Annotated in this window: 58 protein-coding genes (1 of these 58 cut by a window edge); 27 read left to right on the top strand and 31 right to left on the bottom strand. The window is 61.3% G+C overall.

Annotated features, from left to right (window positions below):
- Positions 1 to 523 carry the 3' portion of an SDR family NAD(P)-dependent oxidoreductase gene (locus tag BUB23_RS19975; RefSeq protein ID WP_073106782.1) on the top strand. It extends 248 nt beyond the left edge of the window, so the window shows 523 of its 771 coding nt (coding positions 249-771); its start codon lies off the left edge, out of view; the stop codon is at positions 521 to 523.
- Between the two features lie 25 nt (positions 524 to 548).
- Positions 549 to 1523 carry a Bug family tripartite tricarboxylate transporter substrate binding protein gene (locus BUB23_RS19970; RefSeq protein ID WP_073106776.1) on the top strand — a complete coding sequence of 325 codons (975 nt, stop codon included), beginning with the start codon at positions 549 to 551 and terminating at the stop codon, positions 1521 to 1523.
- 111 nt (positions 1524 to 1634) lie between these two features.
- On the opposite strand, the gene BUB23_RS19965 is transcribed toward BUB23_RS19970, so the two are convergent.
- The 5 genes from BUB23_RS19965 to BUB23_RS19945 form a co-directional block, all read right to left on the bottom strand.
- A complete protein-coding gene (locus BUB23_RS19965) occupies positions 1635 to 2666 on the bottom strand; it encodes an acyltransferase (RefSeq protein ID WP_073106773.1) in 1032 nt (343 codons plus the stop codon).
- 154 nt (positions 2667 to 2820) lie between these two features.
- Positions 2821 to 4218, bottom strand: a complete 1398-nt coding sequence (locus tag BUB23_RS19960; RefSeq protein ID WP_073106770.1) for an acyclic terpene utilization AtuA family protein — start codon at positions 4216 to 4218, stop codon at positions 2821 to 2823.
- Positions 4215 to 4517 (bottom strand): DUF4387 domain-containing protein, encoded by a 303-nt coding sequence (locus BUB23_RS19955; RefSeq protein WP_073106768.1) that lies wholly within the window; start codon positions 4515 to 4517, stop codon positions 4215 to 4217. Before BUB23_RS19955 ends, BUB23_RS19960 begins: the two co-directional genes overlap by 4 nt.
- A 29-nt stretch (positions 4518 to 4546) precedes the next feature.
- Complete coding sequence (locus tag BUB23_RS19950; RefSeq protein ID WP_178372361.1) at positions 4547 to 5542, bottom strand: Bug family tripartite tricarboxylate transporter substrate binding protein; 996 nt, start codon at positions 5540 to 5542, stop codon at positions 4547 to 4549.
- 40 nt (positions 5543 to 5582) lie between these two features.
- The gene (locus BUB23_RS19945; protein ID WP_073106765.1) at positions 5583 to 6401 is read right to left on the bottom strand and encodes an N-acyl homoserine lactonase family protein; all 819 of its coding nucleotides are present in this window, start codon (positions 6399 to 6401) and stop codon (positions 5583 to 5585) included.
- Between the two features lie 131 nt (positions 6402 to 6532).
- Between BUB23_RS19945 and BUB23_RS19940 the strand changes: the two genes are divergently transcribed.
- The 3 genes from BUB23_RS19940 (at position 6533) to BUB23_RS19930 (ending at position 9123) form a co-directional block, all read left to right on the top strand.
- Positions 6533 to 7477, top strand: coding sequence for a LysR family transcriptional regulator (locus BUB23_RS19940; RefSeq protein ID WP_245801331.1), 945 nt, complete (start codon positions 6533 to 6535; stop codon positions 7475 to 7477).
- A 125-nt stretch (positions 7478 to 7602) separates the two neighbouring features.
- The gene (locus BUB23_RS19935; RefSeq protein WP_073106763.1) at positions 7603 to 8448 is read left to right on the top strand and encodes an aldo/keto reductase; all 846 of its coding nucleotides are present in this window, start codon (positions 7603 to 7605) and stop codon (positions 8446 to 8448) included.
- Between the two features lie 123 nt (positions 8449 to 8571).
- Positions 8572 to 9123, top strand: a complete 552-nt coding sequence (locus BUB23_RS19930; protein WP_084136161.1) for a YkgJ family cysteine cluster protein — start codon at positions 8572 to 8574, stop codon at positions 9121 to 9123.
- 32 nt (positions 9124 to 9155) lie between these two features.
- On the opposite strand, the gene BUB23_RS19925 is transcribed toward BUB23_RS19930, so the two are convergent.
- Both BUB23_RS19925 and mug read right to left on the bottom strand, forming a co-directional pair.
- On the bottom strand, positions 9156 to 9644 hold the full coding sequence (locus tag BUB23_RS19925) for a hypothetical protein (RefSeq protein ID WP_143161062.1): 489 nt from the start codon (positions 9642 to 9644) through the stop codon (positions 9156 to 9158).
- Between the two features lie 210 nt (positions 9645 to 9854).
- Entirely contained in the window at positions 9855 to 10442 is a 588-nt protein-coding gene (mug, locus tag BUB23_RS19915; protein WP_073106755.1) for a G/U mismatch-specific DNA glycosylase, read from the bottom strand.
- 244 nt (positions 10443 to 10686) lie between these two features.
- On the opposite strand from mug, the gene BUB23_RS19910 reads away from it, so the two are divergent.
- Entirely contained in the window at positions 10687 to 11892 is a 1206-nt protein-coding gene (locus tag BUB23_RS19910; RefSeq protein ID WP_073107076.1) for a CaiB/BaiF CoA transferase family protein, read from the top strand.
- Positions 11893 to 11950: 58 nt separating this feature from the next.
- Here BUB23_RS19910 and BUB23_RS19905 read toward each other — a convergent pair whose 3' ends face one another.
- The gene (locus tag BUB23_RS19905) at positions 11951 to 12706 is read right to left on the bottom strand and encodes an IclR family transcriptional regulator domain-containing protein (RefSeq protein ID WP_073106754.1); all 756 of its coding nucleotides are present in this window, start codon (positions 12704 to 12706) and stop codon (positions 11951 to 11953) included.
- 85 nt (positions 12707 to 12791) lie between these two features.
- Between BUB23_RS19905 and BUB23_RS19900 the strand changes: the two genes are divergently transcribed.
- Both BUB23_RS19900 and BUB23_RS19895 read left to right on the top strand, forming a co-directional pair.
- Positions 12792 to 13787, top strand: a complete 996-nt coding sequence (locus BUB23_RS19900) for a Bug family tripartite tricarboxylate transporter substrate binding protein (RefSeq protein WP_073106752.1) — start codon at positions 12792 to 12794, stop codon at positions 13785 to 13787.
- A 116-nt stretch (positions 13788 to 13903) separates the two neighbouring features.
- Entirely contained in the window at positions 13904 to 14662 is a 759-nt protein-coding gene (locus tag BUB23_RS19895; protein WP_084136157.1) for an isochorismatase family protein, read from the top strand.
- On the opposite strand, the gene BUB23_RS26840 is transcribed toward BUB23_RS19895, so the two are convergent.
- Positions 14642 to 14875, bottom strand: coding sequence for a hypothetical protein (locus BUB23_RS26840; RefSeq protein ID WP_178372360.1), 234 nt, complete (start codon positions 14873 to 14875; stop codon positions 14642 to 14644). The two genes, BUB23_RS19895 and BUB23_RS26840, sit on opposite strands and share 21 nt — an antisense overlap.
- On the opposite strand from BUB23_RS26840, the gene BUB23_RS19890 reads away from it, so the two are divergent.
- From BUB23_RS19890 to BUB23_RS19875, 4 genes are all read left to right on the top strand, one after another.
- Positions 14838 to 16187, top strand: a complete 1350-nt coding sequence (locus tag BUB23_RS19890; RefSeq protein ID WP_073106749.1) for a sensor domain-containing protein — start codon at positions 14838 to 14840, stop codon at positions 16185 to 16187. The two genes, BUB23_RS26840 and BUB23_RS19890, sit on opposite strands and share 38 nt — an antisense overlap.
- Before the next feature lie 95 nt (positions 16188 to 16282).
- Complete coding sequence (locus tag BUB23_RS19885) at positions 16283 to 17479, top strand: MFS transporter (RefSeq protein ID WP_073106746.1); 1197 nt, start codon at positions 16283 to 16285, stop codon at positions 17477 to 17479.
- 27 nt (positions 17480 to 17506) lie between these two features.
- Positions 17507 to 17686: a hypothetical protein gene (locus BUB23_RS19880; RefSeq protein ID WP_073106744.1), complete on the top strand. Its 180-nt coding sequence runs from the start codon at positions 17507 to 17509 to the stop codon at positions 17684 to 17686.
- Positions 17687 to 18076: 390 nt separating this feature from the next.
- Positions 18077 to 19045 (top strand): IclR family transcriptional regulator, encoded by a 969-nt coding sequence (locus BUB23_RS19875; protein WP_143161060.1) that lies wholly within the window; start codon positions 18077 to 18079, stop codon positions 19043 to 19045.
- 37 nt (positions 19046 to 19082) lie between these two features.
- Here BUB23_RS19875 and BUB23_RS19870 read toward each other — a convergent pair whose 3' ends face one another.
- The 8 genes from BUB23_RS19870 to BUB23_RS19835 all read right to left on the bottom strand — a co-directional run bounded on the left by BUB23_RS19870 (position 19083) and on the right by BUB23_RS19835 (position 28541).
- On the bottom strand, positions 19083 to 20477 hold the full coding sequence (locus BUB23_RS19870; RefSeq protein WP_073106741.1) for an FAD-dependent oxidoreductase: 1395 nt from the start codon (positions 20475 to 20477) through the stop codon (positions 19083 to 19085).
- Positions 20478 to 20636: 159 nt separating this feature from the next.
- A complete protein-coding gene (locus tag BUB23_RS19865; protein WP_073106738.1) occupies positions 20637 to 21272 on the bottom strand; it encodes a 2-hydroxychromene-2-carboxylate isomerase in 636 nt (211 codons plus the stop codon).
- A 33-nt stretch (positions 21273 to 21305) separates the two neighbouring features.
- Entirely contained in the window at positions 21306 to 22673 is a 1368-nt protein-coding gene (locus BUB23_RS19860) for an FAD-dependent oxidoreductase (RefSeq protein WP_073106735.1), read from the bottom strand.
- A 62-nt stretch (positions 22674 to 22735) separates the two neighbouring features.
- A complete protein-coding gene (locus BUB23_RS19855) occupies positions 22736 to 23881 on the bottom strand; it encodes an ABC transporter ATP-binding protein (RefSeq protein WP_073106732.1) in 1146 nt (381 codons plus the stop codon).
- A gap of 50 nt (positions 23882 to 23931) precedes the next feature.
- Positions 23932 to 24741, bottom strand: coding sequence for a carbohydrate ABC transporter permease (locus BUB23_RS19850; protein ID WP_073106729.1), 810 nt, complete (start codon positions 24739 to 24741; stop codon positions 23932 to 23934).
- Positions 24728 to 25642 (bottom strand): carbohydrate ABC transporter permease, encoded by a 915-nt coding sequence (locus tag BUB23_RS19845; protein WP_073106727.1) that lies wholly within the window; start codon positions 25640 to 25642, stop codon positions 24728 to 24730. The genes BUB23_RS19850 and BUB23_RS19845 overlap by 14 nt, the downstream gene beginning before the upstream one ends.
- A gap of 2 nt (positions 25643 to 25644) precedes the next feature.
- Complete coding sequence (locus BUB23_RS19840) at positions 25645 to 26940, bottom strand: extracellular solute-binding protein (protein WP_073106724.1); 1296 nt, start codon at positions 26938 to 26940, stop codon at positions 25645 to 25647.
- A 410-nt stretch (positions 26941 to 27350) separates the two neighbouring features.
- Positions 27351 to 28541, bottom strand: coding sequence for a Bug family tripartite tricarboxylate transporter substrate binding protein (locus tag BUB23_RS19835; protein WP_084136154.1), 1191 nt, complete (start codon positions 28539 to 28541; stop codon positions 27351 to 27353).
- Positions 28542 to 28633: 92 nt separating this feature from the next.
- Here BUB23_RS19835 and BUB23_RS26835 point away from each other — a divergent pair, with 92 nt between their 5' ends.
- Both BUB23_RS26835 and BUB23_RS19830 read left to right on the top strand, forming a co-directional pair.
- On the top strand, positions 28634 to 28774 hold the full coding sequence (locus BUB23_RS26835; protein WP_178372357.1) for a hypothetical protein: 141 nt from the start codon (positions 28634 to 28636) through the stop codon (positions 28772 to 28774).
- Positions 28771 to 29391: a trimeric intracellular cation channel family protein gene (locus tag BUB23_RS19830; RefSeq protein ID WP_178372358.1), complete on the top strand. Its 621-nt coding sequence runs from the start codon at positions 28771 to 28773 to the stop codon at positions 29389 to 29391. The genes BUB23_RS26835 and BUB23_RS19830 overlap by 4 nt, the downstream gene beginning before the upstream one ends.
- 71 nt (positions 29392 to 29462) lie before the next feature.
- Here the strand turns inward: BUB23_RS19830 and BUB23_RS19825 are convergent, their stop codons facing one another.
- Complete coding sequence (locus BUB23_RS19825) at positions 29463 to 30473, bottom strand: MBL fold metallo-hydrolase (RefSeq protein WP_073106715.1); 1011 nt, start codon at positions 30471 to 30473, stop codon at positions 29463 to 29465.
- Between the two features lie 159 nt (positions 30474 to 30632).
- Between BUB23_RS19825 and BUB23_RS19820 the strand changes: the two genes are divergently transcribed.
- Positions 30633 to 31568, top strand: a complete 936-nt coding sequence (locus BUB23_RS19820) for a LysR family transcriptional regulator (protein ID WP_073106712.1) — start codon at positions 30633 to 30635, stop codon at positions 31566 to 31568.
- Between the two features lie 92 nt (positions 31569 to 31660).
- Complete coding sequence (locus tag BUB23_RS19815; protein WP_073106709.1) at positions 31661 to 32590, top strand: LysR family transcriptional regulator; 930 nt, start codon at positions 31661 to 31663, stop codon at positions 32588 to 32590.
- Between the two features lie 30 nt (positions 32591 to 32620).
- Here BUB23_RS19815 and BUB23_RS19810 read toward each other — a convergent pair whose 3' ends face one another.
- The 4 genes from BUB23_RS19810 to BUB23_RS19795 all read right to left on the bottom strand — a co-directional run bounded on the left by BUB23_RS19810 (position 32621) and on the right by BUB23_RS19795 (position 35253).
- On the bottom strand, positions 32621 to 33334 hold the full coding sequence (locus BUB23_RS19810; RefSeq protein ID WP_084136153.1) for an LrgB family protein: 714 nt from the start codon (positions 33332 to 33334) through the stop codon (positions 32621 to 32623).
- Positions 33331 to 33714: a CidA/LrgA family protein gene (locus BUB23_RS19805; RefSeq protein WP_073106704.1), complete on the bottom strand. Its 384-nt coding sequence runs from the start codon at positions 33712 to 33714 to the stop codon at positions 33331 to 33333. The genes BUB23_RS19810 and BUB23_RS19805 overlap by 4 nt, the downstream gene beginning before the upstream one ends.
- Positions 33715 to 33836: 122 nt before the next feature.
- Positions 33837 to 34784, bottom strand: a complete 948-nt coding sequence (locus BUB23_RS19800; protein WP_073106701.1) for an alpha/beta fold hydrolase — start codon at positions 34782 to 34784, stop codon at positions 33837 to 33839.
- Positions 34785 to 34824: 40 nt separating this feature from the next.
- Positions 34825 to 35253 carry an organic hydroperoxide resistance protein gene (locus BUB23_RS19795; protein WP_073106697.1) on the bottom strand — a complete coding sequence of 143 codons (429 nt, stop codon included), beginning with the start codon at positions 35251 to 35253 and terminating at the stop codon, positions 34825 to 34827.
- A 119-nt stretch (positions 35254 to 35372) separates the two neighbouring features.
- Here BUB23_RS19795 and BUB23_RS19790 point away from each other — a divergent pair, with 119 nt between their 5' ends.
- The 3 genes from BUB23_RS19790 (at position 35373) to BUB23_RS19780 (ending at position 38407) form a co-directional block, all read left to right on the top strand.
- Positions 35373 to 36194 (top strand): AraC family transcriptional regulator, encoded by an 822-nt coding sequence (locus BUB23_RS19790; RefSeq protein ID WP_073106694.1) that lies wholly within the window; start codon positions 35373 to 35375, stop codon positions 36192 to 36194.
- A 102-nt stretch (positions 36195 to 36296) separates the two neighbouring features.
- On the top strand, positions 36297 to 37511 hold the full coding sequence (locus BUB23_RS19785) for a PQQ-dependent sugar dehydrogenase (RefSeq protein ID WP_084136152.1): 1215 nt from the start codon (positions 36297 to 36299) through the stop codon (positions 37509 to 37511).
- An 89-nt stretch (positions 37512 to 37600) separates the two neighbouring features.
- Positions 37601 to 38407, top strand: coding sequence for a DUF72 domain-containing protein (locus BUB23_RS19780; protein ID WP_073106691.1), 807 nt, complete (start codon positions 37601 to 37603; stop codon positions 38405 to 38407).
- Between the two features lie 42 nt (positions 38408 to 38449).
- Here BUB23_RS19780 and BUB23_RS19775 read toward each other — a convergent pair whose 3' ends face one another.
- Entirely contained in the window at positions 38450 to 39244 is a 795-nt protein-coding gene (locus BUB23_RS19775) for a DUF72 domain-containing protein (RefSeq protein ID WP_073106688.1), read from the bottom strand.
- Between the two features lie 12 nt (positions 39245 to 39256).
- Positions 39257 to 40075, bottom strand: coding sequence for an AraC family transcriptional regulator (locus BUB23_RS19770; protein ID WP_084136151.1), 819 nt, complete (start codon positions 40073 to 40075; stop codon positions 39257 to 39259).
- Positions 40076 to 40195: 120 nt separating this feature from the next.
- Between BUB23_RS19770 and BUB23_RS19765 the strand changes: the two genes are divergently transcribed.
- The 4 genes from BUB23_RS19765 to BUB23_RS19755 are packed head-to-tail and all read left to right on the top strand — an operon-like array spanning position 40196 to position 44423.
- The gene (locus tag BUB23_RS19765) at positions 40196 to 42358 is read left to right on the top strand and encodes a TonB-dependent siderophore receptor (protein ID WP_084136150.1); all 2163 of its coding nucleotides are present in this window, start codon (positions 40196 to 40198) and stop codon (positions 42356 to 42358) included.
- A gap of 4 nt (positions 42359 to 42362) precedes the next feature.
- Complete coding sequence (locus tag BUB23_RS19760) at positions 42363 to 43508, top strand: PepSY-associated TM helix domain-containing protein (protein WP_073106682.1); 1146 nt, start codon at positions 42363 to 42365, stop codon at positions 43506 to 43508.
- The gene (locus BUB23_RS27200; protein ID WP_218599098.1) at positions 43505 to 43720 is read left to right on the top strand and encodes a hypothetical protein; all 216 of its coding nucleotides are present in this window, start codon (positions 43505 to 43507) and stop codon (positions 43718 to 43720) included. Before BUB23_RS19760 ends, BUB23_RS27200 begins: the two co-directional genes overlap by 4 nt.
- Positions 43713 to 44423 carry an O-methyltransferase gene (locus BUB23_RS19755; RefSeq protein ID WP_218599096.1) on the top strand — a complete coding sequence of 237 codons (711 nt, stop codon included), beginning with the start codon at positions 43713 to 43715 and terminating at the stop codon, positions 44421 to 44423. The genes BUB23_RS27200 and BUB23_RS19755 overlap by 8 nt, the downstream gene beginning before the upstream one ends.
- A gap of 66 nt (positions 44424 to 44489) precedes the next feature.
- Here BUB23_RS19755 and BUB23_RS19750 read toward each other — a convergent pair whose 3' ends face one another.
- Positions 44490 to 45089: an NADPH-dependent F420 reductase gene (locus tag BUB23_RS19750; RefSeq protein WP_073106679.1), complete on the bottom strand. Its 600-nt coding sequence runs from the start codon at positions 45087 to 45089 to the stop codon at positions 44490 to 44492.
- Positions 45090 to 45161: 72 nt separating this feature from the next.
- Positions 45162 to 45896, bottom strand: coding sequence for an SDR family NAD(P)-dependent oxidoreductase (locus tag BUB23_RS19745; RefSeq protein ID WP_073107061.1), 735 nt, complete (start codon positions 45894 to 45896; stop codon positions 45162 to 45164).
- A 112-nt stretch (positions 45897 to 46008) separates the two neighbouring features.
- On the opposite strand from BUB23_RS19745, the gene BUB23_RS19740 reads away from it, so the two are divergent.
- Both BUB23_RS19740 and BUB23_RS19735 read left to right on the top strand, forming a co-directional pair.
- Complete coding sequence (locus BUB23_RS19740) at positions 46009 to 46371, top strand: winged helix-turn-helix transcriptional regulator (RefSeq protein ID WP_073106676.1); 363 nt, start codon at positions 46009 to 46011, stop codon at positions 46369 to 46371.
- A gap of 369 nt (positions 46372 to 46740) precedes the next feature.
- Positions 46741 to 47610, top strand: coding sequence for an oxygenase MpaB family protein (locus tag BUB23_RS19735; RefSeq protein ID WP_073106673.1), 870 nt, complete (start codon positions 46741 to 46743; stop codon positions 47608 to 47610).
- Positions 47611 to 47832: 222 nt separating this feature from the next.
- Here the strand turns inward: BUB23_RS19735 and BUB23_RS19730 are convergent, their stop codons facing one another.
- The gene (locus tag BUB23_RS19730) at positions 47833 to 48492 is read right to left on the bottom strand and encodes an O-methyltransferase (RefSeq protein ID WP_073107058.1); all 660 of its coding nucleotides are present in this window, start codon (positions 48490 to 48492) and stop codon (positions 47833 to 47835) included.
- A gap of 502 nt (positions 48493 to 48994) precedes the next feature.
- Here BUB23_RS19730 and BUB23_RS19725 point away from each other — a divergent pair.
- Positions 48995 to 49627, top strand: coding sequence for a TetR/AcrR family transcriptional regulator (locus BUB23_RS19725; protein ID WP_073107055.1), 633 nt, complete (start codon positions 48995 to 48997; stop codon positions 49625 to 49627).
- Positions 49628 to 49702: 75 nt separating this feature from the next.
- Here the strand turns inward: BUB23_RS19725 and BUB23_RS19720 are convergent, their stop codons facing one another.
- The 3 genes from BUB23_RS19720 to BUB23_RS19710 are packed head-to-tail and all read right to left on the bottom strand — an operon-like array spanning position 49703 to position 52990.
- On the bottom strand, positions 49703 to 51253 hold the full coding sequence (locus tag BUB23_RS19720) for a DHA2 family efflux MFS transporter permease subunit (protein WP_073107052.1): 1551 nt from the start codon (positions 51251 to 51253) through the stop codon (positions 49703 to 49705).
- Positions 51243 to 52196 carry an NADP-dependent oxidoreductase gene (locus BUB23_RS19715; RefSeq protein WP_073106670.1) on the bottom strand — a complete coding sequence of 318 codons (954 nt, stop codon included), beginning with the start codon at positions 52194 to 52196 and terminating at the stop codon, positions 51243 to 51245. Before BUB23_RS19715 ends, BUB23_RS19720 begins: the two co-directional genes overlap by 11 nt.
- Complete coding sequence (locus BUB23_RS19710) at positions 52193 to 52990, bottom strand: TetR/AcrR family transcriptional regulator (protein ID WP_073106667.1); 798 nt, start codon at positions 52988 to 52990, stop codon at positions 52193 to 52195. The genes BUB23_RS19715 and BUB23_RS19710 overlap by 4 nt, the downstream gene beginning before the upstream one ends.
- Positions 52991 to 53274: 284 nt before the next feature.
- On the opposite strand from BUB23_RS19710, the gene BUB23_RS19705 reads away from it, so the two are divergent.
- Positions 53275 to 53958: a DNA-3-methyladenine glycosylase I gene (locus BUB23_RS19705; RefSeq protein ID WP_218599095.1), complete on the top strand. Its 684-nt coding sequence runs from the start codon at positions 53275 to 53277 to the stop codon at positions 53956 to 53958.
- A 46-nt stretch (positions 53959 to 54004) separates the two neighbouring features.
- Here the strand turns inward: BUB23_RS19705 and BUB23_RS19700 are convergent.
- A partial coding sequence (locus tag BUB23_RS19700) for an integrase core domain-containing protein (protein WP_143161059.1) occupies positions 54005 to 54433 on the bottom strand: 429 nt, incomplete at its 5' end.

Below are 54433 nucleotides of genomic sequence, written 5' to 3'. Positions count from 1 at the left end.
CGGCCCTATCGACCTGCTCGTGAACAGCGCGGGAATTTCACCCAAGCAGGATAGCGGCCTGAAACGCATGATCTGGGAAACCTCGCCCGCCGAATGGCGACAGGTAATCGATACCAATTTGAACGGCTATTTCCATACCATGCGCGCATTGCTGCCGCGCATGATCGAAAACAGGAGAGGCGCTATCGTGAATATCGGCTCTTTGGCCGGCCGCCGCTATTCGAGCATTGCCGGCTCCGCTTATGCGGTGTCCAAAGGCGCCGTCGAAGCCTTGACGCGCCAGGCCGCCGGCGAGGTCGCGCGCTTTGGCATCAGGGTCAATGGCGTGGCGCCGGGCAGGATAGCAACCCCAATGGCGGCAAAAGCGGGAGCCGCCTTCAACGAGCAGGTCAGGCTGGCCACCCCGCTGGAGCGCCTGGGCATGCCCGAGGATATCGCTCAAGCCGCCGTATTTTTACTGTCAGACAAAGCCAAGTTCATTACCGGTGAAACCCTGGTGGTTTCCGGCGGGCGCGGTCTTTGAAAATCACCCATAGGAGACATCCATCATGAAGAAATACCTGAAGGCATTTGCGCTGCTGGCAATGATCACTGCCGCGATGCCCGGCCACGCCGACAGCGCGGACTACCCCGCGCGCCCCATCAGGCTGATCGTGCCCTATCCCGCTGGCGGCATCACGGATATCGTCGGACGCACCATTGCCGAGCGCATTTCCGCAACCCTCGCCCAACCCGTTATCGTGGAGAACCGGGCGGGAGCGGGAGGTTCGATAGGGGCCGCGATGGCCGCCGGCTCGGCGCCCGACGGCTACACGCTATTTCTGGGAACCAGCGCGACCAATGGCACCAATCCCAGCACCTATGCCAACCTGAAGTACCGGCCAGCCACGGATTTCTCCCCCATCGCGCTCATCGCCTCAGCGCCGCTGATGATTATTGTCCATCCCAGCCTGCCGGCAAAGACGCTGCCCGAGTTCATCGAGTATCTGAAAGCCAACCCGAAAAAAGTGACCTATGCAACGACAGGCACGGGCGGTTCGGTTCATCTCACGACCGAACAGTTCGCGATGATGACCGGCACCGAAATGGTACACGTCCCGTACAAAGGCAGCACGCCCGCCCTGACGGATCTGATGGGCGGCCATATCCAAGTGATGTTCGATAATGTGCCGTCGGCGGCGCCTTTGGCCCGATCCGGCAAAGTCCGGGCCCTGGCCGTGACCGGCGCCAAGCGCTCCGCGCTCGCGCCCGAAATACCTACCGTCTCGGAGACAGCGGTGCCGGGCTTCGACTCAAGCTCATGGATAGCCATCTATGCCCCCGCGGGTGTTCCCGCCGGCATTGCCGCCAAGCTGAATGCCGCCGTGAATAAAGGATTGCAGAATCCCGCACTGCTGGAAACATTCAACAAGGCCGGCCTGGAAGCCCGCGGCGGCACGCCTGCGGATTTGGCGGCTCACCAGGCGATGGAAATCGAAAAATGGGCCCATGTCGTCAAGAGCATTGGCTACGAGCCCCAATAAACCAGCTCTTGCCCAGGCCCGCATGCCGCCCATGCCGTCATAGTCCGTGCATAGGCGGAGGCCTGCGCCCAGGGCCCCTCGCCATTGAACCTGCAGTGACAGACATTTGCATCACGTGACATGCTGGAACGGCCTGAATCGCCTCAGGAGCATGATGGAAGCCAGCGACACCGCGAACACACAAGACGCCGCAACGGGGATAGCCCACCAGGAAGACCCGTCGGACTGCAGCAGGCCAGTCATGGATTCCAGGCGGTCCATCACAAAGATATGAATGCAGTAAACCCCCAGGGTACAGGCCGAAATCCGGTTCAGGGCCGCGGAATAAGGACGCAGCTTGGCGCCCAGGCCATAGAGGACATTGAAAACGCACACCGACGCGGCCATGACGAACGGCGACAAGTAGTCATAGAACAAAGGATCGGGCGCATCCACATGCTTGGAGTAGGCGAATGTCGCCGCCATGGTCAGGGCGCTGAAAACGACGAAAAGGCCGGCATTGGTCCACCAATACTGGCCTTTCATCATTTTTTTCTGGTAGGCCTCGAATACATAAGCTCCCAGGAACAAATAGCCTATCAGGCCAACGAAGGAACCCAGGGAGTAGGTTTCCAGCAAGTCTATATCGATATCGAATACGGCGCGGATGATAGGCCAGCCTGATACCAGCATCCAGAATGCCAGAAACATTCGTTTTTCCGCCAGCCTCGAACCTTGCCAGATGTTGCGCAGAAAAGGCACAAACAGGTAGATGCCCAGAATCGCATACAGATACCATAAGTGGAACACCACCGGCCCGCTGGCCAGCGTCTTTATCCACCCGGACCAGGCGCCGTAATGCACGCCCTGCGACGTATTCCACGCCATGTAGAACAAGGACCAGAACAGCAGCGGCGGCAGGACCCGCGCGAAGCGCTTGGTGAAAAAGGCCGGCAGGTCTTCCTGCTTGTTCAGCAGCAGCACCCCTGAAATCATCAGGAATACCGGCACGCAGCTGCGGGTCAGCGAATCATAGAAATTGGCGGCCCACCATTGGTCGTCGAAGACATTGAAGTTGACCGCCGCCACATGCAGCATGATCACCATGAAACATGCCCCGACTCTCGCGGTATCCATCCCCGTGCTGAAATTGCCTTTCGCCATACACACATCCTATTCGACACCAAGAACCGCGGCCGGGAAACTCTCCGGCCAGCGGCATATTCATTAGTAACATGAACCGCGTCTCGATGCAGCAGCGGATATATCAAAGTGTTACAGCAAAGGCTCCCATAAAAGATCGCCGGCGTTTGCGAACCTAGATATCCTCGACCGTGAGGGGAAACAGCTCTTCCAGCCGATTTGTCTCCATGATGTGATAGGCATTGAACCGGTAGGCCGTGCCTATGGAGACTTCCGGCGGCGTAAAGGCAAAGGCCAGATTGCCTCCGGTCGACAGCCGGCCTTCGTAGCCGAAATGCAGCAGATATTGTTTCATCGTCCGCATGACTTCGGATGCCCTGGCCGTTGTCGGGGCAATGCACTCGATCAGCAGGAAGATCTCCCCCGGAACGGGGGCGTCCGGCAACTTGTCCGTCACCCCGTTGATGCCATACACCCGCCAGAACAGCGAATAATCCTCCGGCGCATCTTCGCACACCAGGTCGCGCACCACGACGCTGACGTCGCGCAATATCTCCTCGTGCCGCTCGATAAAGCGCGGATCCGCCGCGCCGCACAACAGCGCGGCGCGCTCGCCGACCCGCCGGGCGCCTTCTATCTTGATGGTCTGCCGGGGCGCTTCCAGCCAGGTCGCGCCGCTGATCCGCGTCCGGCGTTCGTCGATCTGCTCGTATTTGGCCTGATGCAATTCCGCCCGTCCCTCGGGCTCGATGATCACAAAGGGATCGTTCTGCTCATAAAGGCTATGCGCCGCCACCGATATGGGCGTGGCGCGGCGCTGCGGCGCCATGCTCTCGAGCGTGAATCCTTCGTCGTCCAATGTCGCCAGGATAGCGTCGCGGCCGCCGGGTATGCAGCACAGCGATGCGCATTCGATAATCTTGGCCATGTGGACCGCCAGGCCCACGGGAAAGCCCAGCATCACGGGCAAGGTCGAGAAAATGGCGGTATCGCAGGCCCGCCCGGCGATCAGCACGTCCACGTCGGCCTCGAAGGCCTGCCGGAAGGACGTCATTCCCATTTGGCCGACGATGTGCGTCGATGCCTCGATTTCGTCCGCGGTAAGGTCCGGCATGCCATCGATGCCCGTGACGCCCTTTGCGAGCACCGCTTCCATGACGATGTCCTTGGGGATGTCGCCCGGGATGAAGGCCAGGCGGAACTTCAGGTTCTGCTCATGGGCGATTTCCCGGACCAGCGCAAGCGTCTGCTCCAGATGCGGCGCCGCTCCCGCAGAGCCCGCCGAGCCGATCACCAGCGGTATGTCGTGGCTGCGGGCCGCGACCAGGACCTTGCGCAAGTCGCGCTTGGTCGACTCCCGGGCGGTCGCCATATTGCCGCTGCCCAGATAATAGGGGCCGATATCGATCGATCCCATATCGCAGCCGATCAGGTCCGGCTTGCGTTCCAGGCCCGCATTGAAGGCCGGGCTGGGAATGCCGTAGCCCAGCTGTCCGGAAGCGCCCAGCAGGCGCAGCGGCCGGCGTTCCGGCAGGGAAGCGAACTCTTTGAGAATGCGGCCGGTAGCGCTCATACCTGCACCTTGAACAAACGGGCGTGCTGCTGCGCGCCATATACATCGCGATCGCCCGGATCGCCCGCTGTCACCTTGCGGGGAATGGCGATTTTCAGGGCGCGGGACACCGGATACTCGATGATCTTCACGTCGGCTATCGGCGTGGAATAAAGCTCGGCGATCAAGGCCGCATCGATAGCCTTGGACTGCACTACCCTGTCGTAGTCAGCGTCGCTATTGAACATGATGTCCAGCGTCGTGCAGCGGGGACCCGCATTCTTGCTTCGTATGACGCGGGCGATATCTTGCAAATACATGGAAATTCCTTGGTAAAGAAATGCTATGGCTAATTGGCCGTGGCGCCGGACTGCCTGACTACCTCGCCCCATCGCTCGACATCGCTTTTCAGGGCGGCGGCGAAATCGGCCGGCGTGGCGTCCTTCTGGACTTCGCCGCCATCCTGGGCATAGCCAGCCTGCAGCGCGGGCGATTCCAGGGCGGCCAGCGCCGCCTTGCTGAGCGTGTCGATGATAGGAGCGGGCGTGTTCTTGGGGGCGAACAGCGCTATCCACACGGAAATCTCAGCATTCTTCATGTCCATTTCCGCGACCGTGGGAACGTCCGGCATCTGCGGCGAACGTTCTGTCGACGTAATGGTCAAGGCCTTCAGCCTGCCCTCTTTGACATACGGCAGCACCACGGGCACATTGCCGAAAATCATGTCGACCCGCCCCGCCAGCACGTCAGTCATGGCGCGCGAAGTGCCCTGATAAGGAATATGCAGAAGCTTGACGTCAGCAGTCTGGCCCAGCAGGACCGCCGACAGATGGGCGGTGGTGCCCACCCCGCCCGAACCGTAGGTCAGCGGCTCCTGCTCGCGCTGTTTGGCCAGCGCAATCAGTTCGGCCAGCGTGTTCACCTTCAATGAGGCCGGCACGACCAGCACATTCGGGAAGGTGGTGATGCGCGTAATCGGCTCGAAGTCGCGGATGGGGTCGTAGGACAGGTCCTTGTAGATGGCCGGATTCATGGCGTGCGTATTCAGCGTGCCCGCCAGCAGCGTGTAGCCGTCGGGCGCCGCCTTGGCGACATACTCGCTGCCGACAGCGCCGCCCGCCCCGCCGCGGTTCTCGACGACGATGGATTGCTTGAGGCTTTCCGACATGACTTGCGCAATGCGGCGGGCGGATATGTCGGCGGCCGTCCCGGCGGGGAAAGGCACCACCAGGCGGATGGGCTTGTCGGGATAGGCGGCCAGCGCCGGCGCGCCGCTCCATGCCGCGCCCAGGCCCAGCAGCAATCCCGCCGCCGCGCAATGGAAAAGATAGGATAAGTTCTTCAATGCAGTCTCCTTGATGTTGTGTCTGCCTGGGGCGTTCCGCTTATAAATCCGGCCCGTCCAGGGGGGTGTCGTCCAGCCTTGCCGCCACGCCATCCAGATCGGATGACGCCGCGGGATAACGCTTCATGACCAGCGGGTCATGGCCCGGCACGATATGCGCCAGGCTCGATGCCTGGGTCCGAAGGCTATCGAAGCCTTCCAGCATCTGCCCGACATGGAAGGCGCTGGAAAAAGGCCGATTCTTTTCAAAGTTTTCGTAGAAATGGCTGACATCCGAAGCCAGGACCACCCAGCCCCGCTTTGTGTGAATGCGCACGAACTGCAAGCCCGCCGTGTGGCCCCCCGCCCAATGGACGCTGACGCCGGGCGCCACCTGGCCCTGGCCATTGTGGAAATAGACGCGCTGCTGGTAATTCAGGCGCACGAGTCCGCAGACATCCTCCACTTCGAACGAATGCGAGAGCCGCGGATAATGCATATAGCGGCCAGTGGCGTAGCTCAATTCGGATTCCTGCAAATGGAAGCGCGCTGACGGAAAACGGTCGAAATTGCCCGCGTGGTCGTAATGCAGATGGGTCAGGATCACATCGTCCACCTGGTCCGCCTGCACGTTCAGGCGCTCGAGCGTCTGAACGGGGCAGCGCAGATAGGTCCGGCCGCCGCGCTTGTTCGACACGTCTTCGGTAAAGCCGGTATCGATGACCACTGTGCGCCCGCCGCCAATCGCCACCCACACAAAATAATCCATGGGCATAGGCGCGTCGTGCGGATCGCCACCGATAAAATGGTCGCGTCTCTGGCCATTGCGCGTCGCGTAGCGCACAGCGTAGACTTCATATTCTGGAATGGGAGTAGGCATGCCGATACAGTAGGTGGATGATAAACAGCAAAAATGATTTTCCGGCGCCTTGCGGTTCCGAGGGAAAAAGTATACGCAGCCCTCCCCCGCTCTGCATATTTGATATTTAAAACACTTGTTCCTTTCGGTTAATGATGGTTCAACAAGCAGATACCCACTTCTTCCTGCTCATCGTCAAGCACGGAACCATTTCCGCCGCCGCCCGCGCGCTGGGCGTGTCGCCCCCTGCGCTTTCCAAGCGGCTGGCGCAATTGGAGCAGCGCCTGGGCGTGCAGCTTATCCACCGCAATACCCGCCGCATGAGTCCGACGCAGGAAGGCCAGCTTTATTATGAGCAAGCCTCGCGACTGTTCGCCGAATTCGAGGCGCTGGAGCAGGACGTCATGAACCGCCGCTTCGAGCCCAGCGGCGTGCTGCGCGTGAACGCGCCGCTGAATTTCGGCCGCGTCCGCGTCGCGCCCATCGTTTCAGCGTTCACCCAGGCCTATCCGAAGCTGGAAGTCGAGCTCATTCTTTCGGATCATCCGCACGACCTTATCGAAGGCGGCTACGATGTGGGCGTGCGCTTTGGCACCATTCCCGATTCCGGCCTGCGTGCGCGGCGCATCGCCTCGAACCGGCGCCACCTGTGGGCGTCGCCCGAATACCTGAAGAAATTCGGCGTGCCGGTATGCCCCAAGGAATTGACCTGGCATCAATGCATAGTGGTGCCGCGCAGCGACGATACCTACGGCGTATGGACCTTCACCCGGGGCGATGTCGTGCAGAACGTCAAGGTGCGCGGCAACCTGCGCTGCAACGACAGCGAGGTCGCGATGGCGTGGGCGCTGGAGGGGCGCGGTATCTTGATGCGCTCCGGCTGGGACACCGGGCGCTTCGCGCGCACCGAGGAACTGAAGATCGTGCTGCAGGACTACGACTTGCCCAATCGCGACGCCTTTGTCGTTTTCCCCGATGGCGCCATGTCCGCCAAAGTGCGCACTTTTATCGATTTCGCCGTGGAAAAGCTCTCGGACCTGGATGTCATCACCAAAGAGCATCCCGGCCATGAACAGCCGGCCGCCTTTGGCGATTGAACCTCCAGCGCCGGGCACCGGGCACCGGGCGCTGCGGAGCGCCGGATCGGCTGGCCAATGGCGACGCGCCCAGGCTCCCTGCTATGATGAGTTTTGGCGCAGCCACCACGGAGTGTCATCGAACCATGCGACAACATCAGTTCGGCAACACCGGCCGCAGCATCGCGGCCATAGGCCAGGGAAGCTGGTACATCGACGCCGCGCGCCGCGGCCTTGCGGTTTCGGCCATCCGCCGCGGCCTGGATCTGGGCATGCGGCACATCGACACCGCGGAAATGTATGGCTCGGGCGCAGCGGAAAGCGTCGTGGGCGAAGCCATCCGCGGGCGCCGCGACGACGTATTCCTGGTATCGAAAGTCCTGCCGGAAAACGCCTCCCGGCATGGCACGCGCGCGGCGTGCGAGCGCTCGCTAAAGCAATTGGGCACCGACCATCTCGATTGCTATCTGCTGCACTGGCGCGGCGCTCATCCCCTGGAGGAAACCTTCGCCGCATTCGAAGACCTGCAAGATCAAGGCAAAATCCTGTCGTTCGGGGTCAGCAACTTCGATGTCGATGACCTGGAGGAAGCATGGGCCGTGGCCGGCCCGGGGCGGCTGGCGTGCAACCAGGTGCTCTACCACCTCAAGGAGCGCGCCATTGAACATGCGGTGATCCCATGGTGCGAACGGCATGAGGTGGCTGTCGTGGCGTACAGCCCCTTCGGGCATGACGACTTCCCTGGCCCCAAGACCGCCGGCGGCCGGGCGCTGGGCGACATTGCCCTGGCGCATGATGCCAGCCCGCGCCAGATCGCCCTTGCCTTCCTTACGCGCAAGCCAGCGCTATTCGCGATTCCCAAGGCTGCGCAAGCAGCGCATGCCGAAGAGAATGCCGCCGCCGGCGCGATCGACCTGTCGGATCAGGAGATCCATCTTCTTGACGAGGCATTCCCGCGCGGCCCGCAACCCCGTTTCCTGCCCGTGATCTGAGGTTTCCCTGGACAGGAAATGCCATGCGAGGCGGCAAATAAAGATGCCTGACCGATGCATAAGGGTAAAATACCGGACCCACAACCATTCCTGCCCCCTATGACAGATACGCGCCCGCATTCCATGCCAGCCCGTTCCAGCCGCTCCGGCGATGCGCAGCGTCCCCGCCTGTCCGGCAACCACGCGACCACCGCATCGGGCATCAAGGCCCAAGCCCTTTCCCCAGCGGAAGGCGCCCGGCGGCGCGCAGCCGCCAACGACACTTCCGCCGCCAACCCCTGCCTGAGCTGCGGCGCCTGTTGCGCGCATTTCCGGGTGTCATTCTATTGCGGCGAAATCGCCGGCGAAAGCGGCGGGACGGTGCCGCCGGAACTGGTCACCCAAGTCAGCCCCTTGCGCGCCTGCATGAAAGGCACGGAATACGGAGGCCGGCGCTGCGTGGCCCTGCGCGGCGAACTCGGGCATGACGGCATCCACTGCGCCATCTATGAACAGCGCCCGACGCCATGCAGGGAGTTCCAGGCATGGCTGGACGACGGCACCCCCAACCCGGACTGCCAGCGCCTGAGAAAGGCGATAGGCCTGCAGCCCTTGGCCCCGCGCACCGATGACGACGGTGATGATGGCCTGCACCCCAACACCAACCCGCCGCGGCGAGGCGATGTAGCAGCCTGAGGCCAACGCATGCCGCAAGGCGGGGCTGGTGTTCAATGAACAGAATGGACATCCCTGCCTTGTGATGGCGCCAGATAGCTGTCTGGCCCGGACACCGGGACGAGGTGGAAACGGGTGAAGAGGCATTCACCGCCGCCAGCCCGATTGAGCACCATCATTCCTGTATCGACGCCCTCGAAATACATGAAATTTCCGGCGATGCCTTCGGTTGCCAGAAGGCCGTGATAGAACTCGGTATTTGCATACCTCAGTATTATCAACCGGCCGACGTCGGCGTTTTCCTTATTCAATATGCTTCGGCATATTTCCCCGATTATTTGCTCCATGGCCCGGTGTTTGACCATCTTGCTTTTTCTCATGAATAAAGGATGCTCCGAGAGGTCAAAAAAAGCGCTCCAGACGACAGAAAACTCTTTTGCCTCCAGCAAGGTTTTCTTCAACTTTTCAATTGCATTTTGATCCGCCATGAATCTTCCCCAGATGTGCATGCCGCCAGCCATTGACGTATTGCCAGCGGTCATCCTATCCGAGATTCGACACCAATTGAACACAAGTGTGATAGTAATATCCAATGGGATTTTTACGCAGCGCATGATACCCGGACACCGCCGTAAGGCCATCATGACGGGACAGGCATACCCCCGGCATGTTGAAGGACTCGCGCAGGTGGCGGCGTGCCATGAAGCCATGAAGCCATGAAGGAATTGCGCCCGCATCTTCAGGATGCTGATTCATTTGCCCGGAAGGTGTTGCGCCAAGGGCAACAGGGGTTTCGGCTGCCGGTCGCCGGGCATGGCGCAGCAGGCGGCAAGATAAAGCTGCCGATAGGCGCGCACCAGGTCGTCAAGGCTGAATCCGCGATTCAGCCCGCTCGGATTCGGCAGCACCCAAACCGCCGCAGCGCCAAAAACGCCAGGCTGCGGGCCCCAAGCGACTTTGCGCTGGTGGGATATCGCGGAATAAGCGGCCTTGCCGAGAAAAGCGATATAACGCGGGGCATACCGCTCGATTTTCTGGGCGAGCTTCACTGAGCCCGCGACGAATTCATTACTAGACAGCTCGGCGGCGCGCGCGGTGGGACGTTCGACCGCCGTCGTAAGGCCGCAGCAATACTTCAAAATCGCCCGGTCATTTTCGGGGCGCAGTTCTTGGGATGTAAATCCCGCCAGATGAAGCACCCGCCAAAAGCGATTGCCTCGCCCGACAAAATGGTGGCCCGCCGCTGCCGCGCGGGCGCCCGGATTGATCCCGCAAAAAACCACCTTCAAGTCCATTGCCAGGATGTCGGGAAGCGACTGAAAAGAAGCCGAGTTGATCATTTATTTGTTGTTCCAGAAATCCCAGGATCGCAGCCGCGCAAAACCAATATCGCCTGGATTATGCGCGGCATGTTGGCGCGCGGCAATGAAACTTCCATCGAACCGGCCGCTTCATTCACTCGCGGATATCGCGACAAGGGGTAAACCCTCAGTGCCACCCGGGTCCAGCCTGGTCTAAAATACTTGAAATACCATTTCATTAGATGAAATCAATTCGAATCTCAATATCTCCTGGATCATGTTGATGAAACCCCAAACCTCCAGCTTCGACAAAACCGGGGATACTCACCCTCCCGCGGGTGGTCCCTTATCGGGCGTCCGGGTTCTCGACCTGACGTCCATCGCAATGGGCCCTCTGGCAACCCAGATGCTGGGAGACATGGGCGCCGATGTCATCAAGGTAGAGTCCCCGCAGGGAGACGCGTTCCGATACTCCGCGGGCGGCCGCAGCCCCGGGATGAGCAGTACGTTTCTGAACTTCAATCGGAACAAGCGCAGCGTCGTGCTCGACCTGAAGGACGCGAAAGGCGTGGATGAGCTGTTGAGCATGGTCAAGCTTGCCGATGTCCTGGTGCACAGCCTGCGGCCAAAGGCAATGAGGAAACTGCGCCTGGATTATGACCGCCTGCAAGCGCTTAACCAGCGGCTCGTCTACTGCGGCGCCTATGGGTTCTCGGAAAAAGGTCCGTACGCAGGCAGGGCCGCATACGACGACATCATCCAGGCCATGAGCGGCATGGCGTCCATCCAGGCAGATCCGCGCAGCGGCGAGCCCGCCTATGTCAAATCCATCATCGCCGACAAGATCTCGGGCCTGACCGTCGTCAACGCCATCGTGATGGCGCTGTTCGAGCGGGAACTCTCGGGAATGGGCCAGGCTATCGAGGTTCCCATGTTCGAGACCATGGCCGCCTTCAATCTGCTCGAACATATGACCGGCGAGGTATTCTCGCCGCCCAACGGTGAAATGGGCTACGCGCGCCTGCTGTCCACCCAGCGCCGGCCTTACCGGACGAGCAATGGCCATATCGCATTGATGCCCTATACCACCAGGCAGTGGCGACGTTTCTTTACTGTCGCCGGCCACCCTGAAATCTCGGACCAGGAGCGGGTCACCGACGCCGCTGTACGCAACCGGGAAATCGACGCCCTGTATGAATTGCTCGCCCGGATCGTTGCCGCGAAGAGCACGGAACAATGGCTTGCGCTGTTGGCCGATGAAGATATTCCTCATGCCGCGGTGAACACCCTGCCCGATCTGCTCGACGACGAACACCTGCGCGCGGTCGGGCTATTCCAGCCGGTGCGCCATGAAACAGAAGGCGACATGAAGGCTCTGGGCATTCCTGTCGCCTTTTCCCGCACACCCGGCAGCATACGCAGGCTGGCGCCTGCGCTAGGGTCGCATTCCAGCGCTGAAGTCCTGGCATCCTGGAATGTCCATGGGTAGCCGGAGCGGCGCGGGACGGCGCCGGTCATCGGCAGGCGGCACATAGCGCATCGATGCGCTAGAGAACCTTTGCAATTTCTTGCGCAATGGACTGAATCGGCCCGCCAAATTTCTCCTCAAGCTCACTCAAAGACATTGCCGACACATGGACCACGATATTGACGCTCGCCACCGGAAGGCCGTTATGCCTTATGGCGCAGGCAAGCGCCCGCCCATTGCTGAGCGTTTCGGTATCCGCTACCGAATATCCCCGTCGACGGGTAGCCGACAGCATGGCGTGCACGTCCGCGGCTTGCCGGGCCAGATCAAAGTCGGCGCCTGGTTTGGCCGAAAGCCGGGACAACACCTTTTCCAATACCTCCGGAGCCAGGGCAGCCAGGTACGCCCTGCCAAGCGCCGTGCGCAGCACCGGAACGCGAGAACCAGGCCTGCGATTGATGGACAAAAAGCCGGGTTCGCGGCTGGTGTTCAGAATGACCATCGTATCGGTATCGAAGACGCCGAGCTCTATCGGCCAGCCCAAGGCCTGGCGGTAGGTGTCCAGGATGGGACAGGCCACATCGAGAAGGCGCGTCTGGGCGTCATAGCCGTTGGACAAGGCCAGCACGCCCGCCGTGACGGCATACCTGCGCTCCGCCCCCAATGCCTGTACGTATCCCGTATGAATCAGGGTTTCCAGGATGCGCACGATGGTTGGCTTGGCGAATCCGGTCCTGGCGTGCAGTTGACCGACCGTGGCGGCCCCCTCCTCGTTCAGGCAGCGCAAGATCTCGAGGCCACGCATCAAAGCGACCACTGGCTCGTAGGATCCCATACCTGTCCCCTTTTTTTTGATTCCATGGCGCCGACACCCGTCGGCATTCATTCTTGAGCAGCAAATAGCAATGCAGGAGACACGCATGATACCTTACAGAAACTGGCTGATAGGCCTCTTCACCATTCTGAGTTTCACCATCGCGGGCGGCGCCTTGGCGCGGGAAGGCTCTTATCCGGATAAACCCGTGCGTTTGATCGTACCTTACGCCCCCGGCGGAGGAACCGACGGCATGGCCCGCGCCCTTGCGCAAAAGCTGTCCGGGATATGGAAGCAGAAAGTCATCGTCGACAATCGCCCGGGCGCCAGCGAATCCATTGCCGCTTCACTTGTAGCCAGGTCTCCCGCGGATGGCTACACCCTGCTCTTTGCCTCTGATTCGACATTCCAGTTGAATCCCTTGCTATACAACCACCTTACCTATAATCCGGACAAGGATTTGGCGCCTATCACGCGTTTCGCGATGAGTCCGTTCGCATTGTTCGTCAACGCCGAAACTCCCGTCAACTCCTTCAAGGAGTTTGTCGAATACGCGAAGAAGAACCGGGGCAAAACGTTCTACGGGTCCTATGGCGTGGCGAACTCGACAAATCTCGGCCTGTCCTGGCTATCCAGACAGTTCGATCTCGACATGGTCCATGTCCCCTTCGCGGGGCAAGGGCCGGCCATGCTGGGACTGCTGGGCGGGGAGATTCAGATTCTTTTCGGCAATATCATCCCGTCCAGCATCGGCTTCATCAACAAGGGCCAGGTAAAAGTCCTGGTCGTGTCGGGCGAGAAGCGCCTGTCCAACGCGCCTGACGTTCCGACCTTCCGCGAGCTCGGATTCGACAACCTGGACACCGGATACACCCTGGGCATCGCCGCGCCTGCGGCCGTGTCGCCCGAAGTCAGGAAGGAAATTTTCGAAGCCGTCGCGACGGCGGTAAAAGGTCCCGACCTTATCAAATACGCTGCCGAGTCGTTGTCCATACAGCTGTTCAGTGAAACACCGGCCCAGTATCACGACTTCATCATGGAGAGCCGCCGGATTCTGCAGCAGCGCATCGATGCCGCGGGGCTCGATAAACTGGACTCTTGAAGCCAGAGCCAGGCATAATTTTTATTGTCGCGGCAGCAGGACGCCTGCCATAGCACCGGATCCGATACCCATCAACCAATGGCTGTCGGATCCTTCACACGCCGAGTTTTCACGCCATGAAACAACCGAATAAACGAATCAACCCAGCCAGCGATGCGCAGCGCGTGGGCAAACCACAGCATATTTCCGCAGCACCTGCCCGGCTGACCGCCAGGCCTCAAGACTTGCTCTTCGATCCATCATCCACGGCATTGATGGTGGTGGATATGCAGAACGCCTATGTATCGAAAGGCGGTTATATGGAAACCGCCGGATTTGATGTTTCCCTCGCGCAGGATGCCGTCGCCGGCGCCAAGCGGGCGATTGAAATTGCGCGAGCCGCGGCCATCCAGGTTGTCTATCTGCAAAATGGATGGGACGCGGGCTATATCGAAGCGGGCGGCCCGGGCTCGCCCAACTGGCACAAGTCCAACGCCCTGCGCACCATGCGCCAGCATGCCGGGATCGATGGCACGCTGCTGGCCAAGGGGGGATGGGATTACGCATTGGTGGATGAGCTGCAACCGCATCCAAATGACATCGTGGTCGCAAAAACCCGCTATAGCGGCTTCTTCAATTCCACGCTGGACAGCACGCTTCGGGCGCGGGGAATCCGGACGCTGGTGTTCACGGGAATCGCGACGAATGTTTGCGTCGAATCGACGCTGCGCGATGCCTACCATCTGGAATACTTCTGCGTCCTGCTGCAGGACGCCACGACACACGCCGGGCCCTCCTTTACCTTTCAGGCGGCCATTTACAATATAGAAACCTTCTTCGGATGGACCAGCGATATACAAAGCTTTGAAAAAGCGCTAACCGCTGCCAAGCCATAGAAACTGGCGGATACCGCCCGGAAGTTCGCAAGAAAGCGGTTTTTCGCGCTGATCTTTACGATCAGCGCCGAAATGGCAATGCCCGGCCTGAAGCGCCGTTTCGCCATTGGCGCCCATTCCATGGTAGTTGATGCCATAATGCGCTTGACTTGACCGGGACATCATAAATTCACCCATGGCAACGACACCGCACACGCCGCTGGCCAGCTTCATCGACCTCCTGATGGATGCGGTCTTCGCGGTCGATGCCGGCGCCCGTATCGTTTTTGCCAGTGCCGCGTGCGAGCGCATTTTCGGGTATACGCCGCAAGAAATGGTCGGCAAGAACATGTTCGACATGATGGCGCCAGAAGATCGCGAACCGACCCGCAAATCGGTGGGCGATGTCATGTCCGGCAGCCCTCAATTGCATTTTGAGAACCGCTATATCCGCAAGGACGGGCAAATCGTCCATATCATGTGGTCGGCGCGCTGGTCGCCGGCCGACCAATTGCGCATCGGGGTTGCGCGCGACATCACCGAACGCAAGCGGGCCGAGTCCAAGCAAGCTGCGCTGTATTCCATTTCCGAAGCCGCGTACGCCGCCGAGGATCTGCTGGCGTTGTTTCGGCGCATCCATCAGATCGTCGGCACGCTCCTGCCAGCGGATAATTTCTCCGTCGCGCTGTACGACGAGGAAACAGACCAACTGAGTTTCCCACACCATGTGGATGAATACGAGCGGACGGCCAAGCCATCCCAGCCGGCCTCCGGAACGCTCTGCGCGGAAATCATCCGTACCGGGCAGCCGCTGCTGCTGACTCCCGATACCGTGGCCGCTCGCCTGGAAGAACTGCAAGTCTGCGCCGGCCCGGATCCGATCTGCTGGCTGGGCGTGCCGCTCAAATCGCATAAAGGCACGATCGGTGTGCTGGCGGTCAAAAGCTATCCGGGCGGCGTTTGCTACAGCGAAAAAGACCAGGAACTGCTGCAATTCGTCTCGACGCAGATCGCCACCGTCATCGAGCGTCAGCAAATGCAAGTCCGGCTGCAGCACATGGCGCAGTATGATCAACTGACCGATCTTCCCAACCGCGGATTCCTGTACGACCGCCTGAAAGTCGCGCTGTCCACAGCGCGGCGCGAACAAGGACGTTTCTCCCTGCTTTACATCGATCTGGACGAATTCAAACAGGTCAACGACACGCTGGGCCATCGCGCCGGAGACCTGTTGCTGCAGGAGGTTGCCAGGCGCTTGACGCAGTGCGTGCGCGAATCGGACACCGTCGCCCGCGTCGGCGGCGACGAATTTGTGGTGCTGCTCCAGCATGTCGCATCGCCGCGGCAAGCCGCGCTGGTGGCGGAAAAAATCCGCCGCGCGCTGAACCGCCCTTGCACCATGGACGGCCACAGCCTGAACATCGTGCCCAGCATCGGCATCGCGCTCTATCCCGAGCATGGCAGCGACGAGCAGCAACTCCTCAATCACGCCGACAAAGCCATGTATTCCGAAAAAAACGGTAATGTTGGCTCTCCAGTCCGGTGACGGGCTGCGGCCTGGCCGCGCTCGCCGCAGCCAGTGCTACTATGCGCTAAGCGCACAGGACGCCATCCTGCCAACGTCACGCAATGTCCATTCCTATGACGATCCAAGCACAACCACCCTATCTGCGCACACTGTATATCGGCGCTTTCATCGTGCTGCTGTCCCTGGGCGTGCGGGCAACGTTCGGTCTGTTCATGCAACCGATGGGCCTGGAACACGGATGGGGCCGCGACGTCTTTTCGCTGGCCTTCGCCATTCAAAACCTCGTCTGGGGCGTAGGCGCGATTTTCATGGGGATGCTGGCCGACCGCTGGGGCGCGGGCCGCACCATAGCGCTGGGAGCTGCGCTCTATGCGCTGGGCATGATCGGGGTGCGCTTATCGAGCGATGAAATGAGCCTATACCTGACGGCGGGACTCTTGGTCGGCCTGGGACAGGCAGGGACCACCTTTCCCGTCATTCTTCCGGTAGTGGCGCGCGCGGTTCCGCCCGCCTATCGCAGCACGGCCATGGGCATTGCAAGCGCGGGCGGCTCTTTGGGCCAGTTCGCCATCGTGCCGACAGGCCAGCTACTGATTTCGACCATGGACTGGACGGGCGCGCTGTGGGTGCTGTCGATGTTCGTCGCGGCCGGTTTGCCTTTGGCCGTATTCCTCAAGGGCCGTCCCGACTCCCCCGCAGGCACCCATAGCCTGGGCAGCGCCATACGCCAGGCGCTTGCCCACCGCTCCTTCCATTTCCTGTTCTGGAGCTATGCCGTTTGCGGTTTCCACACCGCCTTCATCACGCTGCATCTGCCCGCCTACCTGGCCGACGGCGGCCTGACTGCCGCCAATGGCGCCATGGCAATTGCCTTGATCGGGCTGTTCAACGTAGCGGGCTGCATCTATGCGGGCAAGCTGGGCGGGCGCTACAGCAAGAAGACGCTGCTGGCGGCCGTATATTTTTTGCGGGCGTTCGGCATCATATTCCTGCTCGCCGTCCCCTTGACACCTCTCGTCGCCTATGTGTTTGCCGCATGGATGGGCCTGTTCTGGCTGGGTACCGTGCCTCTGACCCAAGGCCTCATCGGACAGATCTATGGCCTGCGCTATGCCGCCACATTGTCGGGCATTGCCTTCCTGGGGCATCAGGTCGGCAGCTTCATCGGCGTATGGATGGGCGGCTATGTCTACCAGGCCACAGGTGGCTATACAATGGTGTGGTGGACTGGCATCGTGCTGGCGGTGGTCGCCGCCGTGTTGTGCCTGCCCATCAAGGAGCAGACGCTCGCCGCCCCGGCGGCGGCCTGACGCAAACTTTCCGACAGGGTGACGCATATGTCCACAAACCTTTCCAGCGGTATCGGGACAACAGTGAGGCCCGCCCGGCGCCTGCGCCTGGGGCGCATCGCCGGCGGGCTGGCGCTGGCCGTGGTGCTGGCGCTCTCGTTCGCGGGCTACCTCACGCCGCAGATGCAAATCCAGTGGGCCAACTTCATGTCGATGTGCGGGTTTTAAGCCCTATTCATTGTTGCTCACAATGCGCAAGGCGACGCGCACGCGCTGGCGCCCGCCGGTGGCCCCCCATCCGCTCCGCCGGTGAAAACACGGGATCGACGTTCCGGACACTGAAAAAGATCGATGAAGAACGGCCGCGGCGGGATTGCCCGCCTGGCGTCCGTACTGAGCAAATGGCGCTGAACGGCACAACGCCGGCCCGAGGTGGGCAGCGGGCCAGCAAGCAATCCCCAGCTTCTCGACAAGGCGCTTGAAAGCCTGGCAGTCGCGCTCCGGAATGTCCTTGATTTGCGTACGGCCCCGATCTTCGCACCCTTCAAAAAAGCGCTGCGTCGGCCGCTGGACGCTAAAAGCGTGGTTGCTGCCAAACTGGCCTGGCCGATTCCGGCCATGTGTAATACAATTTTTGAATATGACTGCCTATATGCCTCCCAGCGCCACTCCACCTGTGAAAACGGCCCCAAAAACGTGACAGCAAAGACCAGCCAGGCCACCCCAAAGGTTCCAAAGCCTCCCGGAAGCGTCCAAAAGGCGTCGGCGGACCCAACAGCCCAAAGCCAGAAACCGGGCGGTGCCGCAAGCGGCGAAAACGAGCGCTACATCGTACCCGGATTGCGGCGGGGCTTGGCGATGCTACGCCTTTTCAACACGCGGCGGCGTGTGATATCGGTGCCTGAAATGGTACGCGAACTGCGCGTATCGCGCGCAACGGCTTTCCGGCTCGCCTATACGCTTGAAGCCGACGGCTTCCTGCAGCGCACACCCCATTCCAGCGCATTTCAATTGGGGCTCAATGTGCTGTCGCTGGGGTTTGAGTATCTAGGCTCGCTGGATCTGGTGGAAATCGGCCAGCCTGTCCTGGAAGGCCTGCGCGATCGCATGGACGCTTCGGCCCACATGGGCGTGCGCGATGGGACGGAAGTGGTCTATATCCTTAGCGCGCCTTCCAAGCATCGTTTGCGCAATCATGTTCCCGCGGGTATCCGCATGCCCGCGCATGCCACGTCGATCGGACGGGTGCTGTTGTTTGACATGCAGCCCGAGGCCCTGCACGAACTTTACCGCGGCATCGAAATGCAAAAGTTCAGTCCCGACACGCCCGACACGGTCGAGGCGTTATGCCGCGACCTCGAACGGGAACGCGCCGCTGGTTACGTTTCGTACCGGTCCGAGTATTCGCAAGGCATTGCAAGCGTGGCTGCGCCCGTGCGCGATCAAAGCGGGCGCATCGTCGCCGGCGTCAACGTATCGGATTATGAGTCGCTCAGCATCATGCAAGAGCAGGAAGGACGACTCAAGGATGAAGTGCTGAGCGCCGCGGCCGCCATATCGTCCGGGCTCGGTTACCGGGGAAGCTGACCTTCCCCAGTCCCCCTTTCGAATCCCGCTGTAGCGCCTAGGAAAAGATCTCTTCGGCATGCAAGGGCATCCCGATCGACCGCAATACCTCCTGCACCATACGGACAGGCACATCGCGCACCGATACGCCTTCATCCAGCGCGACGGCCGCCGCGATGCCAGCCGCCTGGCCGGTTGCCATGCAAGCCGGCATGTTGCGCGAGCGGGCGTGCGCGGTATGGTCGGCTGAAATGCAGCGCCCGGCGACGAGCAATTGCTCTACGCCCAAAGGCACCAGGCAGCCATAGGGAATTTCGTAAGGCTGCATGCCGCGGAAATCGACATCGCCGCCTTTAGGGTCGTGAATGTCCAGCGCCGAGGCATCGGCGGCGATGCTGTCCTCAAAACGTTTGCCTTCCAGCGCATCAGGACCCGTCAGCGTATATTCGCCACGGATGTGTCGTGTTTCGCGCACGCCGAGCACCGGCGCGATCTGACCTATATGGGCCTGCTCAAAACCCGGCACCCGAGTACGCAGAAACTCGCTGACGGCTTCGATTTGCCGGTAGCATTCCACAATGGCCGCGGTGAATTCGACCGGCGAAAAAATGTCCACGCCGAGCACGCGCGTTGCGTTGATATACATCAGCCCATTTGCCGTTTTCAAGGTGATATTGTCGCGCTGCAGGCTGGTGCCGGTATCGGCCTCGAACTGCCTTAGCATGCCGTTGAAGCCGGTCAGCCACAAGCCATATTGCAGATCCTTGTCGTTATCCGGAATTGCTCGCGCGGGGATGTCGTCGCACGTGCGCGCCCATTCGGCAAGACGCTTCACATCGACGCCGTTCATTGTGTAGTACATCGACACCGGCTGCATCGTGGCGTCGCTGTCGCCGGCCCCCATGACGAACGGCACCTTGGCCTGGACCGCAATGTCGGCATCCGCGGAACAGTCGATCACGACTTTGGCGCTTATGAATTGGCGGCCGGCCTTGCTTTCGATGATGACGCCGGTAATAGAGCCGTCCTCCACCACGGGCGCGGACACGAATGTTTCGAACAATATCTGGACACCCGACTCGACACACAGGCGGGTCAGGAGAATCTTCATGATCTCCGGATCGCACGGCGAGGCGATTTTTACCCCGCCGGTCTTGGACATGGCCATGTAGTCGGCGCCCGCGCCGCCGGTTGAGCGGGCGAGGTTCCAGATTTCCAGCGGAAGACCCCCTATAAGGGCGCCGGACGGCTTGGTGTTCAAGCCCAGGGTAAGATTGCCGCCAAGCGAGCCAAAGCGTTCGATCATCACGACCTTCTTCCCGCGGCGCGCTGCCGATATCGCGGCAAAGGGGCCGGTGGTACCGCCGCCCACGACCACGATGTCGGCCTCGAGCAGCAAGGGGATCTTCTGCTGCGGAACGGTGATCGACCGGGGGTTGCTTGTAGTGTTCATTATCTGACTCCATGGAAGTGAGTGGCGATCAGTCCGTAGCACATGCTAGACTGATCCATTGGCAAATCAATGTTTCATATATGGTCACTTGACGTGACTTGCTGTCCGTCCAGCGCAAGCTTTCGCTTGGCGACAGATGACGAACAGCCGGTTTCGTATCTAATTCCTGCTTAGCGCGCGGTTCAGCGAGCCGCAGGCCGATGCGAGTCTTTGCGCGACAAAGTCGAGTCGATCCTGGCCCCAGAAAATCTCGCCATCGATGACATAGCTGGGCGACCCAAACACCCGGGCGGCAATCGCCATGTCGGTATCACTTTCAAATTGCTCGGCAATAGCTGGCGCCCCTGCATGGTCCGCCAAGGCGGCGCCGTCAAGACCGGCCTCATCCGCCAACGCCCTGAGCACCTTCCAGTCCGCGATATTGCCATCATCGGCCCATACGGTGCGCAGTATCGCGTGGGACAGCCTCAATGCCGCCGCCTGATCCTGCCGCCTGGCCGCGATCAGCAGATAGCTCGCCGGCTTGCGATCGACGGGATAAAACCTGGGCTCCAGCCGCAGGGGGATGCCCAGGCGGTCGCGCCACCTGCCCAGGTCCATCTGCCGATATGCCCGTCGCGCCGCGGCACGCTCCGGATAAGGCAGGCCTCCCGTGGTTGCGAACACGCGGCCCAGGTCGATCGGCAGGACGCGCGGCGACGCGCAGTGTTGCGCCACCATATCCATGAACCGGGCGCTGCCAAGATAGGCCCAGGGGCTGGCAACACTGAAGTAGTAATCCACCGCTACAGACATGGCTTTGATCCTCTCAGAATCGACGGGCGCCGGTCAGGCTGGCGCCGAGTCGCCCAGATAAACGCCCGACTCTCGCAACCGGGCCTGCAGCAGGTCGAGGGCAAGCTCGCCGCAGGCTGTATTAGTTTGCGCGGCAAGCGCCGCAGCCACTCCTGCCGCCTCGCCAGTCACCATGCACGGCGCCATGTTGCGGGTCGCCCCATGGGCGTATGAAGTCGCCGACAGGCAACGCCCGGCCGCGAGCAGATTGGTGTATCCCTGAGGAATCAGGGCGCGGTAAGGAAGGTCGTAAGCGCCGTCCCCACCCACGTCGATGTGCTGCTGCGACTTGCCGTCCGGGTGGTGGATGTCCACCGGAAAGCAGGCCTGTCCGATCGAGTCGTCGAACTTGCGTCCGACGCGGATGTCCTCTTCATTGATCTCGTACACGCCTTTAATATTGCGGGTTTCACGAACACCGACAAAGGCGTTCGGCAAGAACAAGGCATTCTCGAAGCCCGGTATGTACTTCTGAAGAAACTGCGCCAGACCCTGAACCTGTCTGGTCAACTGCAGCGTCGCCCGCGACAGGTCGATAGGGTCATTGCCATTCACGCCGGCCATACGACTGGCGTTGATATTGAGCTGGTTCGGCCATACCGTGTTCGTCCAGAATTGGTGATCATCGTGGTCGTAGACGCCCATGTCGCGCAGGATCGCATTCCAGCGCGTGAAGGTACCGTGAAAATAAACCGGGAATGGGTCGATGCCGGGCTTGCCCGCATATACCGGGGGAAACTCGGACAGCGCTGCGCATGCCTTGGACAAGTCCACGGACACGGCCCGCAGCATCATGGAAACCGGCTGCATCGCCCCACTGCCGTCCCATCCCTCGCGGCACTGCGCGCCAGCCTGAAATGCCAGATCCGCGTCTCCTGTCGCATCGACAAAAACCTTGGCCTTGAGATAGCCCAGGCGGTCTTTGCTGCAGACCGTGACCCTGCGCACCGTTCCATCGTCGGCATCGGCCGCCAGCAAGGTCGTGCCATACAGCACGACAACCCCCGCCTCGGCCAGCATCGCTGTCGCCTCCATGCGGAACAAGTCCGCATCGACCGGCGTGACAGCATAGACATAACCGCCCTGGGTAGGCACGTGGCCCACGGCGCCGCCCAGCACAATCAGCCGGTCGACAATTTCCTGCGCGATGCCATACACCACCTGCTTTCCCTGCTTGCTCAGGAATGTGTGAATGCAAAGCCCGGTGGCCGCGTTCCCTCCGATGAAGGGCCGCGGTTCCACCAGCACCGTCCGGGCGCCCTGGCGCGCAGCGGCCAGGGCGGCGGATATACCGGCCACGCCGCCGCCGCCCACCAGCACATCGAATGTTTCGTCGATCAGATTTTCTATTTTCAGACTCATGAGTCTTCCATAAGTAGGCTGCAGGGCATGTCGGCCCTGCGGATTATCGGGAGCGGCTTGATTTACACTGCCGCGGAATCGCTGCACCGGGAGACCAGCGCCGGCTGCGCGAGCGGACTTGCGCCAGCCCTGCGTCCCATGGGGATGGCCTGCCGGCTGGCGGCATCGAACAAATGCACCTTGTCCAGCATGGGCTGCAGCCAGATGGTTGCGCCCGGAGCCAGCACATGGCGCTCGGCGAACATGCCGCAAATGGCGACGCCCGCCGTGTTGGCGTAGACGTAGGTGCTTGCGCCAGTAGGCTCGACAACACTGACATCGCATGGCAGGCCTTGGGATCCATTGAGTTGCAGATGCTCCGGTCTTACCCCATAAATGATGCTTTGGCCGTCCGCGCCGCCCGTATTCTCAGGAAGCGGCAGGGACAAGCCCTGCGCCATCGCCACCACCACGCCATCCCTGCCCTTGCGCAGCACGCCGGGAATGAAATTCATTGCCGGCGATCCGATGAATCCCGCCACGGTCAAATTGGCCGGACTGTCGTAAAGCTCGAGCGGCGTACCGATCTGCTCTACCTTGCCGTCAGTAAGAACAATGATCCGGTCGGCCATCGTCATGGCTTCCACCTGATCGTGGGTGACATAGACAGAGGTGGTTCCCAATCGCTGATGCAGCGCCTTGATCTCGGTGCGCATATTCACACGGAGCTTGGCATCGAGATTGGACAAGGGCTCGTCGAACAGAAACACTTTCGGGTCGCGCACAATAGCGCGGCCCATGGCCACGCGCTGGCGCTGGCCCCCCGACAACTGCCGGGGAAGGTGGCGAAGATAGGAGGTCATGCCAAGAATATCGGCCGCGGAGGCGACCCTTTGCTCTATGTCGGCCGCGCTCACCTTCCGCAGTTTCAGGCTGAAAGCCATGTTGTCATGCACCGTCATGTGAGGATAAAGGGCGTAGTTCTGAAACACCATGGCGATGTCCCTGTCCTTGGGTGCAAGGCCATTGACGACCGCGCCATCGATGGCAATCTCGCCTCCGCTGATTTCCTCGAGTCCCGCGATCATGCGCAGCAGCGTTGACTTGCCGCAGCCTGAGGGGCCGACCAGCGCAACAAACTCGCCATCTCCGACGCTCAGGTTGATGCCGTGCAATATCTGCTGTGTGCCGAATGATTTGGTGACGTTGAAAATGTCGACTGAAGCCATGTTCCGCCTTTGGTTTGATCAGGTTCTATACAGGATGCCGCGCGCCCGGACTATTTCACCGCTCCCGCGCTGAGGCCATGGATCAGCTTGCGCTGCAGAAACAGAAAGAGCGCCGCCGGCGGCAGGATGGACAGAATCGCACCGGCCGAGATCTTGCCCCACTCAATGCCGAACTCGGACAGATAGAAGTACAAGCCCACTGAGATCAGACGCATGTCCTGTTTGGGCGCCAGACTCACGGCGACGATGAACTCGTTCCATACGTAGACGAAAACGATGAGCCCGGCGGCGACCAGGCCCGGCGCCAGTTGCGGCAGAACCACCCGGAAAAACGCCCCGGCGCGCGTGCAGCCGTCCACAAGGGCAGCCTCCTCCAGCTCTACGGGTATCGCATCCATGAACGAGCGTATCAGCCACAAGGTTCCCGGCAGTTGCCAAGCCGTGAAAATCACGATCAGGATCTGATAGGTATTGAGCATCTGCAATTTCGCCGCATACGCGTAGAGCGGAACCAGCACGGCGATTACCGGCGTCATCGATGCGACCAGCAGCCCCACCATGGCTGCTTCGCGGCCACGGAAGCGATAGCGCGAAGCGGCGTATGCGCCCATGCAAGCGCAGATCAGGGTGCACGCCACCGTGGCCAGCGCGACCAGGGCGGTATTCAGGAAGTACCGTGCCATCAGGGACTCGAACAGGACCGCTGAATAGTTTTGCAGCGAATACACGGCCCCTGATGTGGCCGCCCCCTGCGATGGATCCAGGGACAGCATGAAAAGCCAGGCAAGCGGCACAACGGCGCCCAGCCCCGCCAGCACGGCGATCAGGTACATCCACAGCGTAGCTTTACCGCGAAACATTGTCCGACCCCTTGAGCACGAAGTGATAGATGTAGAACCCGCTAAGCGCCAGATTGAGCAGGAAGACGACAACTCCGGTCGCGGCCGAAAGCCCGAACTGATAGTTGGTGAATGCTTCGCGCCAGATGCGAAGCGACAACAGATAGGTGGCTTCGTTGGGTCCGCCGCTTGTCATGATGAATGGCAGGGTCACCAGGGTGAAATATTCGAATGTAAGGAGAATCAGCACGACCAAGATCGTGCGGCCGGCCAGCGGCAAGGCAATATGGCGCAACTCCGTCCAACGCGAGGCGCCATCCAGGCGCGCGGCCTCGTAAAGCTCATCGGGTATCGATTGCAACGCCGCCAGGATAAGCACGAGCGCGAAAGGATATGAGCGCCACACATTGGCCAGCACCAAAACCGCCATGGCGGACGTCTCGTCGCTGAGCAGCGAGATATTCCAGCCGAACATCACGTGTGCGAAGTGGGTGATCGGCCCGAAATTCGGATCAAGCATGGCCTGCCAAAGCAAGGATGTGACTACCATCGAAACCAGCCAGGGCAGCATGATGAAAGTGCGCAGCAACCCGCGCTTGCGCAACGGCGCCTCCATGACCAGCGCCAGGCATAGCGCCACGCTTACGGTCAGGATGTCCGACGCAATGACGAAGACCGCCGAAGCCGTGAACGATTTCGCGCCGCTGGCGCTGAAGAGCGGTGCGAAGTTCGCCAGGCCGCTGAACCCGCCGACCTGAAAGTAGTTGGTGGAATGGAACGCTGTATAGAACAGGCTGATGATCGGGTACACCGTGACCAGCAATACGAATGCGGCGGCCGGAACCAGCAACAGATAGGGAGACGCGCGCTTCATCAAGGCGCCCGCCGGGCTGCGACGGGCTGTCAGGTTGGAAACGTGCACGCTCAGGCCTTTCTGTTGTTGTTCCAGTCCTGCGCAACCTGCTCCAGCGCAGTTTTGATCGGAGTGCCTTTGAAGATTTGCTGGGTGGCCAATGCTATCCGCGTCTGCAGATAGTCGGTGCGCATCGGATACTTGAATGGATGCGGATTGGATGCCATGTAGTCCAGTGCGAACTTGATGTCGGCTGCTTCGGGCGTGGAAAAATACGGATTGCCGGCAACCGACTTGAGCACCGGGATCTCGGATCCGATCCGGGCGTTTTGCAACTGCGATTCGGGCGAGATCATTGACTGGATGAATAGTCCCGCAGCTTCCTTCTCCTGGCACGATTTTGTCATGATAAGGAATTTGCCGGTTGCGAATGCCGGGCATGGCCCGTTTGGCCCCGGCTGCTTGGCCAGGCCCATGGACTCGCCAAGCGAGGCGCGCGCCGATGATACGATATTGCTGCTTAGGATGACGGAAGCCGTCTTGCGGCCCTTCATGGCGTCCAGCACGTTGTCCCGCGTCAGCGATATGATGGACTCGGGCGTAACCTTATGCTTGCGCACCATACCCACCAGCCACTGGAACGCCTTCTCGCCATTGGCATTGGCGAAACCAAGTTCGCCGTTGGGCAGGACATAGTCGGCCCCGCAAGCCCAAAGAGCCGGAATCAGGGGGTTAGTCAGACCAATGCCATTGCCTTGCTGGCTAAGGCCAATGAGGAAGCCCGGCACGCCCGCCTTGTCGCCTGCCGCTTTCAAGTATGCCGGCAGCTCATTCCAGTCCATGGGCGGCTCGCCATTGACGGCATCCTTCAAGTACCAAAGCTCGTTGCCCAGCAAGGTACTCCAGTAATAGGCCATGGTCTGGCCGTCATAGACAGTATTGTCGCGCGGCAGAAGGAAGTCATTTTTCTGCTCTTCGGACAGGTATTTGTCGACGTAGTCATTGAGCGGCGCCGCGGAGCCGGCGCCGACCTGGTCCGGAAGATTGGTCGTGGAGAGCTGGGCGACATCAGGCCCTGTTCCGGCCAGGACGGCCTGGATAAGCTGCTGTCCCATAACCTGCCAGGGAACTGGCTGCACTTCCAGGTCAATGTCTGGATGCTGCTTCCTGAAAATCCCGATCATTGCGGCCTCGCCCTTGGACCGGCTGTTGTCGGCTTTAGGGTCGAGCGGGCTCCAATAAACAAGCTTGGTTTTCTTTGCGAATGCGGGGGGCGATATTCCGAGGGCCAGCGTTGCCGCGCCAGCAGTAGCCGCAACCAGAAACGAACGCCGCGGGATGGATATGCTGCGGGAGGATGTGGTCATGTCTGCCTCTTTGTCTCTCATTTGATTTATAGATGAAGCAATGTTTTATTAATGATGCACCGACAATTTCTGATTGTCAACCAAACTTCATCCGCCAGATGGAGGAATGAACCGCCCGGCGGACGCAAACGCGCACGGCGTCAGGCGCGACACTGCTTGTTGCGGTTTGCGCGGCAACTCATGGACGAACTTGAGCCGGCCGGGCGCTGGGATAAGGCCGGCCAATGGATGGTCCGCGTATGTTTTGGGATGGAGCCTATTCGTTAGCGATTGCCTCGCCGTGATCGGCGAGGCAATAGCACATAGAACAGATCCGGGACTGCATAACCCCCGCAGCGGAGGCCTGGGAAACCACCCCATCAATACATTGATTGAATCCGGATGCGTATTCCCTCAAAGGCCATTCATGCTCATTGTTTGATGCTGATGCCGCCGTCTTTGATTATCCTGGACCATTTGGCGGAATCCTTGGCGATTTCATCGCTGAACGCCTTCGTCGTCCCGCCCAGCACAATATTGCCTTCGTCCATGATCTTGTCGCGCAAGCTTGGACTTTTAAGGACTTCATTGATCTGTTTGTTCAGTATGCTGATAATTTCCGGACGCGTCCCGGCCGGCGTCAGAATGCCGGTCTTGGATGCCGCCTCGAAACCCGGCAGCGTATTGGCCAAAGGAGGCACGTCGGGAAACTGCGGAATAGGCTCCGGCGTGGTAATGGCCAGTAGGCGGACTTTGGGGTTCTTCAATTGGGACATGGCCGCAGGGGTGGATGCAAAGAATGCGTTGACCTGCCCGCCCAGAAGGTCGTTCATGGCGGGAGATGCGCCCTTGTAGGGGACATGCAATACGTCAAGGCCGGCTTCGTGGGAAAAGAAACGGCCGGTGATGTCGCCCACTGTGCCGGTGCCCGCATTGCCTATGGTCAACTTCCCCGGATTGCTTTTGGCATACGCGATCAGCTCCTTTACCGACTTGTAGGGAGCGTCGGCCCGAACCACCAATACCATCGGCTGCGCCGCCACTGAAATTACCGGTGCGAAATCCTTGGCGACATCATAGGAAATAGTGTCATAAAGGTAGGGGTTGATCGACAGATTCGAGGTTTGTCCCAACGCCATGTTGTAGCCGTCAGGCGTCGCCCGGGCAAGAATTCCCATGCCGACAGTGCCGCCGGCCCCCGGACGGTTTTCAACCACCACGTTCCAGTCGTATTTTTGCGTCAAGGCATTGGCCAGGAAACGGGCCATCGTGTCCGTGCCGCCTCCAGGCGGAAAGGGCACGAGCAGCTTGATGGGTTGGCTGGGATAAGCATCGGCGGCCTGGGCCATAGGTACCATGCCGGCAAGCCCCAGCATTACCGATATGGCGATAATGAGCTTGTGTAGATTCATCTTGCTGTCTCCGTTATGTTTTTGGTCGCGTTTTTTCTTAAAGCCAGGATTTCTTAAAGCCAGGATAAAAATGCCACGCGTGAAATAGATACTACACCGGCAGGCCCTTTGCTCTTGGTGCAGCGTTGTATCGTTCGGGACCCGGGCCCCCTGCTCACAGGCGGAAATTACGCCATCTGCGCCGTCCGGCATCAACTCCCCGGCTGCCATACCCGCCCCGGAGTAAGATTCACATCAGCGTCCAGTACTCTGACGGCGGGCCGCCCGGCCCGTCGTCTCAAGCGGTTTGAAAGGAGAATGCCATGAATGCGTTGACTTCCGCCACCAAGCGCATCCGCTGTGCGGAATTCGCCACCGCGCTCGATCCCACATTGGAAACCGGGCTGCGGGCCATGCTGACGGCCGCATCGGCCTGGCTATGCGAGCAGGGGCCAAAGGAGTGAGCGAACATGTCTTGTTTACGTGGCTCGATCTGATAGGCACATTCGCTTTCGCCATCAGCGGGGCTGTCGCCGCGCATCAGAAAAAACTGGATTTATTCGGCATTATCACGCTGTCCTACGTGACTGCCTGCGGCGGGGGCATCATGAGGGACATATGCATAGGCGCCCTGCCGCCCGCGGGTTTGTCGGACTGGCGCTACCTTGGGCTGTCCGTCGTCGCCGCAGGCACGGTCATAGGCGCCAATCAGCTGGTGCAAAAGCTCGCCCACCCGGTTCTTCTTTTCGACGCCGTCGGGCTGGGTTTTTTTGCCGTTTTCGGCGCCCATAAAACACTGGCTTATGGCCATGGCATAGGCGCGGCTATCATACTCGGCGTGATATCGGCAGTGGGCGGCGGCGCATTGCGCGACCTGCTGCTCAATCGCACGCCGGTCATCCTGCAGAAAGAAATCTACGCCTCGGCGGCGCTTATCGCAGCGGCGTTCCAGGCTGGCGGCGAAACGCTCGGCTGGTCCTTGCGCTGGCTTCCATGGACGGCGATAGCCTTGTGCTTTGCAATCCGCTACCTGTCGCTGCGCTTCCACTTGAATCATCCCCGGTTTGCCGACGACGACTAGGAGCCCGGCCGCACCCTGATCGGTGTGGCGCCAGGCCATTCGGGCAAGAGTTCAATCGTCATCGGCGCCGATCAGTGTTCGTCGCGATCACGATAATCAACCGGCACGAAAGTGTAGCCCCCTCCGGCTTCCGCTCGAATATGGCCCAATCCTGGGAAAGGGAGGTGGGCGCCTGCCACCAACTCGCGCTGAGTGGCCGCGATGGCGAACTGCTTCTGGCGTTCCGCCGCGGCTTCTTTAGGGGACACGTCGTAAAGAATCGTGATCTTCGGCTTCGAAAATTGCACCGAGGCTACGTGAACTATGTCGCCGATGAATTCGATCGACTCGCCCTTGCTCTCAAGCTGATAGAAGCTGTGGCCAGGCGTATGCCCGGGCGCAGGAATCGCTTTGACGCCGGGGTACAACTGGGTCGCACCGGTGAAAGGCATGACTTTACCCGCTTTAACGTAGGGCCCCACGGTCTTCACAGCTTCCTCGAAGTACTTCTTGTCGTAGCCGTTGACGCCGTGAATATTCGCAGGATCAAGGAACAGATCTACATCAGGCTTGCCCACATGTATGGTTGCGTTGGGAAAAACCAGTTGACCCTCGCTAACCAAGCCACCGCTATGGTCAGTGTGGATGTGAGTGAGCAGGATGTCGTTGATCTGCTCTGGCGGGTAGCCCGCCGCCTTTAAGCTCCCGAGCAGCTTGCCGCCATTACCTGGACCAAAGAGCGAACCGGAGCCGGTATCGACCAGCAAAAGCCTTGTGCCAGTATCGATCAGGAAGGCGTTGATGGATGCCTCAACCGGATTAGATAAGAATGCATGCTCGAGTGAACCGTCTATTTCGGCCGGGGTCGTGTTGGTCAGCAGCGCATGCAAATCCTGGGGCACCGTACCATCGGACAGCGCGGTGACTTGAAAATCGCCCACGCGGTAGCGGTAGACGCCGGGCGCTTGGGCGCGGACTTGTGCGGCAGCCGGCGCAGGAATTGCCTTGGGCCCCGCAGTCGCATCGACTATTGAAGAGAGCGCTACAACCGCCGCTATCGAGACCGCGGCGGCTCTCGAAATAAAAAAACTGTTGACCCGCATATATTGCTCCTGTGTACCATGAAGATTCCCGCCATGCGCGATGACTGGGATTTGCCGACTGCCCGGACCGCCAGCGCGTCCAGATCAGTTCAGGGCCAACTCTAAACCGTTATAGTTCGCGGTAGTGAGTTACCTTTCCCTATACGAGGTATATCGAATATGAATATCCGGCGGTCGGATCTGCCTTTGCTCATTTCACTGGACGCGCTTCTCGAAGAGCGCAACGTCACACGAGCCGCCAAACGGCTGAACATCAGCCAGCCAGCGCTATCCACTCAGCTTGGCCGGCTAAGGGACATGTTTGGCGATCCGCTTTTGGTGCCTTCCGAGGCTGGCCGGGGTATGTCTCCCACCGACCGCGCATTGGCGATTCAGCCACGCCTGCATCAGGCATTGCTGGACCTTCAGGGAGCCGTTGCGTCGCGCGAAGGCTTCCAGCCGCGCAATGCACAGCGGGATTTCGTGGTTGCCGTGAACGACAATGTCTTTACGCTAGTGGGACTGGCTGTTGCGCAGTCGGTCTGGGCGCACCAGGCGCCAGGCATACGCCTAAGCTTTATCGCGCCGGTGGAAGCGAACCTTACCTATAGAATGGAAAGAGGCGAGATCGATCTATATGTAGGCCTGACCCAACAAGTCCCTGAGGCTTTGAAGGTTCGATTCTTGCTCAAAGACGAGTTTCGATTGGCGCAACGCAAGGGGCACCCCCGAGGCACAGAAAATCCTGATATCGAGGAGTACTGCAGTCTCGCTCACGTCATGGTTTCCCAAGAGGGCAAGTTCAAAAGCGGCGTGGACGATGCGCTGGAAATTTTGAAGCGTAAACGCCATGTGGCGCTGACCGTCTCCGGCTACAACCAGATACCCCTCGTGCTTGGCGAGACCAACTGCGTGGCGACCCTGCCGAGCAGACTGCTGCGGCGCTATGCGGCCGGCCTGGATGTCTTATCCCTGCCTTTCCATCTGTCGGCCTTTGACGTTGCCATGGCATGGCACCCCAGATCGCACGAAGACCCGGCGCATCAATGGCTGCGCGAGCATTTCATACGCGCGGCCGACCAGTCCCCGAATCCCGAGCCTGCGCGCATGGCATAGGACTTCCTGGTTATGATGACTATCCATCCCCCTGGCTTATTGGGCCAGAAGCTTATTGGGCCAGAAGCGCGCCTTTGACAAAGATCGGAACAATGGACTACTACGCTGCCGTTCGAGCCTTTCTCTCAGCGGCCGACACGCTCAGCTTCAGCAAGACCGCACAGCAACTCGAGATCAAGGCATCGACGGTGTCGCGGCAGATCGCGCAGCTCGAGGCTGAACTCGGCATTGCGCTGTTCAACCGCTCAACCCGCGGGCTGGTTCTTACCGAAGGCGGAACCGTCTTTCGCGAACACGCGCAACTGTCCATCCAGGCGCTGGACGAAGCCCGGCACATCACATCCTCCCTGAACACCGCAGCGCAAGGCCACCTGCGGGTCACAATGCCGGTATCATTCGGCCGGCGCCATGTCATACGCCACCTCTCCCGTTTTCTGGAACAGTATCCAGACATCACGGTCGACGCCATCCTTTCCGATGAAATCATCAATCTGATCGACTCCGGCATCGATCTGGCGGTGCGCATTGGCGCGCTGCCCGATTCGCAACTGATGGCCCGCAAACTCGCCGAGCACAGACGCATCGTCTGCGCCAGTCCCGCCTATATCGCAAAGCACGGGGCGCCTGCCAGGCCCGAGGACTTGGCTTCCCATGAAGCGCTGCGCTTTGCTCTGGCGACCGACGACAAATGGCTGTTGGTTCCCAAGACAGCAAAAGGCGCCGTTCGAGGGGAAGTGACAGTTCGCCTCCACGGCCGGCTGCGGGCCAATGACACCGAAGCCATCCTGGACCTCGCCATTGCCGGCAGCGGCGTTGCCCTGCTGCCCAATTGGAGCGTCAATCAGGCGCTGCAGGCCGGAGAACTCGTGCATCTGCTGGAAGACTGGCAGGTGCAGGCCGGCCGTACACCGGGCGGCGTCTGGGCAGTCTACCCACCGAAAAAGACCGTCTCCTCCAAAGTGCGGGCCTTTGTCGATTTCTACGCCGGGATTTTCTCCACCCCCGGCTATTGGAGCGCTTAGCCGCGTCCGCAGATCGCATGGCGGCGGTCGCTAACGCCACAGGCCGGCCAGCAAGGGCACGATGAGCGCAGTCAACAGGCCATTGAGGCCGATACCGATGGCGGCGAAGGCCGCCGCCAGGCCATTGAGCGGCGCGACCTGCGCGGCGGCGACGCCGCTGCCCGCCACCCCCGCGGCAAAGCCATGCGCGCGCCAATCAGTGATGCGCAGCCAGCCAAGCACAGTCTGCCCCACCGATGCGGCCACGATGCCGCCCGCTATCGCCAAGGCGGCCGTGAGCGCCGGAACGCCGCCGACCTCCTGTGCGATGGCAATGGCGATCGGGGTCGTCGCCGATTTGCTGGCCATCGACATCGCGACATCGCGCGCGCCGCCGAACATCCATACCAGCAGCGCTCCGCTTACCGTGGAAGTCAGCGAACCCGCCAGAAGCGCCAAGCCAACTTCCCGCAAGCCGCTGCGAACATGGCCAATATTCATCGCCAGGGGCACCGCCAACGCCACTGTCGCCGGCCCGAGCAGGAAATTGATGAATTGGGCGCCGCTGAAATAGCTTGCATAGGAAGTGTCTGTGGCCTCGAGCAGCAGCGCCATCATGATGATGGCAAGCAGCACCGGATTGACCAGCGGGGAGCCGCCGCAATGCCGCTGCGCCATCCTGCCGAACACAAAACAGGCCAGCGTCAGCCACAAGAGTGGGCTCACCGCCAGCGGCGTCCATAATGCATGCAGGGCCGCCATCATCGCTTGCCCTCGCGATGGAAGGGCCGGCTTCGCGGCCGCGGCGTGGCATGATGCATGACCAGGGCTGTGGCCAGCAGGCCCAGCACCGTCGAGAAAACCAGCCCCATCAGGATGGGAAGCCAATACTGCCGCAGGAGCCCGACCTCCGTCACGATGCCCACCCCCGCCGGCACAAACAGCAAGCCCATGTTGGCGATCAGCGCATCCGACAGACGGTCCAGCTCCGAGCCGCGCAGCTGGTCCACATCGCCGCGCATCAACAGCCCCGCCGCCAATATGAACATCCCTATGACGGGACCGGGTAGCGGAAGATGCAGCAAATGGCGCAGCAGCTCCCCTGCCAATTGCGCGCCAACCAGCGCGGCCAGTGCATTTATCATGACGATCGATCTCCCGATTGCGAGACTTCATCATCACCCAGCATGCAGGCGGCGGGAATGGCCATCGCCGCAAAAGACCTTTGCATCCATGGGCATGGAACAGGCCCGGGCCAGCAGTTTGCTCACTTGCGCAGGAAGTCGAGCAGATCCTGATTGAGCCTATCCTTGTGCGTATCAGTCAGGCCGTGCGGAGCGCCAGGATAGACGATCAGTTCCGCGCCCTTGACCAACTTGGCCGAAGCGCGGCCGGAAGCGTCGATCGGCACAATCTGGTCGTCATCGCCATGTATCACCAGCGTGGGGACGTCGAACTTCTTCAGATCCTCGCGGAAATCAGTGGCCGAGAACGCCGCGATCGAGTCGTAGGCGTTCTTGTGTCCTGCTTGCATGCCCTGCGCCCAGAACGACTGGACCAGGCCCCGGTTGGGCTTGGCGCCCGGACGGTTGAAACCGAAGAACGGGCCCGAGGCGATATCCAGGTACAGCTGCGAGCGGTTCTCCAGCGAGGCCTTGCGGATGCCGTCGAAGACTTCGATCGGCAGGCCGCCCGGATTGTCGGCGGTCTTGAGCATCAGCGGCGGCACGGAGGACACCAGCACCGCCTTCTTCACCCGGCCGGTGCCGTGGCGGCCGATGTAGCGTGCCACTTCGCCGCCGCCGGTAGAAAAGCCGACCAGGGTGACGCGCTTCAGATCCAGGGCGTCGATGACGGCGGCCAGATCGTCGGCATAGTGATCCATGTCGTTACCATCCCAGGGCTGGCTGGAACGGCCATGGCCGCGGCGGTCATGAGCGACCACGCGATAGCCCTGCGAGGCCAGGAAGATCATCTGCGATTCCCAACTGTCCGAATTGAGCGGCCAGCCGTGGCTGAAGACGACGACCGGGCCGTCCTTGGGTCCCCAGTCCTTGTAATACAGTTGCACGCCGTCGGCGGTGGTGATGGTGCTTGCGCTGCGCGCCATCGCGGCCTTTTCCGGCGACGCGGTCTGCGCCGCGTGAACGCTGGCGCCGGCGATAAGGGCGGCCGCCAGCAGCATGGCGGTAGAGGTACGGGTGATAGCGTTCATGGTGTCGTTTCCTTTGAGTGGATATTTTGGGGATGCAGACTCAAACGGCAATCACCAGCGCTACATCGATGTTGCCGCGCGTGGCGTTGGAGTACGGGCAGACGATGTGCGCCTGGTCGACCAGCGCCTGCAGCGTGTCGCGGGGCAGGCCCGGCGCGGCGATGGTCAATTCAACCTGAATGCCGAAGCCGGTGGGGATCTGGCCGATGCCGACTTTGCCGGTAATGCGGGTGTCGGCCGGCAGGGCGACTTTCTGCTTGCCCGCGACAAACTTCAGCGCGCCCAGAAAGCAGGCCGAATAGCCGGCGGCGAACAACTGCTCGGGATTGGTGCCGTCGCCGCCGGCGCCGCCGAGTTCGCGCGGCGTGGACAGCTTGACGTCGAGCACGCCGTCCGGCGTGCTGGCCTGGCCTTCCCGGCCGCCCGTGGCGGTGGCAGTGGCGGTGTATAGGATTTTTTCAATGGACATGGCGAGCCTCTCTATGTGGTTGATGGTCCGAAACGATGTCTTTCGGTAAGTGCTAGTTTGCCTACAATCTCAATACTATTGGTGATATATAATCCTGAAAAATTGATCAGGAGTTCGAAATGGCCGATAGACTGGCGGTTTTGCTGGAACGCTTTCCAGTGACTGCGGAGGTCTTCCACGCCGGTGCGCTGTGCGGCGTCAACACCTTGGACGCCAACGGCGATCTGGGCCAGTTGCATCTGGTGCGCGAAGGCCCGGTCGACGTGTTCCATGGCCCTGAATCCCTGCGCATCGAGCAACCCAGCCTCTTGCTCTATTCGCGGCCGATGACGCATCGCTTCGTGACAGACCCCGCGCGCGGCGCGGACATGGCCTGCGCCAACCTGCGCTTCGAGGGCGGCGCGCAAAACCCGATAGCCTCGACGCTGCCGGCCTTCTCCTGCCTGCCGCTCGACGAAATCGCCGGCGCATCGCAGGTGCTGGGCCTTTTATTCGAAGAAGCCTTCGAGCAGCGCTGCGGGCGGATCGCGCTGGTCAATCGTCTATTCGAGGTGGTGATGATCCAAATCCTGCGCCAGCTGATGGAGAGCGGCGACGTGAAAGGCGGCATGCTGGCCGGCCTCTCCCACCCGCGCCTGCGCAACGCCATTGTCGCCATGCACGAGGCGCCCGCGAAGGAGTGGACACTGGACGAACTGGCCGGTGCCGCCGGAATGTCGCGCAGCGTATTCGCCACCAGCTTCCGCGAGACGCTAGGCGTCACGCCCGGCCGGTACCTGCAGGGATGGCGTGTAGGATTGGCACAGCAAGCGCTGCGCCGTGGCCGCCCTTTGAAGACCATCGCCACCGAGGTAGGCTACGGCAGCGAAGCAGCCCTGTCGCGCGCCTTCAAGGCGCAGACCGGAATGCCTCCCCGGCAGTGGCGAGAGGCGCAAAAGTAGGTCGCGCGACGGGTGGCAGCCATCTGGCTCGACAACATGATATGGTTCAGAAGGAAGACAAACAGCCAGCCTCTTCAATTGTTCGGACTTCGGAGAGCATTAATGACGCTATCTTGCACCACCTCATTCGAGAACACTGATTCCGCTGCCGGCAAGCCGGCAGGCAGCCGAAAGTTGCGCGCCCTCCTTGTCGCCGCCGCATTCACACTCGTTGCCTGGCAGGCGCAGGCTCAGACCTCGGCATCCCGGAGCTTCCCCAGCGAGAAAGGGGAAATCGTCGTCAGCGAGCTGCTCACGGGCCTGGATCATCCCTGGTCCATCGCATTCCTGCCCGACGACTCAGGCGCATTGATTACCGAAAGGCCCGGCCACCTACGCCTATGGCAAGCCGATGGCGGCCTGTCGGAGCCAATCGGCGGCGTGCCCGAAGTTTATGCGCGGTCGCAGGGCGGCTTGCTGGATATCGCGTTAGCGCCCGATTTTGCGCAGAGCCGGCGTGTGTACCTGTCGTATGCGGAACAAGGGGATGACGGCAAAGCCGGCACCACCGCAGGCTATGGCGTGCTGTCCGCCGATGGGCGCAAACTGGAAAACTTCACCGTCATCTTCCGGCAAACCCCCAAGCTGTCCAGCGGGGCGCACTTTGGCTCGCGCCTGGTGTTTGACAGGCAGGGCTATCTGTTCATCGCTCTGGGCGAGAACAATCAGCGCCCCACCTCGCAGGACCTGGACAAGCTGCAAGGCAAGGTGGTGCGCCTGCATCCGGACGGCCGCGTGCCCGACGACAACCCCTTCGTCGGCAAGGCGCCGGCGCGGCCTGAAATCTGGTCGTACGGCCACCGCAACCAGCAGGGAGCGGCGCTCAATCCCTGGTCGGGCAAGCTCTGGACGCATGAGCATGGCCCGCGCGGGGGTGATGAAATCAACATTCCCCAGGCCGGCAGGAACTACGGCTGGCCGCTGGCAACCTATGGCATCAATTACAGCGGCCTTGCCATACCCGAGGCGCAAGGCACCCATGCGGGCGGCACGGAGCAGCCCATCCATTACTGGAAGGTGTCGCCGGCGATATCAGGCATGGCTTTCTACGACGCAGGGCGCTTCCCTGCCTGGCGGCGGTCGCTGTTCATCGGGGCGCTCAAGGACCAGGCCCTGATACGGCTTGAGCTCGACGGCGATAAAGTCCTGCGCGAGGAACGGCTGCTCGCGGCGCTGGACGAACGCATCCGCGATGTGCGTATTGGTCCCGACGGCTATGTTTACGTACTGACCGACGCCTCCCAAGGCCGCCTCCTGAAAATAGGTCTGAAAGAATAGTATTTACCACTCCCGCGGGGGGGGGTCACGGCGCCGCAATGCGCATGCCCGATTTTCGGCGATTTTAGCGCGGCTTTTGGAGAGCTCTTATGAACGAGAAAGGCAGCGGCATCATCCGGGTCGGCATTGGCGGATGGACCTATGAGCCATGGCGGGGCAGCTTCTATCCCGAAAGGCATCCCCGAAATCGCGAGCTCGAGTATGCCAGCCGGCAGCTCACTTCGATAGAAATCAACAGTACTTACTATGGCGCTCAAAAGCCGGAAGGCTACGCCAAATGGTACGAACAAACGCCTGACTCTTTCATCTTCTCTGTAAAGGCGCCGCGCTATGCGACCCATCGGAAGGTGCTTGCCGGCGCTGAAGAAACGATCGGGCGCTTCCTGACGGGAGGCCTCACGCAGCTGAAACACAAGCTCGGTCCAATCAATTGGCAGTTCATGCCAGGCAAAGTATTCGATGCCGACGACTTCGAGGCTTTCCTCAAGCTGCTCCCGCCGAGCGTCAATGGCCTCCCCCTGCGGCATGCGGTCGAAGTCCGTCACGATAGCTTTCGAACGCCCGAATTCATCGCCCTGGCCCGGCAGTATGGCGTCGCCGTGGTGATGGGCGCCGACTCGAAGCACCCGTTCATCGCGGACATCACCGCGCCGTTCGTCTACGTCCGGCTGATGGGCACACAAGAAGGCGAACCACTCGGCTATCCCGCGGCCACCCTCGCGCTTTGGGCCAAGCGCGCAAAGGCCTGGGCCAAAGGCGCAACACCGGATGGCCTGGCTCGGCTGGCGCCGGCCTTGCCGGGCACCGGCAAGCGCGATGTCTATCTTTATGTGATCAGCGGGAACAAGGTTTCCAATCCCCGCGCGGCGATGTCGCTCATCAAGCGTCTGTCTTGAACGATGCCGCTTGCGCTACAGCGCCCTGGCCGTGGTTCGCCGTCACGGTATGACAAGCTGGTCCATTGCCCCCAATCGTTCCATCAACTTCAGCGCATTGGGTATGGCCTCGCCACGCGCGGTATTGTCGAAAATGCACCAGACCTGCCGTTCCGCCAGGCGCGCGACTGCGATCTGCGCGGCTACGGTGTCGATGAATGCATCGCTATACCCCGAGTAGTAAATATGGGGCGCGCCGTGCAGGCGGATATATAGGGTATGAGGATCGCCCGCCGGCTCGATGCCGGGTGTCGGCGATGGGTGCGCATGGACGCAAGCGATAGCCGCATCCCTCATCGCATCCGCAGCCGCCGGAGTAAACCAGCTCGCATGACGTGGTTCGCATGCTACAGGCACGCTCGTAAGGCTACGCAGCGTGGAAAAAAAACTCAGCGCCTCCGGCATATTCAGCGCCAGGCTGGGCGGAAGCTGCAACAGCAGGCAGCCGAGTTTGCCGCCCAGCATGGCGGCCTGGTCCACGAATGCATGCATGGCGGCGTCCGCTCCGCGCAGCCTGAGCTCATGCGTGATGGCGCGCGGGATCTTGACACAAAACCGGAATGCATCGGGTACGCTCGCAGCCCAGCGCGCATAGGTTTGGGCTTGATGCGCACGATAGAACGAAGAATTGATTTCCACCGACGAAAATACTTGAGCGTACCGTTCGAGATGACTACCCTCGCTAGGAAAATGCGCGGCTACCTTGGAGGACAGTCCCCAGCCGGCGCACCCCACATGGACCGATGGCGCGGCAGGGTAGTTCACCTGGCGAGTAGCGTTAGCGTTGGCGGCTTGCATGGCGAAACACTCCTATAGCGTCGAAGATTTCCAGGACCGCATCGGGCTAGATTGATCGGCCTTGGCATAGCGGCTAGGCGGGCAGCCCATCGCGCGCTTGAACATCGCGACGAATGCGCTCGGCGCCGCATAGCCCAGATCGCGGGATACGCGCGCGATCGCCTGTCCCTCCGCCAACCGGGCGAGCGCCTCCATCAGACGCACCTGCTGGCGCCAGGCGGCAAAGCTCATGCCGACCTCATCCTGAAACAAGCGGCGCAACGTACGCGGGCTCGCGCCGATCCGATGAGCCAGGTCGTCGAGTGTGCTCGTGTCCTCGGGGCGCTCGAGCAGCGAAGCGCACAGCTTGACCATGCGATGGTCGCGTGGCATTCGCACACTGAGCGGCAATTGTTCCAAATGGGCGATTTCAATCAACGCCAACTCCTCCAGCGCCCGGCGGCGGGGCCCGCTGGGGGCCGGATCTCGTGGATCGACAAGCGCCAATTCCTCGAGCAGGCGATGCAGCAGCGGCGGGACGGCGACGACGGCGCATTCCGCGATCCCTGCTGGCGCGGACCCGGCGTCGACGTACAGCGTGCGCATCGACACCGGCCCCACCATGCGGATCTCATGCGGCATGAACGCGGGTATCCACACCCCGCGGTTGGGCGGAATAACCCAATAGCCGCTAGTGGTGGTTACACGCATGACGCCGCGCGCCGCATGCAGCAGTTGGGGTGCGTCGTGCCGATGGCAATGCTGCAGCGAGCCGGCCTCATAGTCATGCGCGAACACCAGTGTGCGTCCCGTCCCGAAAAACGGGTACAGCGGTATGTCTTCAGATTCCATATTTGTCCGCTTCTCGCTATTTTTTGGCCAGACATCCTCTTTTGAACATTTTATATTATCAATGCGAGTGATTCTCACTTTCAATGAAAACAATTCACAACAGCAAGAGGACGTACACCGATGAATCAGCGATGCACCGGGACGGGGGGATTGCCGGTATCCATACGGGCCTGCCGACGCCAATGGGGCGTCTGGATGCTGGCCCTGGCCAGCGCCCCCCTTTGCGCTTGGGCTCAGCAGGCCGCGTCCGCGCTTTCGCCGGCGAGCGCGGAAATTTCGACGCTTCCGGCCGTTACCGTGACGGCAACCCGCGCCCAGACAGCGACCAAGACCGACGCCCCGCTGATCGAGACCCCGCAGGCTATCTCCGTGGTGACCGGAGCGCAGATGGAAACCCAGGCCATACAGAACATCAACCAGGCATTGCGCTACACCTCGGGCGTGGTCGCCGAAACGCGCGGCGGTTCGGCCACGCGGGAAGATTTCCAGTACATCCGGGGATTTGGCCCGTTCGGTACAAACTACCTGGACGGCATGAAGCAGCCGTATGCGAGCTTCGGCTTTTTCCAGAACGAGCCCTATTTCATCGATCGCATCGAGATCCTCAAAGGGCCTTCCTCCGTGCTGTACGGGCAGAACAGCCCTGGCGGCCTGATCAACCTCATCAGCAAGCGGCCCACGACCGAACCGCAGCATGAAATATTCGTCAACGGCGGCAGTTTCGGCAGAGTCGAGGCCGGCGCCGATCTTTCGGGCCCGATCGATGCCGACGGCAAGCTCTCCTATCGCCTCACGGCCGTTGGCCTTACGGGAGCAACCTATGTCGATCACACGCGTTCGGAGCGCGCCGCGGTGGCGCCGGCATTAACATGGCGCCCCGACGCGAACACCACATTAACGCTCTACGCGCAATATCTGCACGACCCCCGGAGCGGGCATTTCGGCTATGTGCCGGCCCAAGGGACTTTCCTGGACAACCCCAACGGACGTATCTCCAGAAGCTTCTTCGATGGCGAGCCCGGCTTCAACCACGATAGCAAAACGCAGGCCGCCATCGGCTATGAGCTGGATCACCGCTACGACAGCGGCTGGCGCCTGCAGCAGAGCCTGCGCTATGCGCACCTGGACTCGGACCTGGCCATGGTCTATGGCACGGGCCTGGCCTCCGATCTGCGCACGCTGAACCGGGCGGCCTTCACCGATCGCGACACGATCGGCGCGCTCACCTTCGACAACCGGCTCGAGCGCGCCTTCGATACGGGCCCGCTGCGTCACTCGGTGTTGTTCGGGGTGGATTACCAGCACACCGATGCCGACGCGCGCTGGCTGTTCGGCGCCGCGCCGGGCATCGACGCGTTCTCGCCCGTCTATGGACAGCCGGTTGCCGCGCCGGCGGTGCCGCTGCTGGACCAGGCCCAGCGCCTCAGTCAGACCGGGCTTTATCTGCAGGACCAAATCCGGCTGGATCGCTGGGTGCTGCTGGCCGGCCTGCGCCACGACTGGGCTGACAACGACACCCACAACCGCAGCACGGACACGTCCACCACGGTACGCGATACGGCAACGACGGGACGCCTGGGTCTGCTCTACCAATTCGACAGCGGATTCGCCCCCTACATCAATTATTCGACCTCGTTCCTGCCCACCACCGGAACCAACTGGAAAGGCGATCCCTTCAAACCGACCACCGGCGAACAATGGGAGGCGGGCGTGAAGTACCAGCCGGGCAATGCCCACGGCTTTGTGACGGCCTCGGTGTTCAATCTGGTCCAGGACAACGTACAGACGCTCGACCCCGACCCCGCGCACGGCCCCTTTGCCCAGGCCCAAAGCGGCCGGGCGCGCGCCCGCGGTATCGAGCTCGAAGGCCACGCCGACCTGAACAGGAATCTTTCGGTCATCGCCAACTACACCTACCTGGACAATAAAGTCGTGCGCAGCAACGGGCCGGACCTGGGCAAACAGCCAGTCTCGGTGCCAAGGAATACGGCGTCACTGTGGCTCGACTACCGCTTTCACGACAGCGAGCTGCCGGGAGTGGTAGGCCTCAACGCCGGTGTGCGCTACATCGGGGCCTCCTACGCCGATGTGGCCAACACCGAGCGCGTGCCGGGCTTTACCGTGGCCGATGCCGGGGTCAGCTATACCAAAGGCAGCTATCGCCTGGCGCTGAACGTGGCCAATGTGTTCGATCGCCGAGCCGTGATCTGCTCCAACGGCTATAACGCCTGCAACTACATCCAGCCCCGCACGATCACGGCGTCGCTGCGCTACCTCTGGTGAACCCATGCTGACGTCCGCCGCGTTGCGACGCTGGTCCTGGATTCATCGCTGGACCAGTCTCATTTGCACGCTCTTTCTGCTGGTGCTGTGCGTCACTGGCTTGCCGCTCATCTTTCACGACGAGATCGACCATGTCCTGGGCTATGGGGTTGCGGCCCGCAGGAGCGAGGCGCCTGCAATGTCCACCGACGCGCTCGTTGCCGATGTCCTGGCCCGCCATCCGGGCCAGCACGTGCAGTTCGAGTTGTGGGACGCAGACACGCCCGGCGTGATAAGCCTCGCATTGGGGCGTGCCGCGGATTCGCCGCCCGGCGATAACCGGGCCGTGTACGTCGACGCCGCCAGCGGTGAGATCCTGAGCGAAGGCGCCCTGAAACGCGGGCCTATGGGATTCCTGCTGACACTGCACGGCGAATTGTTCCTGGGACCCGCCGGACCGCTGGCGATCGGCTTGATAGCCCTGTTGTTCCTGGCATCGCTGATTTCGGGCGTCATCGTCTACGCGCCGTTCACCAGGCGTGTGCCGTTCGGCGCGCTGCGGCAGAGCAGCCGGCGCCTATGGCGACTGGACCTGCACAACCTCGTCGGCATGGCCACGCTCGGTTGGGCGCTGGTGGTCGGCGCGACAGGCCTGATCAACAGTTGGGGCGACCTGGCCGTACAGATATGGCAAGCGCGCGAACTGTCGCAAATGGCGTCCTCATCGAGCGCCCGTACTACGCCCGAGCCCGTCAAACTCGATACCATCGTGGCCGCCGCCCAGGCGGCGGTCCCGGGCATGAAGCCCTATTTCATCGCCATGCCAGGTTCGGTGCTGACCAGTCGCCAGCACTACGGAATCTTCCTGCGCGGCGGCGCGCCGCTGACCGCGCATCTGCTGCAACCGGTGCTGGTGGATGCCGGCACCGGCCAGGTGGCGGGCACGCGCAGCCTGCCCTGGTACATGCAGATGCTTTTTCTGGCGCAGCCGCTGCACTTTGGCGATTACGGGGGCTGGCCGCTCAAGCTGATCTGGGCGCTGTTTGATTTGGCCACCATCGGCGTATTGCTGACTGGACTGTCACTGTGGTCCGGCCGGCGCACCACTCCGCCCGCGCCAGGCCGGCCCGCGGGCGCCCCAGCGGACTCCGTTTCGCGAGTCCGGGAATGACACATCGCCGCCGCTACGCCGAGCCGTCGCTGCTCCTGATGCTCACTGTAGCGGGCCTGGTCAGCAGTTTGGCCGGCGATGGAGCGCTCCAGGCCCTTGGCGTTGCCGCCACGGCGGTCCCCCTGCTGGCGGTGCTACGCCACGTCATCCTATCCCCACAACCGGCGCATCGCCGGCAGCGCCATCATTCCAAGGAGAAATACCGTGATTAGTCCGCTCGCCGACCCGCGTGCCCAGGCCGTACTGAACCGTCTGCATAGCCAGGACGCCCGGCAGCTGGGCTCGATGATCCTGCGCTACCTGCCCCGCATGCTCCTATCGCCGTTCAGAAGACATTCCGGCATCGATGTGTCGTCCACCGCCGAAAAAACCTTCCTGCGCGACAAGCTGGTCGCGCTCGATGCGGACAAAGGCCACCTGGCCTATACGTTCTGCCGGGCTCTCGACGCGCGGCAAGCCATTGAGGTCGGTACCTCATTTGGCGTATCCACGATCTACCTCGCCGCGGCTTTGCGCGACAACACGGTGGCCGGAGGCGGCGAGCGCCGGGTGGTCGGCACCGAGATCGAACCAAGCAAAGCGAAGGCCGCTCGCGCCAACCTGGCCGAAGCGGGTTTGGCCGCCTTCGCCGAAATACGGGAAGGCGATGCGCTGCAAACGCTGCAGCGCATCGATGGCCCGGTGGATTTCCTGCTGATCGACACATGGATTCCGCTGGCGCTGCCGGCGCTCCAGCTGCTCAAACCCCATCTGCGCCCGGGCGCCATCGTGATGTGCGACAACGTGCGCCAGTTCGCACGCGCGTACCGCGACTACACCGACTTCGTCCGTGATCCGGCCAATGGATTCCGCTCCATGCTGTGGCCCAAGCAAGGCGGTGTGGAGTTGTCTGTGCGCAGCGATGCGCCGATGTGATGGCCAGCCTTTCTGCGGCCTTGAAACATGATCTAGGATGAATGAGTCATTTGACCGGTCGATTCATCAATCGAACTTGACCAAGTCCTTGAAGATCAGTTGACCCCAGCTATTTCCGCGCGCCTGCACAAGCAGTCCACCTTCCGAAAGCCCGCCAAGTCTGATCGGCGAGAAACCGAGATTTTCCGCAAGCGCAGCAATCTCCGCTGCCGCGCCGTCATCGTCGCTAGCCAGGAACACGACTCTCCTGCCGCCATGCACGGCCGGATCCTGGTCAAGGACGGCCGCGGCCAAATGATTGAAGCCCCTGACCAGTCTTGCACCAGTGAAGGCCTGCGCGACGACCTTGGAAGAAGGCTGTCCTCCCAGTTCCTCGGGGGACACGCCGTAGGCATTGGTCACATCGATGATGATCTTGCCCTTCCAGGTCGGCAGCGCCTTCGCGACATCCCGGTGCGACTCGTAACGGACAGCCAAAAAGACGATGTCCGCTTTGACGGCTTGCGCCAGTGTTTTGGGAATGATCCCGGGTCCGATCGCGGCCGCAGCGGATGCAAAGCTTTCCGGGTCGCGAGTGGTTGCAACGGATACTTCGATGCCGCTTCGGGCAAATGCCTTGGCAAGAGCCTGGCCGATCTCGCCGAAGCCAATAATTGCGTAGCTCATATATTCTCCTTAGGTTTGCCACGCCCTGCGGGCTCCGAATATCCAATGGAGTAACCGGCCGGGCGTAGCGTGTCAGATTTGCGCCAGGCCGCCGTCGGCGGCGACCTCGCTGGCGGTCATGAAGCTGCTGTCCTGCGACGCGAGAAAGGCGGCCACCGCTCCGATCTCCGCCGGATCGGCCATGCGCTGGAGCGGATTCATCGAGGCGAAGAGCTTCATGCCTTCCTCGCCTACCGCCTCCACCGCGAGTTCGGTCGCCGTCGGCCCGGGCGACAGCACGTTTACCCGGATACCGGTGCCCTTCAGATCCTCCGCCCAGGATCGTGCGAGGTTGCGTACTGCCGCCTTGCTTGCGCTGTAGGCGCTGAATGCCGGGGCGCCAGTGGTGCCGGCGCTCGATCCCGTCAGGATTATCGAACCGCCCTGGCCCATCAGCGGCAGCGCCTTCTGGACGGTGAAGATCAAACCTTTCACGTTGGTGTCGAAGGTTTCGTCAATGTGCTCGGCGGTGAGCTTGCCGAGCGGAAGCTGGCTTCCCGTCCCGGCATTGGCGAAGACGATGTCCAGGGTTCCGCGCTCGGCCTTCACCGCCGCGTAGAGCCGGTCGAGGTCGGCCAGATCGGAAACCGAGCCCTTTACCGCGCGCGCAGTGGGCCCGAGGTCGGCCACAGCGGCGTCGAGCGCTTCCTGCCGGCGGCCGAAGATGAAGACGAAGGCGCCCTCCTCGATAAAGCGCTTTGCCGCGGCGCGGCCGATGCCGGTAGCGCCGCCGGTGATCACGGCGGTTTTTCCATTCAGTCTGTTCATGTCATGCATCCTTCGCTGGAGTTGTACGGAAGCAGGGAACTGCTTGCTTGAGAACATTATGCGGTTCTGATAACCTAAGGACAAGTATGCACTTTTAGGTAAGTACCAAAATATGACGACACCCTCTCAAATCTGCGATACCGGCTGCGGGCTCAACGCTACGCTGCGCATCATCTCGGGCAAGTGGAAACCGCTGGTCCTGTTTTTCCTGCGCGACGGCCCGAAGCGCTACGGCGAGCTCAAGCGTTTGATCCAGGGCGTCAGCGACAAGGTGCTGATCCAGCAATTGAAGGATCTGGAGGCCGATCACGTGCTGGCGCGGACCGACTACAAGGAGGTGCCGCCGCGCGTGGACTACGCGCTGACCCCGCTCGGTCGCAGCTTGGCTGACGCGATCGTCCCGCTGTGCACCTGGGGAACCGAGAACGCGGCGGAAATGGCAAGCATCTTCGCCAAGCGCGACGCTTTGCCTTAGCAGGAAAAAGCGGCCGGCCGTTGCACCTGATGGCGAGATCACGATCGATGGGGGGGCTGGCCCATGTCTGAGCAAGCCATCGACAACGCCCGCCTTCCACCCAGCCACCTACTGCGCGACCAAGATACCCGTTCCGCCGCCTCGTGACCACGATTTACCGTCATCCCCGGCGGATCCGCACAATCGGGAAGGTATCTCGATATTTCTTGCGTGCGGCGAAGAAAACCCGAAAGAACCACGGATGCTGGAGCAAGTGATGTATGGCAAGCGCAGCCAGTCATAAGCGGCTCGGTTATGAAAAAGGGCTCATAAGGCAGGACAGACCCCGCAGCGCCGTAAAATGAGCTTCCAGCTATCTTCACTTTTCCCATGGAACCTTTGCGCAGGCATATCGAAACGCAAGTGCATGGCCTGACAGGGCTTGCGTTAGGCGGAATCGACTTCGAGCATCCACCCGGAGACCCGGGTTTATTCGGCCCCGGATCGGCCTGCTGGCGGGTTCATGGCGACTTCACCTCCATGCTGATCGGCGGCATCAGCGCCCTGTTGTTGCAGATGCTGCATCCCTCGGCGCTGGCCGGCGTGTGGGACCATTCCAACTTTCGGCAGGACATGCTGGGGCGCTTGCGGCGCACGGGCCAATTCATCTCTGGCACGACGTACGCCTCGACAGCCGACGCCTATCGTCTCATTGCCAGGGTCCGTGGCATTCATGACCGGGTGAACGGAGCCTTGCCCGACGGCACGCCCTATTCGGCCAACGATCCCGACCTGCTGACGTGGGTGCACGTCGCCGAGGTAAGCAGCTTTCTGAGAGCCCACATGCGCTACCGGGATCCGGCCTTGCCCAAGGCCGAGCAGGACCGTTATTTCCGGGAAGTCGCGCTGATTGCCCGCCAGCTTGGCGCTACCGCCGTTCCCGAATCATGCGAGGAGGTCGAGCATTATCTGCAGGCGATGCATCCCGCCCTGCGCTGCGACGCCAGAACGCGCGAGGTAGCGAATATTCTACTGACGAATCCACCATCGCCCAGCGTTGCCGCACGCCCCTTCGGTGTCTTGTTCATACGCGCAGGCGTCGACCTTTTGCCGGCATGGGCAGCCGGGATGCTGGGACTGTCGATGAACAAGCTAAGTTCTCAGGCCGTGCAAAAAAGCGTGCATGGAATCGCCCCGGTGCTGCGCTGGGCGGTTCGCAACGGCTCGGCGCAACGTGCACGCCGCCGCATGGAGGTCTAGTTTTCCTGGCCCTGCCAATCCAGTTTCAGATTTGTGCATCGACACAGCCGGGATGCCCTCCACTGCCTGGCGGGCAATGTACCTCCGGCTGCTGTCCAAGCCCCCGGTTTCAACTCCGGTGCTGTATCGGGGCGACGTCGCAGGGCCTTTTTGAACCTGTGACAAATACGTGCATTGCAAAATCTCCTGATGGGGTATTGAGACGAGAAGGTCCGGCTTGCTTCAGCCCAGCCGGATCGACAGTTCCACGTCCTCGCCGAACGGCACGGACAGATAGCCGCCGTCCGGGGAGCGCACGCGCGCAAGGTATTCCGGGCTGTAGTCGGCGTTGTCGGCAACAATCAGCGCGCCAGGCCGCAGATGGCTCTCGACCAGATCGAGAACTTCGCCATAGATCGACTTGGCGCCATCGAGCAGCAGCAGGTCGATGGACTTGGGAAGACCGGTGGCCAGCGTTTTCAGCGCATCGCCCTCGCGGATTTCGACCAGATCGTCCACGCCGCCTTCGACCAGATGCTGGCGGGCCTTGGCGACTTTCGACGGTTCGAACTCGCTGCCGATCAGGCGGCCGCCGCCGTTGTCGCGCAGCGCCGCCGCAAGGCACAGGGTCGAAAGTCCGAATGAAGTGCCGAACTCGACAATGTTGCGTGCGTTCGTGCTGCGCGCCAGTTGGTAGAGCAGCACGCCGGTCTCGCGCGAGACCGGCAGCCACAGGTCCTTGGCGCGGCTATAGAAGTCGAGGTATTCGGTCTTGCTGCGCATCAGCCGCTCGCGTTCCTCGCGGGGGATGCCAGCCATTGCCGGGCTGGTGGCCTCGTCGGCCTGCTCGAAAAGGCGATCCAGCAAAGGGGCCAGTGGTGCCGTGGTCAGTGTTGAAGTCATGAAGTTATCCATTCTACGGTTGGAAGAGGCGCCTTGGCGCGGGATGCATGGAATGCGATTAATCCATCGCATTGAAAGAATAATATGACGAATTCTTCGTATTTGAAATTCGCATTGGGGTTCGCGTTTTCGCCCCCCGCTGCGTCGAGCCGCGAAATACTGGATTTGCCTGTGAAAAGACAACGAAGCGGTTGGGCCCGCCGGATCGCTGAAGCCCGAAATGAGGTCGCGTATTCAGGTTTTTCGTCAGGAAAAACCGCGTCTTCCTCTCGGCGCAGGGCGAGCATCCAACCGCAACGCTTTGACAGGACGTGTTGCCACGAGATGTATCAACGGACGGCCAACGCGCCGTTGCTTCAGTGGCCAGAGCGCTCGAGAAGGCCGTCAATTGAAGGTTGAGCTGGCGGTGAATACTGCGCTAATATGTGAACAATTCATCGCATTGAAGAAGGCGATGAATCATCAGGATTTTTTGCATTGAACATTGCGCTGCCATGCCGTCATGACTACCCGCCGCCGTCCCCAGATCGCTTCGCGCAAGCAACCCCAACAAGCGCGCTCGACCGCACTGGTCGCCGCCATCCTTCAAGCAGCAACCCAGGTTCTTGCTCAGGAAGGTGCCGCCCGGTTCACCACGGCGCGCGTCGCCGAGAAGGCCGGCGTCAGCGTCGGATCGATCTATCAGTATTTCCCCAACAAGGCGTCGATCCTGTTCCGCCTACAGGCCGATGAGTGGATGCAGACGACCCGAATGCTGCGGGACATCCTCGAAGATGCAGGAACGCCGCTCTTGGGGCGGCTGCGCACGCTAATCCATGCCTTCCTGCGCTCCGAATGCGAGGAAGCCCAGGTTCGCGGCGCGCTCAATGACGCCGCTCCGCTCTATCGCGATAGCCCGGAGGCGCGCAAGGCTCGGGCCGAAGGCGACCTGATGATCGATGCCTTCATGGTGGAAGCATTGCCGAAGGCGGCCGCTGCATCCCGCGAACTGGCTGGCGAGCTCATTTTCACGACGCTCGGCACGGTGGGTAAAAGCTTTTCCCAAACCCGCCGGACCAAGGCGGAAATCAAAGCCTATGCCGATACGATGGCCGACATGTTCTGCGCCTACCTTCAGGCTCTTCGACAAGATTGACAGGCTGGGATGCAGCGCCAAGGGGTCGGTCGGCCGGGCATACACCCCGCGCGCCAAGCGCGTGGCACGATTACCTTATTCCGCACGCGAGCCGCCCCACGCGAACTCCGGGCTGCGGAGGACCGGAATGGCGCCGCTACGGAACAGGAGGGCGGCCAGGACGCCGCCAGCGATGAATACGCCTGATGCGGTCCAAAAAACGAGGTGGTCTCCGGCGAGAGTCGCGTCGATGATCGTTGTCGGTTGGGATGCCTTCGCGGCATGGTTCGCCAAGTAGGCGGCGACGGCGGCCGAGGCGAGTGAATTGAACACGACAATTCCGATCGCCCCGCCGATCTGCTGGACCGTGTTCACCATCGCGGAGGCAACACCAGCATCATGGGAGCGGAGACCACTGGTGGCCGCGTTCTGCACAGGGCTGAAAATCATCCCGAATCCCAGGCCGGTCACCAGCAGTGCCGGCAGAACGTGGGCAGCATAGCTGGATGTCGCGCCAATGACTGTGAACATTGCCATGCCGACGGCGGCCAGCACGCATCCAATCGGCACGAGCGGGCGCGGACCCGTGCGCGGAAACAGCACAGCCCCGGAAATGATCGAGCTGATGACCACCGCGCCTATCATGGGCAGGAACGCCGCGCCAGTCATGACCGGACCGAACTTCAGGATTTCCTGCAGGTAGTACGTCAGGAACAGGAAGATTGCGAACATTCCCATGCCGGTGATCCAGAGCGTCAGGTAAGCCGTGCCTCGGGTTCGATCGAGGACCACGTGCAGCGGCAACATCGGGTTGTCAACGCGACGCTCGATCACCACGAAAGCGATCATCAGCCCCAACCCGGCGATGACCGGACCGATCGTCCAGAAGTTGCTCCATCCGTTCGAGGCGGCGCTGCCGAGGCCGTAAACGATGCCAACCAGGCCAAGCGTCGCGGTGATGGCTCCTGGTACGTCGAGGGGCGCGCGTTGCTGCCGATCGTCACGAGGAACGAACATGAGCGCACCAATCAATGCAATCGCGCCGAAGATCAGGTTCACGTAGAGGCACCACCTCCACGAAAGTGTCTCGGTGAGAATTCCGCCCAGCAGCAACCCCAGAGCGCCGCCGACACCAGAAACGGCACCGAATACACCGAAAGCACGCCCGCGGTCTTCCGCGTTGTCCGCGAAGATCACTGACACCAGGGACAAGGCTGCCGGTGCGAGCATCGCCGCGAAGGCGCCTTGGCCGACGCGGGCGAGGAGCAGCATCATGAACCCGTCAGCAGCGCCACCGATCACTGACGCGACGAGGAATCCGATCACGCCGATCAGGAACATCCGCCGACGCCCGAAGAGATCGGAGAGCCGGCCACCCAGGAGCAATAGGCTCCCGAATGCGAGCGCGTACCCGGTCACGATCCACTGCCGGTAGTCGTTGGAGAATCCTAGATCGTGTTGCGCAGATGGCAATGCGATGTTCACGATCGTGTTGTCCAGAACATCCATCAACTGAGCAAGGCTCAAGGCGCCGAGCGCCAGCCATCGGCCTGTGGCATTCAGTCCTTGCTGCGTTGTCCGCGGGTGTAGGCTCGCGATGGCGGATTCCGATTGGCCGCATTTACCCGGTCGCGGGTTATTGTTCATCTTGATCTTCGATTCGATCTCGCCCGCCTTTATCGCCGGGACCATGCACAAGTAGCACGAGCTTCCCGGTCGCGCGACCCGCCTCGCCAACGCGATGCGCTTCGGCGACTTTGGCAAGCGGGAATGTCTGCACGGCCGGCAGTGCGGACCGGCCCGAGGTGACCAACTCGCCGATCTGTGAGAGCGCGTACAGCGCGCGGCCGTCGTCTCCGCGGCTGAACCGCAGGCCGTGCTGCTTTGCGCCACCGAAATCGGCGACCGTCACGACATGCGCCGGGCCTCCTGCGAGGTCAATGAGTTCCGGCAGGATGCCGTTCCCGGCGACATCAAGCGCCAGATCGACACCGCCGGGAGTCAAAGCCCGGATGCGAGCCGTCATGCCATCGCCATATGCGACTGGCTCGGCTCCCAATGAACGCAGCAAGGCGTGGTTGGCCGGACTGGCAGTGCCAATCACACGCGCACCACGCGCCACGGCGAGCCGCACTGCGGCGGCTCCGATGTTCCCGGACGCTCCGTTGACCAACAATGTGTTCCCACCGGCGACACCAAGCTGATCTAGTGCGCGAGCAGCGGTTTCGGTCGCGGCAGGCAACGAGGCTGCGACATCGAAATCAAGCGGAGAAGGAATCGGGGCGTAGTGCGTCAGAACTGCCAGTTCAGCTTGAGCCGCGCCGTCCGTGCAGAACCCGAAGACGCGATCGCCAACCGCCACGCCGGTGACGCCCTCGCCGAGTTCATCGACGATACCGGCTGCCTCGTAGCCCAATGTCTGGGGGAGCTGCGGGTCCATCAGGCCCTGGCGTTTCTTCCAGTCACTCGCGTTCACGCCGGCTGCGCGTACCGCGATCCGAACCTGGCCTAGCCGCGGATGCGGGTCCGCAAGCTCCACGATCTCAAGGACATCCGGACCGCCGAATGCGCTGAAACGAACCGCCTTCATGAGCTACTCCGATCGGGGTCCAAGGCGCGCCGTTCGCGTGCGTGGCCGTGCTGCGCAGAGGCCGGTGCGAGCCCTCCCAGAAGAAGGTCCAACGTGAAATCGAACCGGTCATGCCCGTCTCCAGACACGATCTCCTGTACATGAGCGACCGTGTTCGGGAAGTGGCTCAGGGGCAGCATCCGCAGCCGCTCGGCAATCTCGGTCCGGTCGAAGGGCCGACCGTCGGCTTCCATGCCAGGGCGTTGACGCAGAGATCTTTCGAGGCTGTATGCGCCGACATACAAAATCGCGGCGTCGATCGCCCATGCTGCTGGCTGTGCCGCCACCCCTCCCGCCAGCAGGATCGCGAGCAGTCCCTCGTTGATCCTCAATGTGTCCAAGTTGCGCGGCACGGCCGCGAACGCCGCCAGCGAAATGCCCGGATATTCCAGGTACAGATCACGCAATTGCCCGCAAACGCCTTTGAACTGCGCCGTCCACACCGCTGGGGCCGGCGCTGGCAATATCACACGCGCGCACAGTTCACCGATCAACAGATCGTCCAACTCCGCCTTGTCGCGCACATGCGCATACAACGACGCCGGCCCCGTCTCCAACACGCCGGCGACCCGACGCATCGTCAACGCATCGAAACCCTCGGCCGCCACCAGTGCCAATGCGGTTTGCACGATCCGCTCTACCGTGATCGGCGGCTTGCGTCGGCGCGGCGCGGCGCGCTCGCCGCCTAAAGCAGCGACCTTTGCCGCCCAGCTATCCCGGGATTCAACCTGATGTGAGGTGGTTTTCTTGACCATGACCGCATCGTATAACGAACAGTGTTCCATTGTCAAACACCGTTCGTAAATTTGGCAGTTTTTTTACACTGACCCCAGGCCACGGCCGCCCTTAGCTGATCGAAGTGCCGCGCTGCCGCCCTACCGCCGGGCGATACCGGCCCGTACATCCCGTCGCGTTTAGATAGTGAACGGTAGGGCCTTAATCCGCTTCCCTCTGGGCAGGTTTTGCGTGCTACGATCTGACTTCGAAATATTCGACGCTACATGCTCTGCGTCAGACTCCGAAATTGAGAAGAGCAACAGTGAATCTAACCTATCAGTGGCTCCACGACACGGTACGCACGCGTTTTGATTCTGACGCAGCCATGGAGGCCTTCCTGCCCCAGGCGCTTGCGCCTGATGAATTGAAGCGCAAGGGCAATGACCGGTACCTGTCTGCGATGACGCAGCGGATATTTCAGGCGGGCATGCGGCATTCAGTGGTTGACGCCAAGTGGCCTGCCTTCGAGGAAGCTTTTTCGGGTTTTGCGCCGGAGACCATGGCCTTGTTCAGCGAGGCAGACGTTGAGGCCCACATGCAGAATGAGCGCATCATCCGCCACCCCGCCAAATTGCAGACCATCCCCAGAAATGCCCGGTTCATTCTGGATGTCTGCCAGGAACACGGCGGCAGTTTCGGCGCATTCATCGCCGCCTGGCCGGTCGCCGATATCGTCGGCTTGTGGCGCCTGCTCGCCAAACGCGGCGTCCGCCTGGGTGGGCGTTCGGGGGCCGGGTTCCTGCGCCTGGTCGGTAAGGATACCTTCTTGCTAAGCAGCGATGTGGTCGCGCGCCTGGCGGCTGCAAACATCATTACCCGAGAACCTACGGGCCAGCGCGACCTGCAAGCCGTGCAGGAAGCTTTCAACGCCTTGCAGCAGAGTTCCGGCAGGCCGCTGTGCCAGTTGTCGGCCATGCTCGCCCTGAGCATCCATCCAGCTTTCTAGGGCGGCATACGGGATATCTGTAATGACCCAGCAGAATCTGCTCAGTTTATGCGGCTAATGCAAATGCCTCGGCCGGGGTTTTCATGGCCAACGCCTGGTGGGGTCGCCGGTGGTTGTAAAAGCGAATCCAGTCACCAATGACACGGCTGGCATGCTGTATGGATTCGAAGCGGTGCCGATGGGCACATTGCTCTTTAAGCGTTCTGATCACTCGCTCGACCATGCCGTTTTGCTGTGGACAGTGCGGCGTAATGAATTCTTGGCGGAGCCCATAGCTGCGCACCAGCGCCGTGTAGCTACGAGAGGTAAAAACCAGCCCATTGTCCGACCGTAGCAAGAATGGCGCGGGAACACGGCCTAACGTACCGAATCGAGCGATCAAGGCATGTTCGAGCGCACTGCTTGCGGTCGTTGCCTTACCACTGCGAGACAAATGCCAGCCCAACAGTTCACGGGTATGGCAGTCGATCACCAG

It is taken from the genome of Pollutimonas bauzanensis (assembly GCF_900129885.1).
Classification (GTDB): domain Bacteria; phylum Pseudomonadota; class Gammaproteobacteria; order Burkholderiales; family Burkholderiaceae_B; genus Pollutimonas; species Pollutimonas bauzanensis.
Note: the sequence above shows the minus strand (reverse complement) of the source record. Positions and strands in the feature narration are given on the sequence as shown.

What these genes read in the sequence shown, in the direction of transcription:
- BUB23_RS19970 (WP_073106776.1), top strand. Translation starts at nt 549, where the DNA reads ATGAAGAAATACCTGAAGGCATTTGCGCTGCTGGCAATGATCACTGCC.
- BUB23_RS19965 (WP_073106773.1), bottom strand. Translation starts at nt 2,666, where the DNA reads ATGGCGAAAGGCAATTTCAGCACGGGGATGGATACCGCGAGAGTCGGG.
- BUB23_RS19960 (WP_073106770.1), bottom strand. Translation starts at nt 4,218, where the DNA reads ATGAGCGCTACCGGCCGCATTCTCAAAGAGTTCGCTTCCCTGCCGGAA.
- BUB23_RS19955 (WP_073106768.1), bottom strand. Translation starts at nt 4,517, where the DNA reads ATGTATTTGCAAGATATCGCCCGCGTCATACGAAGCAAGAATGCGGGT.
- BUB23_RS19945 (WP_073106765.1), bottom strand. Translation starts at nt 6,401, where the DNA reads ATGCCTACTCCCATTCCAGAATATGAAGTCTACGCTGTGCGCTACGCG.
- BUB23_RS19940 (WP_245801331.1), top strand. Translation starts at nt 6,533, where the DNA reads ATGATGGTTCAACAAGCAGATACCCACTTCTTCCTGCTCATCGTCAAG.
- BUB23_RS19935 (WP_073106763.1), top strand. Translation starts at nt 7,603, where the DNA reads ATGCGACAACATCAGTTCGGCAACACCGGCCGCAGCATCGCGGCCATA.
- BUB23_RS19930 (WP_084136161.1), top strand. Translation starts at nt 8,572, where the DNA reads ATGCCAGCCCGTTCCAGCCGCTCCGGCGATGCGCAGCGTCCCCGCCTG.
- BUB23_RS19925 (WP_143161062.1), bottom strand. Translation starts at nt 9,644, where the DNA reads ATGACCGCTGGCAATACGTCAATGGCTGGCGGCATGCACATCTGGGGA.
- mug (WP_073106755.1), bottom strand. Translation starts at nt 10,442, where the DNA reads ATGATCAACTCGGCTTCTTTTCAGTCGCTTCCCGACATCCTGGCAATG.
- BUB23_RS19910 (WP_073107076.1), top strand. Translation starts at nt 10,687, where the DNA reads ATGAAACCCCAAACCTCCAGCTTCGACAAAACCGGGGATACTCACCCT.
- BUB23_RS19905 (WP_073106754.1), bottom strand. Translation starts at nt 12,706, where the DNA reads ATGGGATCCTACGAGCCAGTGGTCGCTTTGATGCGTGGCCTCGAGATC.
- BUB23_RS19900 (WP_073106752.1), top strand. Translation starts at nt 12,792, where the DNA reads ATGATACCTTACAGAAACTGGCTGATAGGCCTCTTCACCATTCTGAGT.
- BUB23_RS19895 (WP_084136157.1), top strand. Translation starts at nt 13,904, where the DNA reads ATGAAACAACCGAATAAACGAATCAACCCAGCCAGCGATGCGCAGCGC.
- BUB23_RS19890 (WP_073106749.1), top strand. Translation starts at nt 14,838, where the DNA reads ATGGCAACGACACCGCACACGCCGCTGGCCAGCTTCATCGACCTCCTG.
- BUB23_RS26840 (WP_178372360.1), bottom strand. Translation starts at nt 14,875, where the DNA reads ATGAAGCTGGCCAGCGGCGTGTGCGGTGTCGTTGCCATGGGTGAATTT.
- BUB23_RS19885 (WP_073106746.1), top strand. Translation starts at nt 16,283, where the DNA reads ATGACGATCCAAGCACAACCACCCTATCTGCGCACACTGTATATCGGC.
- BUB23_RS19880 (WP_073106744.1), top strand. Translation starts at nt 17,507, where the DNA reads ATGTCCACAAACCTTTCCAGCGGTATCGGGACAACAGTGAGGCCCGCC.
- BUB23_RS19875 (WP_143161060.1), top strand. Translation starts at nt 18,077, where the DNA reads ATGTGTAATACAATTTTTGAATATGACTGCCTATATGCCTCCCAGCGC.
- BUB23_RS19870 (WP_073106741.1), bottom strand. Translation starts at nt 20,477, where the DNA reads ATGAACACTACAAGCAACCCCCGGTCGATCACCGTTCCGCAGCAGAAG.
- BUB23_RS19865 (WP_073106738.1), bottom strand. Translation starts at nt 21,272, where the DNA reads ATGTCTGTAGCGGTGGATTACTACTTCAGTGTTGCCAGCCCCTGGGCC.
- BUB23_RS19860 (WP_073106735.1), bottom strand. Translation starts at nt 22,673, where the DNA reads ATGAGTCTGAAAATAGAAAATCTGATCGACGAAACATTCGATGTGCTG.
- BUB23_RS19855 (WP_073106732.1), bottom strand. Translation starts at nt 23,881, where the DNA reads ATGGCTTCAGTCGACATTTTCAACGTCACCAAATCATTCGGCACACAG.
- BUB23_RS19850 (WP_073106729.1), bottom strand. Translation starts at nt 24,741, where the DNA reads ATGTTTCGCGGTAAAGCTACGCTGTGGATGTACCTGATCGCCGTGCTG.
- BUB23_RS19840 (WP_073106724.1), bottom strand. Translation starts at nt 26,940, where the DNA reads ATGACCACATCCTCCCGCAGCATATCCATCCCGCGGCGTTCGTTTCTG.
- BUB23_RS19835 (WP_084136154.1), bottom strand. Translation starts at nt 28,541, where the DNA reads ATGGCAGCCGGGGAGTTGATGCCGGACGGCGCAGATGGCGTAATTTCC.
- BUB23_RS26835 (WP_178372357.1), top strand. Translation starts at nt 28,634, where the DNA reads ATGAATGCGTTGACTTCCGCCACCAAGCGCATCCGCTGTGCGGAATTC.
- BUB23_RS19825 (WP_073106715.1), bottom strand. Translation starts at nt 30,473, where the DNA reads ATGCGGGTCAACAGTTTTTTTATTTCGAGAGCCGCCGCGGTCTCGATA.
- BUB23_RS19820 (WP_073106712.1), top strand. Translation starts at nt 30,633, where the DNA reads ATGAATATCCGGCGGTCGGATCTGCCTTTGCTCATTTCACTGGACGCG.
- BUB23_RS19815 (WP_073106709.1), top strand. Translation starts at nt 31,661, where the DNA reads ATGGACTACTACGCTGCCGTTCGAGCCTTTCTCTCAGCGGCCGACACG.
- BUB23_RS19810 (WP_084136153.1), bottom strand. Translation starts at nt 33,334, where the DNA reads ATGATGGCGGCCCTGCATGCATTATGGACGCCGCTGGCGGTGAGCCCA.
- BUB23_RS19805 (WP_073106704.1), bottom strand. Translation starts at nt 33,714, where the DNA reads ATGATAAATGCACTGGCCGCGCTGGTTGGCGCGCAATTGGCAGGGGAG.
- BUB23_RS19800 (WP_073106701.1), bottom strand. Translation starts at nt 34,784, where the DNA reads ATGAACGCTATCACCCGTACCTCTACCGCCATGCTGCTGGCGGCCGCC.
- BUB23_RS19795 (WP_073106697.1), bottom strand. Translation starts at nt 35,253, where the DNA reads ATGTCCATTGAAAAAATCCTATACACCGCCACTGCCACCGCCACGGGC.
- BUB23_RS19790 (WP_073106694.1), top strand. Translation starts at nt 35,373, where the DNA reads ATGGCCGATAGACTGGCGGTTTTGCTGGAACGCTTTCCAGTGACTGCG.
- BUB23_RS19785 (WP_084136152.1), top strand. Translation starts at nt 36,297, where the DNA reads ATGACGCTATCTTGCACCACCTCATTCGAGAACACTGATTCCGCTGCC.
- BUB23_RS19780 (WP_073106691.1), top strand. Translation starts at nt 37,601, where the DNA reads ATGAACGAGAAAGGCAGCGGCATCATCCGGGTCGGCATTGGCGGATGG.
- BUB23_RS19775 (WP_073106688.1), bottom strand. Translation starts at nt 39,244, where the DNA reads ATGCAAGCCGCCAACGCTAACGCTACTCGCCAGGTGAACTACCCTGCC.
- BUB23_RS19770 (WP_084136151.1), bottom strand. Translation starts at nt 40,075, where the DNA reads ATGGAATCTGAAGACATACCGCTGTACCCGTTTTTCGGGACGGGACGC.
- BUB23_RS19765 (WP_084136150.1), top strand. Translation starts at nt 40,196, where the DNA reads ATGAATCAGCGATGCACCGGGACGGGGGGATTGCCGGTATCCATACGG.
- BUB23_RS19760 (WP_073106682.1), top strand. Translation starts at nt 42,363, where the DNA reads ATGCTGACGTCCGCCGCGTTGCGACGCTGGTCCTGGATTCATCGCTGG.
- BUB23_RS27200 (WP_218599098.1), top strand. Translation starts at nt 43,505, where the DNA reads ATGACACATCGCCGCCGCTACGCCGAGCCGTCGCTGCTCCTGATGCTC.
- BUB23_RS19750 (WP_073106679.1), bottom strand. Translation starts at nt 45,089, where the DNA reads ATGAGCTACGCAATTATTGGCTTCGGCGAGATCGGCCAGGCTCTTGCC.
- BUB23_RS19745 (WP_073107061.1), bottom strand. Translation starts at nt 45,896, where the DNA reads ATGAACAGACTGAATGGAAAAACCGCCGTGATCACCGGCGGCGCTACC.
- BUB23_RS19740 (WP_073106676.1), top strand. Translation starts at nt 46,009, where the DNA reads ATGACGACACCCTCTCAAATCTGCGATACCGGCTGCGGGCTCAACGCT.
- BUB23_RS19735 (WP_073106673.1), top strand. Translation starts at nt 46,741, where the DNA reads ATGGAACCTTTGCGCAGGCATATCGAAACGCAAGTGCATGGCCTGACA.
- BUB23_RS19730 (WP_073107058.1), bottom strand. Translation starts at nt 48,492, where the DNA reads ATGACTTCAACACTGACCACGGCACCACTGGCCCCTTTGCTGGATCGC.
- BUB23_RS19725 (WP_073107055.1), top strand. Translation starts at nt 48,995, where the DNA reads ATGACTACCCGCCGCCGTCCCCAGATCGCTTCGCGCAAGCAACCCCAA.
- BUB23_RS19720 (WP_073107052.1), bottom strand. Translation starts at nt 51,253, where the DNA reads ATGAACAATAACCCGCGACCGGGTAAATGCGGCCAATCGGAATCCGCC.
- BUB23_RS19715 (WP_073106670.1), bottom strand. Translation starts at nt 52,196, where the DNA reads ATGAAGGCGGTTCGTTTCAGCGCATTCGGCGGTCCGGATGTCCTTGAG.
- BUB23_RS19710 (WP_073106667.1), bottom strand. Translation starts at nt 52,990, where the DNA reads ATGGTCAAGAAAACCACCTCACATCAGGTTGAATCCCGGGATAGCTGG.